This is a genomic window from Cellulophaga geojensis KL-A (genome assembly GCF_000568425.1).
GTDB classification, from domain to species: Bacteria; Bacteroidota; Bacteroidia; order Flavobacteriales; family Flavobacteriaceae; genus Cellulophaga; species Cellulophaga lytica.
This window is the reverse complement of the sequence record NZ_ARZX01000005.1, coordinates 115,343-173,013: the sequence shown is the minus strand read 5'-3', so window position 1 is coordinate 173,013 and position 57,671 is coordinate 115,343. Positions and strand designations below refer to the sequence as shown.

Here is a 57,671-nt window from a genome sequence, read left to right as displayed (position 1 = left end):
TGTTCTATCATTTTCCCCATTCTTCCGTAACCGAACAAAGCTATATTCATACTTAAAATTTTATTTGTAGAGCAAAACCATAATTAGGATCTGCTGTAATAGTGTTGTATTCTAAATAAGGTTTAATGTTAAAGCTAAGGTTGTCATCAACATTAAACTGTCTTAAATGTGCTTTTACATTGGCTTCAATAATATTTAAAGCATAAAGTCCAATTGTAATTAGTAGTGATAAATCTCTGTCTTCTTGGTAGCGTTCTTGTGCTCTTTGTAAATCATCATCATCTAACCTTGGGTTTCCTGGGTCAATTTCTTGCCCATTAAAGGCATAAAACTCATCATCCATAAAACCAGCTTTTCTTCTTTTAAAAGCATCCCTGGTTCTGTTGTATTGCTTGTTATTAAAACTGTATGCATATACACCAGTACCTATTGCAGCGTAGACCAAAGGAACTTTCCAAACGTCTCCGTTGTAAACTTGTCCTAAACCTGGTAATATGGCAGAATAAAAAGCTGCTTTACTTGGTTCTAAAGGGTCTATTCTTTGATTTTTAATTACAAAAGCTTCATCTACAAGTACACCTTTACCTTTTAAATCTTGCGCAATAGAATCTTTCTCTTGCTTAGGTTTTTCAAGATCTTGAGACCAACCTAAAGCAACAAAAAAACTAAAAAATAGTATAGTAGTTAGGTTTTTAAGCACCAGTAATTAATTTTTTTAATCGATCAAAATCCTCTGCAGAAGTAAACGAAATTGTAATTTTTCCTTTTCCTTTTTCTGTAGCAGTTACGGCTACTTTGGTGGCTAAATGTTTTTCTATTTTAGCAGAGCCTTCTTTTACAAAATCTGGAGATTTAGTAGTTTTTTTTGCAGTAGGTTTTGCAGACTTACCACCTTCTTGGTGTTCTTTTACAGCTTTTTCAGTTTCTCTTACAGATAAATTATTGGCTACAATTTTCTCGTACAAATCTATCTGATCAGATTTTTTCTCAACATTTATTAATGCTCTACCGTGGCCCATACTAACAAAACCATCTCTAATTCCGGTTTGTATAATAGGATCTAATTTTAAAAGACGTAAATAGTTTGTTATGGTAGATCTTTTTTTACCAACACGCTCACTCATTTTTTCTTGAGTAAGTTGTATTTCGTCTATTAATCTTTGGTAGGATAATGCTATTTCTATAGGATCTAAGTCTTGCCTTTGGATATTTTCTACCAAAGCCATTTCTAAGGATTCTTGGTCGTTAGCAATTCTTATGTATGCAGGTATTGTTTCTAAACCAAGTAGTTTAGAAGCTCTAAATCTACGTTCACCAGAAACAAGTTGGTACTTGTTAAATTCTAATTTACGTACAGTAATAGGCTGTATAACACCTAGTTCTTTTATAGATGTAGAAAGTTCTACTAAAGCTTCTTCATTAAAATGAGATCTTGGCTGAAAAGGGTTAACTTCTATTAAATCTAAATCTAATTCAATTATATTGCCAACAACCTTGTCTGCATTTTTATCATCAGCAGAATTAATATCATTTTCAGGATCTTTAAGTAAGGCAGATAAACCTCTACCAAGAGCCTGTTTTTTTGTTGCTTTCGCCATTATACTTTCTCCTTATTTTTTTTCATTATTTCGTTTGCCAAATTTAAGTAATTGGCAGCACCTTTACTACTGGCATCATACTTAATAATGCTTTCACCGTAACTAGGAGCTTCACTTAATCTAACATTTCTTTGTATAATAGTATCAAAAACCATTTCGGAGAAATGTTTTTTAACTTCTTCTACTACTTGGTTAGATAATCTTAATCTAGAGTCAAACATTGTAAGTAGTAAACCTTCAATATCTAATTCTGGATTATGAATTTTTTGCACACTTTTAATAGTATTTAACAATTTACCAAGTCCTTCTAATGCAAAATACTCACATTGTATTGGAATTACAACAGAGTCAGACGCTGTTAGTGCATTTAGCGTTAAAAGTCCTAAGGAAGGAGCACAATCTATAAGAATATAGTCGTACTTATCTTTAAGTTCACCAATTGCTTTGCGCATCATATACTCCCGTTGTTCCTTGTCTACTAATTCTATCTCAATTGCAACTAAGTCAATATGAGACGGAATTAAATCTACATTAGGAGATGTGGTAGGCATAATTGTTTCAGAAGCAGATTTGGTGTGCTCTAACAATTCATACGTACCAACTTCAACACTTTCAACATCTATACCTAAGCCAGAAGTTGCGTTTGCTTGGGGATCTGCATCTATTAGCAGTACTTTTTTCTCTAGTACGCCTAAAGAAGCTGCAAGATTAACAGAGGTGGTTGTTTTTCCAACTCCACCTTTTTGGTTAGCTATGGCTATTATTTTGCCCATTGTCATAGTAAGTTTAGTGAGGCTAAAAATACACTTTTTTACGACTATATAAAACCGAAGTTGTTAATAGTTTGTAAATAAAAAGCAGCTATACGCAGCTGTTTTTGTTTTTATAGCGCCAAAATTACGGTTAAATATTAATTTTTTAACTCATTTTCAGCGCATTTTATTTTAACACAAGGGCAAAAATTTATGCCATTAAAATTTCTAAAATTTGAATAGCTGCATCACTAATTTTTGTTCCAGGTCCAAAAACAGCAACAGCTCCTGCGTCAAACAAAAACTGGTAATCTTGTTTAGGCACTACACCACCAACAATTACCATTATATCTTCTCTGCCGTGTTTTTTAAGTTCTTTAATAACTGCAGGTACAAGAGTTTTATGACCAGCAGCTAATGAAGAAACACCTAATATATGTACATCATTTTCTACGGCTTGTTTGGCAGCTTCTTCTGGTGTTTGGAAAAGTGGACCTATATCTACATCAAAACCTAAGTCTGCGTAACCAGTAGCAACTACTTTTGCACCACGGTCATGACCATCTTGTCCCATTTTAGCAACCATAATTCTTGGTCTTCTTCCTTCGGTTTCAGCAAAAGCATCTGCCATTGCTAAAGCTTTTTTAAAGCTTTCATCGTTTTTAATTTCTTTAGAATACACGCCTGTAAATGATTGTATTTTTGCTTTGTGTCTGCCATAAACTTTTTCTAAAGCATCACTAATTTCTCCTAATGTTGCTCTGTGTTTAGCAGCTTCTACAGCTAAAGCTAGTAAATTTTTATTAGGCTCTTTACTAGTAGTGTTATTTTTACTTTGTTGGGCAGCTTTAGTTAAATTTTCTAAAGCTTGCGTAACTAACTTAGCATTTCTGGTGCTTTTAATTTGTGAAAGTCTCTCTACTTGTTGCTTGCGTACTTGCTCATTATCTACCTCTAAAATGTGTAAATCATCTTCGTTCTCTAATTGGTATTTATTTACACCAACAATTACATCTTCATTACTATCTATACGAGCTTGTTTTTTTGCAGCGGCTTCTTCTATTCTCATTTTAGGTATACCAGCCTCTATAGCTTTGGTCATACCCCCTAATTCTTCCACCTCTTCAATTAGTGTCCAAGCTTTTTGTGCAATTTCTTCAGTAAGTTTTTCTACATAATAACTACCAGCCCAAGGATCTACCGTTTTTGTAATTTTAGTTTCTTCTTGCAAGTAAATTTGTGTGTTACGTGCAATTCTAGCCGAAAAATCTGTTGGTAGAGCAATTGCTTCATCCAAAGCATTGGTGTGTAAACTTTGCGTACCTCCAAAGGCAGCAGCGGCAGCTTCTATTGTGGTTCTGGCAACATTGTTAAATGGGTCTTGCTCTGTTAAGCTCCAACCACTAGTTTGGCAATGTGTACGTAATGCTAAAGATTTTTGATTTTTTGGGTTAAATTGCTTTACCAGTTTAGCCCATAGCATACGGCCAGCACGTAGTTTTGCAACTTCCATAAAATGGTTCATTCCTATAGCCCAAAAGAAAGATAGTCGAGGAGCAAAACTATCTATATCCATACCAGTTTTTAGTCCGGTTTTAATATATTCTAAACCATCTGCTAAGGTATAAGCAAGTTCTATATCTGCTGTTGCACCAGCCTCTTGCATATGGTAGCCAGAGATACTTATACTGTTAAATTTAGGCATAAACTGGCTAGTGTACTCAAAAATATCTGCAATAATTTGCATAGATGGTGTAGGTGGGTAAATGTATGTATTACGCACCATAAACTCTTTTAGAATATCATTTTGTATAGTACCTGCTAATTGGTCTAACGCAACACCTTGTTCTTGTGCAGCAACAATATAAAACGCTAAAATGGGCAAAACAGCACCATTCATAGTCATAGAAACCGACATTTTATCTAGCGGAATACCACCAAATAAAATTTTCATATCCTCTACAGAGTCAATGGCAACGCCAGCTTTACCAACATCTCCAACTACACGTTCGTGGTCACTATCATACCCTCTATGCGTAGGTAAATCAAAAGCAACAGATAACCCTTTTTGGCCAGCAGCTAAATTACGTCTGTAAAAAGCATTACTCTCTTCTGCAGTAGAAAAACCAGCATATTGCCTTATTGTCCATGGTCTACGCACATACATAGTAGAGTATGGGCCCCGTAAGTTTGGAGCCAAACCAGCAGCAAAGTTTAAATGTTCTACGCCTTTTAAATCTTGTTTAGTGTATGTTTTTTTTACAGGAATACCTTCTGCAGTGTTAAAAATTGAAGTATCAGATTTTTTAGCACTGTTATCTATATTTAGTTCTAAGTGTTGTAAATCTTTTCTACTCATCTTTTAATCTGTTTTGTTCTAGGCTTTCTGCCAATCTCTTTTCAATAATTGGTTCTATTAAAGTTTTACGTGCATTTGTTTTTACAAAAGGGTATAACTCTAAGTCTTCCTTAATTTTGTCTTCCTTATTTTGATATTTATTGGTGCCAACCAAAACTTCTTTTTCTGTATTAAAAAGTTCTTGTTCTTTAGCGGCACTTTCTTTTATTTTTTTCTGTATTTGATGAGATTTTAAGTTTGATAAAAACCCGCCTGTTGCTTCTACAGATTTAAAAAGTTCTAACGCTTTTTCTGCTAATTGATGCGTTAGAGACTCTATATAATATGCACCATCTGCAGGGTTGTTTACCACATCTAAATAACTTTCCTTTTTTAAAATAAGTAATTGGTTACGTGCAATACGTTCTCCAAACTCATTATCTTTATGGTAAATAGCATCATAAGCTAAGTTGTAAATTGTATTTGCACCACCCATACTTGCTGCCATACATTCTGTAGTTGTACGTAGCATATTTACATTATAATCGTACAACGTTTTATTTCGTTTACTAGGCAGAGCTAAAATAGTACAGTCTGCATTTGTGTTGTATTCTGAAGTTAGTGTTTTCCATAATAAACGTAAAGCTCTAAGTTTTGCTATTTCAAAAAAGTAGTTGCCAGATACGCTTACAGTAAATGTTATATTAGGAATGGTACTGTTTTTAAAATGATTTAAGTACTCATTTGCGTGTGCCATTGCATAAGCTAGCTGTTGTACCATTGTTGCGCCTGCATTTTGGTATGTGCTAACGTTTACACCTATAGTATTTTTAGCGCTGGTAATTGTAGCAATTTTATCTAGTTCTTGGTGATCTTTAGCAAGGTTGTAAAACCAGTTTCCAGAGCTAGCTAAATTACCAATAATATCTATATTGTAATGTACGGTTACAGATTGGTCTTTGGTAAATGCATCAATTTTGCTAATATATTCTGATGATAAAAACTGAAAGAAAAAATAAACCGTTCTGTTTTTAAGATCAATGTTTTTTAAAAGCACATCAATCTTAATACTATCATTTGGTATGGTAAAAATTAAATCTTCTGCACCTCTGTCTAATACATCTAAGGCTTTTTTGTTTGAAGCATTTTCATTTTGCACAAAAATAGCCTGACCAATATTCCAATCTGGAGTATTAATATTTGTAGTTTTTCCGTCTAAATCATCTATGTTATAAAACGGCTTAACTTTAATATCTTCTGGAGATTTCCAAACTAGTGTGTTGTTATAGTCAGCACCTTTTAAATCTACCTGAATTTTTTGTTTCCATTCCTTGGTAGTCACTTCAGAAAAATCATTAAATAATTTTGTTTTACTCATCTTCTTTAGTTTTTATGCTGTCTTGGTATTCTATTAAATAAATTTCTTCATCTTTCTTTTTAAGAAAGTATTGTTCACGAGCAAATTTCTCTAACTCTTTAGGGTCGCTTAGTTTTTCAATAATTTTTTTATCCCTTGCTATCTCATCCTTTAAGTATTCTTTTTGCTTTTCTAAACTTTCAATTTGGTTTTGCAATTCGTTGTGGATAAAGAGCGAGTTTGTATCAAAAAAAATCATCCAAATAACAAAAACGGTGAGTACTAGCACATACATATTTGTAGCTATACCAAACCATTTTTTATTTCTAAGCTTTTTAAATATCATCTAAAAGTTACACTAATTTTTCGTTTATAATGGTACGTACAATATCTATAGCAACTGTATTGTGTTTGTTGTTAGGTATAATAATATCTGCATACTCTTTACTAGGTTCTATAAACTCTGCATGCATTGGTTTAATAGTGCTTTGGTATTTTTCTAGAGTTTCATCTAAATTCCAGCCACGTTCATTAACATCTCTTTTTATACGTCTAATTAAGCGCTCATCAGAATCTGCGTGTACAAAAATCTTAATATCCATCATTTTTCTAATTTCAGGATCTGTCATAATTAAAATACCCTCTACAATTACTACTTTTCTAGGCTCTGTAGGCACAGTTTCTGCTGTTCTGTTACACTCTAAAAAAGAATATACAGGCTGTTGTATTGTATTACCTTGTCTTAATTCTTCTAAATGTTGCTTTAATAATTTAAAGTCTATAGAAAGCGGGTGGTCAAAATTTGTTTTTCTTCTTTCTTCTAATGGTAAATGAGAAAGATCATTGTAGTAAGAGTCTTGAGAAATTACGCATACTTCATCATCTGGTAATTCATTAATAATCTGGTTTACAACAGTTGTTTTTCCGCAACCAGTACCACCAGCTATCCCAATTATTAACATAAATTTAATTTTTTTTGTCAAAAATACAATTTTGCAATTATATATTTTTGATTATTACGTTTAGTATTGATTTTATTACGTTAAACGCACTTACTTTAACTTAAAATTTAATGTTGTTAGCCTGTTATTTTAAAGCAAGTAAGTTATTTTTGCAGGATGCAAAAAAACTCTTCAAAAAAACAGTTTGAATTTGTAGCCTTAATGGCATCGTTAATGTCTATTGTGGCTTTAGCAATAGATGCTTTGTTACCTGCAATTTCTTATATAGGAGAAGCTATAAATAGTGTTGACCCCACAAAAAATCAGATGTTAATTACAATGATATTTTTGGGTTTAGGTGTTGGTCAATTGTTTTTTGGACCGCTATCAGATAGTTATGGTAGAAAACCAATAGTGTATACAGGATTTACCATATTTACTGTAGCTAGTATTGTTTGCGTAAATGCAACATCTTTAGAGGTTATGATAGTTGGCCGTATTTTTCAAGGAATAGGGTTGTCTGCACCCAGAACTATTACAATTTCTATAATTAGAGATATGTACAAAGGAGATTATATGGCAAAAATAATGTCTTTTGTAACGGCCTTTTTTATTTTAGTTCCTGTTGTAGCGCCAGCGGTTGGAAAAACTGTATTAAATATGTACAATTGGCAAGCTATATTTTATGTGCAATTATTTTTTGCTTTAATTGTATCTATTTGGTTTTGGAAAAGACAAAAAGAAACGCTTAAGCCAGAATTTAAAATTCCGTTTACGTGGTCTATTTTTTTAGATGGATTAAAGGAGTTTGTAAAATATAAGGAAACTATTGCTTTTACATTAATATCTGGATTAATTACTGGAGCCTTTTTGGTTTATTTAAGTGCTGCTCAACATATTTTTGAAGATCAGTTTAACTTGGTAAATGAGTTTCCGTATATATTTGCTGGTTTGGCAGTATCTATAGGTTCTGCAACTTTTTTAAATGGTACATTGGTATTACGCTTTGGAATGCGAAGATTAATTTTTATTGCACTGAGTTTGTTTTGTGTAATAAGTATAACATATTCTATTTTATTTTGGGGTGCAGCAAACCCACCTTTACCAATTTTAATAGGCTTTTTAGCAATACAGTTTTTTTGTTTAGGGTTTATTTGGGGTAACTCTAGATCGGTAGCAATGGAGCCTATTGGGCATATTGCAGGTGTTGGTGCTGCTATAAATGGTTTTGTGTCTACTTTAATATCTATACCAATAGCAACCCTAATAGGTAGTTATGTGCATACAACAGTATTACCTTTGTTTGTAGGTTTAGCTGTTTGTGGTAGTTTATCTCTTTTTATATTTATGCTTATTAAAAAAACAAGAACAGCTGCTTTGTCTAAATAAGTTTTACTGCGGAATATATATTACACCACAACTAGAATCTTTTTTAGCACCAGTAACAGAGGCTAATGCATTTGGTTGCTCTAAATGACGCAATACTCCCATAAAAGCGAAAATTAATGCTTCTTTAAATTCTATTACAGTTTTAGATGTGGTATCTATTGTAAAACTAGTTCCTAATTTACTTTTTAAAGTATTCATTAAAAAGCCATTTAAAGCGCCGCCTCCAGTAACTAATAATGTGTTATTTTTTTTTGTAGATGCAGCCAATAAATCATTAGAAATGCTACTACATATATGCTGTATTAAAGTGTGTGAAATATTTTCTGTTGTGTCTTTAGTGTTTTCTAAAACAGGAATAATTTCTTTTTTAAACCACTCAAATCCTGTAGATTTTGGGTAAGGTAGTTTGTAGTAAGTTAGGTTATTTAAAGTATAAAATAACTCCTTATTTAAAACACCACTTTTAGCGAGTTCCCCATTTTTGTCGTAAGCTAAATTTATTTTATTGGTAATATAGTTTAAGGCCATATTAGCTATGCCTATATCATAAGCTACTCTTTTATTGTTTTGTTGAAATGATACATTGCTAATACCTCCTAGGTTAAGACAAAAATCATATTCAGAAAATAAGAGCATATCGCCAATTGGCACTAACGGAGCACCTTGTCCGCCAAGGGCAACATCATTACTTCTAAAATCACAAATAGTTTTTATGCCGCAGACATTTGCCAAATGTTGTCCAGATCCAATTTGTAAAGTAAAACCCTTTTCTGGTTTATGGTGTGTAGTATGTCCGTGACTAGCAATAAAGTCTACTTGTAAATTATAGTCTTTAATAAATAAATTTACCTGTTCCCCTAGCCAAGAGCCATAAAAGTTATGCAGATCTGTAAACTCTGGAACAGCTAAATTTATAGCATTTTTTAATTGCGCTTTAAATTGAGGCGTATAATCTACACTTTTTGTGTTTAGGATTTTAAATTCCCAATCTTTATCCTTTTTTAAAAACTGACAATACGCAAGGTCTAAACCATCTAAAGACGTGCCAGACATTAACCCTATTACGTTGTATGTATGCATAAATTAATCTATTGAAACGGATAGTTTTCCTTTAGCATTTACCTTTTCTAAAAAATGTTCAGCAGCATATTCCTGAAAAACAGGAAAGTCTTGGTATGCAACTATTATATTTTTAGCATTACTAGTATCTATTGTAGTTAGTACATAAGGGTTACCAAATACATATAGTATTACATTTTTAGTAGCCATTAAATTGGTTAATAACTGTAATTCATTATCAGAAATTCCAAAGTTATTTTTAGGTTTAATACTTGGCGGATATAAAGCTACAACTATATTTTCTTCAGTTTTTACAGCTTCTTTTATTTTAGATACTGTAGTTGTGGTTGTGTTGTAGCTAGTAAATTTTAATTCTTCTTTTATCGTATTAAAAAAAAGATTCTCTTTATTACTAGTTATCTCAATACCAGCAAATCCATCAGACTTAAAATTAGTAATAGTATTGGTATCACCTTTAACAGCAGTTAAACTTTCTGCAGCTAATTTTGTGTTTAAACTTTTTGAAGTGTAATACTCTTTAGACGGACTAACAACAGTATTCATTGCTTTTTCTTTAAGCTGCCACACTCTTTTAAAGCTTTCTTCAATTTGTTGCTCTGTGGCATTTTTTAAAATAGTAGCAATACCTTCTTTAGTATTTTCTGCAAAACATAGTACATCATTACCAGCATCAAAGGCAATCCACTCCAATTCTCCTTTGGTAGGGTATAGTTTAGATACACTACGCATATTTAAGGCGTCAGAAATTACTACATTATTAAAATTCATTTCTCCTCTTAAAAGTCCTTTTATTGTTTTTTTAGATAGGGTAGTAGGTGTATTTTTTTCTTCGGTTAGTGAAGGTACAGCCAAATGGCCTATCATTACGCTTTCTATTCCGTTATTTATAAGTTGCTGAAAAGGGTATAACTCATTTGCTAATAAAGCTTCTTTGGACTTATTTATTACAGGCAATCCAATGTGCGAGTCAGTAGCTGTGTCTCCGTGACCTGGAAAGTGTTTAAGACAGCTAATAATACCTTGGCTTTGCATACCATTAACAAAAGCAATGGCATTTTTAGTTACTAGTTCTTTGTTTTCTCCAAAAGACCTATAGCCAATTACCGGGTTTTTAGGATTGTTATTAATGTCTACTACTGGAGCCAAGTTCCAATGTACACCAGCATCTTTACAATCTTTAGCAATGTTTTTGCCAACTTCATATATCAGAGAATCTTTATTCTGCATTGCGCCAAGTGTAATAGCATAAGGGTATTGCGGAGTATTGTCTACACGCATTGCCAATCCCCATTCTGCATCAATAGCAATTAGCAAAGGGTATTTAGCAGCTTTTTGGTATCTTTTTATTAAAGATTTTAATCTGTTTAAACTAAGTGTGTCGCTTTTATTTTGTGCGTCGTTGTTAGCAGCTGCGCTAGTTCTACTTTTAAAAAAGCAAAGCGCACCAATGTTTTGGTCTTTTATAAGTTGTTCTAGTTTTACAATTTCTTCTTCAGTGTCGTTAATATAAGCAGCAGGCATAAAAAGTTGTCCAATTTTTTCTGCTGTTGTAAGTTGTTTTGTAGCTGCTGCATAAGCTTCTATTACGTGTAAACTTTTTGGTTTTTCATTTTGGGTAATAGCTGCTTTTTTAGGTGTATTGTTGCAGCTGATAAATAAAATTAATACAAGAAAAAAAGAAATTTTGTTGGTTTTTAAGTCAAATAAAATTTTAGGGTAATTAAGCATAATGTAATAATGTAAGTTGTTATGCTAAAATAGGTTTTTTATAGGTTGATATTAAATCGACTTTTAAAAAAAACTAATTAAAAAAGATAAAAAGGGTTAAATTTGATAAAAATTTAGAATAACAACCACACATAATACATGTTAGACTACACTAAAGTTACCGAAACTTCATCAAACTATACAGATTTAGAATTAATGAATACTAGTACCATTTTAACTAGTATGAATAATGAAGACAAAAAAATTGCAGATGCTGTTGCATTATGTATTCCTGAGATTACAAAACTGGTAGATGCATTAACAGAACGCTTTAATAAGGGAGGGCGTTTATTTTATATAGGTGCAGGAACTAGTGGAAGGTTGGGTATTTTAGATGCTTCTGAAATACCGCCAACTTTTGGATTGCCACACACCAAAGTTATAGGTATAATAGCGGGTGGCGACACAGCAATTAGATTGCCGGTAGAAAATGCAGAGGATAATAAAGAGCAAGCTTGGAAAGATTTACAAGCTTACGGCATTAACCAGAATGATACCGTTGTGGGTATTGCGGCATCTGGTACAACACCTTATGTAATAGGAGGCGTAACAAGAGCTAAGGAAAACGGATTGTTAACAGCTTGTATTACTAATAACCCAGGCTCACCACTAACAAAAGCTGTAGAAATTGCAATTGCGGTTATGGTAGGTCCTGAGTTTGTAACTGGTAGCACACGTATGAAAAGTGGAACATCACAAAAATTGGTGCTTAATATGATTTCTACAGCATTAATGATAAAAATAGGTAGGGTTAAAGGAAACAAAATGGTAAATATGCAGCTTAGTAATGATAAGTTGGTAGACCGTGGAGCTCGTTATGTAGTTGAAGAGTTAAATATTCCTTATACAGAAGCTGAAACTTTACTTAAAAAGTACGGATCAGTAAAAAAAGCAGTAGAGTATTATAAAAAATAATCATTTATAATTTATTTTTTAAAGTTATAAATGAAAAAGGTGCATTTGCATTACGTTTTATAATTTTAGTAGCAATACATCAAAAAAACAATAAGTTTAAAAACACAGTAACACATTATAAATATATGGGTTACTGTGTTTTTTGTTTTACTTATGTTGTAAATAAAACAAAATATAGTGGTTTAGGTTCTTTGTTTTTTAGGTTGTAAAGTTAAAAAATGTTCTTATTTTTGTAGTTAATTACTTACTGTTTAAAGTTGTGTTATATGGCGTTAACTGTTGTATAATGTACTTTTATAGATTAAATACATAAAATAGGACACTATTTTACATTTTTTGACGTTAATATAGACCTAAGAGTTATAATGATTTAAAAATACAGTTTTTACAAAATTACTCTAAAGTTTATAGCAATTCCCCAAGTTGCCATAATCTTTACAAAAATTGACTTAACCTATGCAACCAAGTAAAAGAAAACTTGCGTTATGTGCTATGCTATTAGTTTTTGGCTTTATAGTATGCACTACCGCTATTGCTAATCCTAAAGTATACGGCTTTATAACAGACGTAATTACTTTTGACGATGCTTTATTTAAAGCATTAACATTGGAGGAGAAAAAAGAAACTCCTGCCAAAGAAAAAGTTAACCTCATATCACCAACAAAGAAAAAAACGGTTAAAGCCAATACGTTGGCAACGCCTGTAATGTTTGCAACTATTATTAATGGAGCAAACGAAGAGAGTACTTGTCCGGATGATGGTAGTACACTTGCAAAATTTTTCTTGTGTGGTACAGGAGATGATAGAACAGTATCATTAAGTACTTCAGGTAGTACTTATGTATGGCAAAAATTGGGGTCTGGTTGTTCATTTGTTGGTTCAGATGATTGTCCTACATACAACAGTGCTTGTAGTGGAGATTGGGTAACAGTAGGTAATGATCCTACGTATTTGTTAGACGCCAGTAATACAGGTGTAGAAGGTGAATATAGAGTGCGCGTAGACTCTGGTGTTTACTATCACTTTAGAGTAACATCTAACCCTTTAGACCCTCAAATTACATCAAAAAATATTATATGTGGTAACCCAGGAAATATAGAGGTTACTAATGTGCCAGCAGGATATGAATATAGTTTAAATTCTGCTTCAGGGCCTTTTCAAGATAGCCCTTCTTTTGATATTACAACACCTGGTAACTACCAAGTGTTTGCTCAGTTAAAAAATGCACCAGCTACTTCTTGTATTTTTCCATCAGAAATAGTAACAATTACTGAGGAGTCTATGACAGTAGATGTTACAAAAACAGATATTATTTGTAGTGGAGAAAAAGGAAATATTGGTGTGTCAGTTTCTGGAGCTACTGGTTTTTACAGTTACAGACTTTTAAAAAATGGTGTAACATTAGATACTTTTGGACCTAGTGCAAATACAAGTCATACTTTTAACAACTTAGGACCAGGAACATATTCTGTTCAGGTAGAAACTAACGACTGTGATGTAACTGTAACAGAAATTGCAGGAGACCCTATTACTATTGGTAATGGTTTAGCGCCTATAGAGGCTACAGCTTTTGCAACCGACAGTTTTGGTTGTGGCGCAACAAGTGTAGATGTTACCTTAGATGTGTCTGGAGGAACCTCTCCTTACCGTTATAGTTTAGATGGCGGAGCAACTTATAGTACTACTTTTGCTAGTTCGGTTGTTTTTGCTGTTAGCTCTGCAGGTACCTATAATATTTTGGTAGAAGATGTTAATGGTTGTACAAAAGACGCTGCTGTAGAAGTACAAAATATACCACCTCCTGTATTTAATGTAACAGCAGAAGATGCCAATTGTGGTGGCGCAAATAATGGAAGGTTAACAATTAATGTAACAAATAGTAATGGGTACGCTTTAGAATATAGTAATGATAATGGTATAACTTTTCAAAACAGTAATGTATTTTCTAGTTTGGCTCCAGGATCTTATGATGTTGTAGTAAGGTATCAACAAGATACTTTTGTTTGTACAACAGCACCAGTATCAGAAAGTATAGGAACTCCTTCATCAATATCATCATCTACATCAATAACAGCACAACCAAGTTGTGGAAATGAAAATGGAGGAGAAATTACATTTACACCTGCAACTGGTGGTACAGGTCCTTATGAATATAGTATAGGTTCTGGTTTTGTAACTGGCACTACTGTTTTTCCTGGTTTATCTCAGGGAAGTACATATACACCACAAGTTAGAGATGCTAACGGTTGTGTAGAGACGCTACCAGATGTAACTTTTGCAGCATTAAACGAGCCTACAGATATAGATTTTACGGTATCTAGCATAGACTGTGGAACTGGTACAGCAACTGTTAGTTTAGCAGTAATAGGTGGTGGAACAATAACAGATTATGAAATTATTGCACCAAGCTCTGTATCTAATGGGACAAATAATGTTTTTACAGGTTTAGGAATAGGAAGTTACACTTTTAGAGTAACAGATGCAGGCGGATGTTCTTACACAGAAAGTTTTGCTATTAATGATATTAGTTCTATAAAAGTTACTGCACAATTACAAGACAACGTTACTTGTGTGGGAGATTCTGATGGTCGTGGACGCTTTGTTGTAGATGGTTTTGCATCTACTTATCGTTATCAAATAGATGCAAATCCTGTGGTAACAGGTCAATCAGACAACTTTATAAGTGTTAGTGGTTTAGCTGCGGGTAGTTATACAATAACGGTTACAGATGAAGAAACTAATTGTGTAGAGACAGCAACACTTACTATTAGTGAGCCATCTGCACCATTAACAATGGCACCTACACTTACACCAATGAGTTGTGCTAATAATAATAGAGGTTCTATTACTGCAAACGCCACTGGTGGTTGGGGTAGTTATAGCTATACTTTAGAAAGACCAGGAGCTTTGTCTGATATAGGTCCAAGAAATAATTCTAATTTCACAGGCTTAAGTCAAGAAGGAGATTATGTTTTAATAGTTGAAGACAGTGAAGGATGCTCTACAAGTTATAACTTTACATTAACAGCATTAAGTTCACCAACATTAACGATAGATACTAGCGCGTCAGATTTTTGTTTTGATAGTACAGATGCGGCAACTATAAATGTAACAGCTTCTGGAGGTGATGGTAATTATGAATATAGAGTAAATGGTGGTGCTTGGTTTGCAGGTACTGCAAATGAATCTATACCTGCACCAGGTCCAGGTAGCTACCAAATACAAGTTAGAGACGGTAATGGTTGTACAGATTTAGTAGGCAGAAATATTAGACCAGAAATGACTACAACTGTAGCCATACAAAAAGAGTTAACGTGTAGTTTAGTTCCAGGAGACGGAGATGCAGAAATAAGAGTAAATGTATCTAGCGGAAACACACCATATCAAACTTATGAGGTAAGTTTTAATGGATCAGCATATAGTCCTGCTGTAGGTTTTACAGGTTCTTCATTTGTTTATACAGCAGCTGTAGATGGTACATATCAGTTTAGAATAACAGATAATGAAACTTGTACGGTAGAAACAAACGTAATTACACTTAGTCCTACAGAGACTATTGCGGCAACGGCTAATGTAACAGATCCTACTTGTGGAGACGATGCTACAGGTAGTGTGGAGTTGGTTCCAGATACTACGGTTGGTGTTCCTCCTTATCAATATAGTTCAGATAATGTAACATTTACAAACCAACCTGTATTTAGTAACTTATCTCCTGGTAGTTATACATACTACGTAAGAGATAGTAGAGGTTGTGATGTAGCAGTTCCTTTTACAGTTGGTCCTGCAACACCTGGAGTAGATGCTACAGTAGATTTTGTAGGTCCTACTTGCGGTGTAACACCTGCAGACGGAGAAATAAATGTAACAGCAGTGTCTAACGGTACAGCTCCGTACACTTATACTTTATTAGATACAGCAGGTAATGTATTAGCAACTGTAGGTCCTACGGCAGCAACTACAGCAAATTTCCCTGGTTTAGCAGAAGGAGATTATGTAGTAGAAACTAGAGATGCTAGCACTTGTGAAGATAGAGATGTAATTAATTTAAGGCAAAATAATTTAACTATAACACCAATTCCAACAATAGGTCTAGATTGTTCTACGGCTTTTCCTTTTCTTGTAGATATTGCAGGTGGTACAGCACCTTATTTAATTGGTTTGGTAGGGGAAACATTGGTGTCTCCTAATGTAGATGCAGATACGCATGATTTTACAGGACAGGTTGAGTATGGAATAACATATTTTGTAGAGGTTTTAGATGCAGCTGGTTGTACTCATATTCAGCAAATAGATCCTATTCCTACATTAAACCCATTAACAGTAGATGCAACATCATCTGCGGCTTCTTGTGCCACTCCAGATGATGCAGATGTAGATTACACAGTAGATGGTTTACCTAATGGTTCAGATATTATAATTAGTTTAACAGATACAGATACTGGAGCTATAATTAGTGGTCCAACTACAGTAAATAATGTGACTTTTCCTTATACAGGTACTTTTACAAACTTACCTGTAGGAAATTATCAGGTAATAGTTACAGAAGATACTGGTGTTGCAAATTATTGTAATGCAAGTGCCTTGGTTTCAATAACAAATGATAACCCAGCACCAGTTGTGGAGCGTAATACAAATGCAACCTGTTTAAATCCAAACGGACAATTAGTTTTACGTGGAGTAGGTGGGTCACCAGCATATAATTTTGGAGTAGTGCCAACAGGAGATCCTGCGCCAACTCTTACAACAAATAATATATACGATTTACCTCCTGGAACTTATGATGTTTATATAGAAGATAGTAAAGGTTGTACGTCTTTATTAACTGGTGTAGTAATAGGTACGGATCCAGCCTTGGCAGATCCATTAGTAGATGTAACTAACCAATGTTTTGCTGTAGCAAATTATACTATAGATGTTACTTCGCCTTTAACAACACCAGGCGGACCAGAAACTACGTTTCAATATGATATTGGTAATGGTTTTCAAGATAGTCCAAACTTTACAGTACCTAATGCAGGTACATATACTGTAACGGTTCGTGATGGTAATGGTTGTACAAGTAGTACGGTTGTAGAAGTGTTTGATTTCTTCTCAATATCTGCAAGTGCATCATCACAACCATCATGTAATAATGCAGACGGTATAGTAGAAGTAGAAACTACAGGTGGTAGTGGTAATTTTAGGTATGAATTAGATGATGGCACAACCACTACAACTCATGAACCAACAGACACAGATCCTGAAATTTTTACAGGTTTAGCTCCTGGTAGCTATACTATAACAGTAACAGATTTAGATTCTAATACAACTCCATTATGTTCAGATATTACCACGGTAGAAATTATTACTGTAAATACACCTGTAATTGATACTACTGTTGTAGAAAATGTTTCTTGTAACGGAGCAGATGATGGCAGTATTACCGTAGAGTTAGACCCTGCTTCTGCTACAGATGCACCTTTTGAATATAATATTTATGTGGGTACTAGCACAACACCATTACAATCTATAGAAGATGCAACTTTTGAAAACCTTGAACCTGGAACTTACCAAGTAGAGGTAGTTTCGGAAAGAGGTTGTGCTGTAAGGTCTGGAAATATTGTTGTTAGTGAGCCAACTGTTTTAGAGGTTACTCCAGTAGCACCAGATTTTACATGTAATCCTTCTGCAAACTCATTTAGTACAACAACTATTACTATTTATACAGATGATAACGGAGATGGTACAGGAACTGATACAGGTAATGGAGACTATAGCTACAGTTTAAATGATGGAACTCCTTTTTATGATGGTACTAACTTTCAATCTTCTAATACTTTTGAAATTATAGATAGAGGAGTAGACCAAACTATAGATGTTATTGTAAGAGACGGTAAGGGCTGTGAAACAACAGAGACTATTACAATAGCTACGCCAACAGACTTAACTTTTAACTTTAATATGTTAAATCCTATTACTTGTGATGCCACAGGTTCTGGAGCCTCGGCAGGTCAATTAGAAATTATTGTAGACCAAGGTCCAGGTAATTATGAAGTACAAGTGTTACCATTAGGATCTCAGCCAGCTCAATTTTCTAGCGGATCAGATCGTGTTGTTTGGGATGTTACTGTACCAGGAGATTATATTTTTGCAGTAAGAGATATAGATAGTGGTACCTGTTTGTTTGTAACACCAACAGCTACAGTGCCAGATTTTAATGTTATAAATGCCGTAATTAGTGAAGTTAAACCTGTTTCTTGCTTTGGAGCAAGTGATGGTGAAATAAGTATAGAAGTAAACGATTATAATGGAGCTTATAATTATGAGGTATTTTTAGTAGATAATACAGGAACAGAAGTTACTACAGGTGTTACAGGATCTTTTGATACTACAGCACCGATAGCAACACCAGAAATTATTACGGGCTTACCTGCAGGTAACTTAATTGTTAGGGTAGAAGCTTTAGAATCTCCTTTTTGTGATACAGCTAGTAATACTGCGCCAGTTAGGTCTCCAGACAGAGCATTAACCACTATGGCAGAGCAAACAGCTTACGTTACTTGTCAGGTTCCAGGATTAGGAGAAATTACAGCAACATCAGACGGTGGTTGGGGTACTTATGAGTATCAGTTAGAAAAAGAAACAGCAACACCAGGCACATATACAGTAGAGGTAGCTTATGGCTCTTCTCCAATATTTAGTAACCTATCTGAAGGAAATTATAGAGTAAGCAGTAGAGATGCTGGTGGTTGTATTGTTTTTGATGATATTACACTGAGTTTACCAGTTGCTATTAATGCAGATATAGAAATTGTACAACCATTACTTTGTCCTGGAGCAAATGATGGTGTAATTAGAGCTTTTAACGTAACAGGAGGTGAAGATTTAGATGGTGATGGTGAAGAGTATTTATTTCAATTAAATAGGTTAGATAGTTCTGGTGCAATTACAAATACAAGTGGACTACAAGAATCAGCTACCTTTCCTAATTTACCTTCGGGGTATTATACAATTACTGTTTTTGACGGTTGGGATTGTAGCTTTACTACGCCACAAATTTATATTGTAGACCCAGAACCTGTAGAGGCAGAGTTAGTAGAAATTACACCTCCTGGTTGTGGAGACTTAGGAAGAATAGGACTTAGTGTTACAAACCCAGTTGCTGGTATGGAGTATTTTTACAGAAGATCTGGAACAACAGACGCTTTTGTAAGCTTTGGAGGTCCAGATGTTACATCTGTTACCATTACTATTCCAGATATTGACGCAGACCCAGGACCATTTCAATATGATGTTCAAAATGGAAATGGTTGTCCAGAACAGCAATCTAATGAAGTTGGTTTAGATAAAGCACTTCCTTTAGTTGTGGCATTAGATTTAGTAGATGCAGAAATTAAATGTCAGGGTGAAGCAACAGCTATAATAAGGTCTGAAGCTTTTGGAGGAATAGGAAACTACAATTATACATTAGTTAATAACGATTTAGGTGGTGTGCCAACAGCACCAACTGCAGCAGACATTGTTAGACCAGAGCAGTCTTCTGGAGTATTTAGAAACTTAAGTCCTGGTACATACTATGTATATGCAACTAGTGGAGGATGTTCTGCAATATCTGATATTATTGAAATAGAACCAAAAATACCATTAGAGGTTATTATGTCTGAGGCAAACCCAGTAAGTTGTACGGGAGATTTTGATGGTAGTATTAGAATTGAAGCAAGAGGAGGTACAGGCCAAATTAAGTTCTCTATATCAGATACTTTAAGTGAGTTTTTTGTAGGTGATGAAGATCCAAACACAATTACTTTTGAAGACTTAGCACCAGGTACATATTCTGTTTTAATACAAGATGAGGTTGGTTGTAGTATTTTAAGAGAAATAACAGTTGAAGAACCAGAGGTATTAGTTGTTGCAGATGTAGATACTACACCAGAGTTGTGTATTAATGCTGCAGATGGTACAGCTACACTTTCTATATCTGGGGGAACACCTTTTGTAGACCCAGTTACTGGAGATGAGTATTATGAGACAAGTTTGAACTCTGCTGATCCAGCTGATTTTGTAAGAAACGATGATTTATTCTTTGATAATTTAGCAGGAGGCGAAACTTATGTTGTCTTTATTAGAGATGCTAATTTGTGTGATACTAACGCTGTAATTAATATAGATTATGGTGTAGATTTAACAGCAACACCAATAATAGAGTATGGTTGTAGTGGTATATTCCCTTTTAGTACAGTTACTATAGATATGGCAGATAGCAGTGTAATGTCTAATTTAATGTTTTCTTTAGATGTAGATGATATTGCAATGGCAACTACACAAAATGTCTTTGGAGATTTAGAGCCAGATACAATGCATACGGTATATATTTACCACAGTAATGGTTGTTCTACTTCTGTAGACTTTACTTTAGATGCTTATGATCCGTTAACTCTTTCAGCAATAAAAACAGGACCTAATGAAATAACTGCTTTAGCGCAGGGCGGATATGGAGGTTATACTTATTTTTTCCAAGGAAACTCTCAAGGAGATAATTCAATTTATCAGCTAAATGAAGATGAAACTGTTACCGTACGTGTAGAAGATGCACAAGGTTGTGTAGCTGAGGTTAAGTTAGAGTTTGAGTTTACTGGTAAAATAGACATACCTAATTTCTTTACACCTAATGGAGATAATGAAAATGATAGATGGGCACCTAAAAACAGAGAGTTTTTTCCAGACATAGAAATTATCATTTATGATAGGTATGGTAGAGTTGTAGCAAGGTTAGATGATGTTACATCTTGGGATGGTACTTATGAAGGTAACGAAGTGCCAACAGGAGATTATTGGTATGTAGTTAATGCTAATGATAAGGAGAAACAACGTTATGTTGGTCACTTTACACTATACAGATAGTAAAAAAAAGGCGCTTTTTAGCGCCTTTTTTAGTTAATAGAATCAAAAGTATTGGGTAATTTTGTACCTAAAGTTGCTTACTGGTATGAATGAGGAGAGATTAAATACGGCATCACATGCAATAGGTGCTGTTTTTGGGTTAGTTGGTTTATTTGTGTTATTGTATTTTAATACTAATAAAACTACGTTTGCTTTTTTTAGCTTAGTAGTATATGCAGTGTCAGTAATAATGTTGTATACCGCATCAACTTTATATCACGCAGCTACAACAAAGGCTTTAAAAGAAAAATACAGAATTCTAGATCACATTAGTATCTATGTTCTAATAGCAGGTACTTATACACCAGTGGCTCTAATAACGTTAGAGAATGGTAATGGCTGGCTTATTTTTTGGGTAGTTTGGGGTATAGCCATTGTGGGCATTATTCTAAAACTATTTTTTACAGGTAGGTTTGAGGCTTTGTCATTATTACTTTATTTAGCAATGGGTTGGCTTATAGTTTTAGACTATTCTAGTTTAGTTGCAAACGTAAGTTCGTTGGCGTTAAACTTATTGTTTTTAGGAGGAGTATTTTATACAGTAGGAATTGTATTTTACGCAATACGCAAAATACCTTACAATCATTTTATTTGGCACCTGTTTGTTTTGGCAGGTAGTGTGGCACACTTTTTCTTTATATTAACGCTAATTTAGTCTGTTTTATCCTTTAATAATGTCGCTATAATCTTCAAAAAAAGCTTCAAACTTTTGCATATTTTCATTTAAGAAAACCATTGTCTCTTGCCAAGTGTTTTTGTTGTGTATGCTAACATTTTCTTTAATCACATAAATTCTAGAAATTTCTTTTTTGTTATCTAAAATGTAAGCGTCTGTAAAAATAGCATCAGGTAAAAAATCTGTAGTAATAATAGATTTTAAGGAAGATAATTTTTCCCAAGTATCTATCTGCTTTTCTAAATCATTATGCTCTAAATCTAAAGTTACCATTGCAGTTTTTTTATCAAAATAAAACTTAAAAGATAAATTTTTAATTCCTGTATTGTAAAGTGTCCATTTCCTAGGAAACGATTTTCCAAAAGAAATCCAGAACTCTTCACGCAATTTTTTAGACTCTTCTCTGCTAAACATATCTTAGATAAAATAAGCAATAGCTATACCAAAAATGATAACTAATAACTTTCTTGAGTTAAACTTATGACCTTCTGAGCTTTCAAACAAAATAACTGTAGAAATATGTAGTAAAACTCCAATAACCAATGCTGTAATTTGTATATGGTACGTCTTTAAAAAAGTTAAATTGGAACTTAATAAACTACCTAATGGTGTCATAAACGCAAATAGCGTAATAAATAATACTGCCTGTGCTAGTTTAATTTTAGAATTAAGTAAAAAAATACTTAAAATTATAGCAATAGGAATTTTATGAACCAATATGCCATACACAAAGTTATGATTGTGGTGGTGACCAAGTGGCATACCTTCTAATAATGAATGTATAGATAAACTAATAAAAAGCATCCAAGGTAAATTAACACTATCTATATTAAGGTGCACGTGACCGTGTTCTGCTCCTTTAGAGAAAAACTCTAAAAATATTTGCAACAAAATACCAAGCATTATAAATACACCAACTTGTTTAGGGTCTCCGTGTTCGTATACCTCAGGAAAAAGTTCAAAAACTGTTATAGCTAATAAAAAAGCCCCACTAAAAGCAAGTAGTAACTTAAATATTTCTTTATTTTTTGGTTTGGTAACGTAGACAAAAATAAAACTAAGCAATACCCCAAGAATAGGTAATATATAAATCATAAATAAATTGGTGTTACACAATTTTGCAGACAAAATGTAATAAGGGGCAAAATTAATGTATTTTTGCGTATTCTTTAAGATACCTATGGATAATTATAAAATGATAGCCAAAACCTTATTTGGTTTTGAAGAGATTTTAGCAAAAGAACTACGCAATTTAGGCGCAGTAAATGTAAAAGAAGGCGTACGTTGTGTCTTTTTTGAAGGAGATAAAGGTTTTATGTACAAAGCAAATTTATGCTTGCGTACAGCTATTAAAATTATAAAACCTGTAACTTCTTTTAAGGTGTATAATGAGCAAGATTTATACAGGAAAATGTATGCTATAGATTGGGGAGAGTTTTTAACTACAGATACTACTTTTGCTATAGATACTACCATTAAGTCTGATATGTTTACGCACTCCTTATACGTGTCTCAAAAAGTTAAAGATGCCATTGTAGATAAATTTAGAGATACAGAAGGCGAAAGACCTAATGTAGATGTTAAATTCCCAGATGTACGTTTTAATATACATATACAGAATGATACTTGTAATGTAGCTTTAGATTCATCAGGTAGATCTTTGCACCAACGTGGTTACAGAACAGCAACCAATATTGCGCCAATAAATGAAGTTTTAGCAGCTGGTTGTCTGTTATTAAGTGGTTGGGATGGTCAGTGCGATTTTATAGATCCTATGTGTGGTAGTGGTACTTTTTTAACTGAAGCTGCTATGATTGCTTGTAATATACCAGCTAACATAAATAGAAAAGAGTTTGCTTTTGAAAAATGGTCTGATTTTGACGAGGATTTGTTTGATAAAATTGTAGACAGTAGCTTAAATAAAACAAGAGATTTTCATTTTAAAATAAAGGGGTTTGATAAAGCACCTTCTGCTGTACGTAAAGCTCAAGATAATGTAGAAAATGCTAATTTAGATGATTATATAACTGTTGAGCGTAAAAACTTTTTTGATACAGAAAAAGAGGTAGACGGTCATTTACATATGGTGTTTAACCCGCCTTACGGGGAACGACTAAATATAGAAATGGAAGAATTTTATGCAAGTATAGGAGACACTTTAAAGCAAAAATACCCAGGTACAGATGCTTGGTTTATAACTTCTAATCTTGAAGCATTAAAACACGTAGGTCTACGTCCGTCTAGAAAAATAAAAGTGTTTAACAGTCACTTAGAATCTAGGCTTGTGAAATATGTAATGTATGAGGGAAGTAAAAAAGCTAAGTTTAATAAAGATAGGGAGTAACCTACTAAAATATAATATTAGTAAAAGGGAGCAATAAACACTGTTTATTGCTCCCTTTTACTAATAAAAAAGACTGTTTTTTTAGTTAGTATATTACTATCTTTTGGGTTTTAGGCCTTCTTCAGGTTTTGGCTTTTCTTGCTCTTCTAAAGGTTCTTTTTTCTTCTTTTTAGCTCTTTTATATAAAGGTATTAAATAGCTTAAACTGTAATTATATCCTGTGCCAAAATTACTACCTTCTGTTGTTTTATTAAATCCTGGTATCCAGATATTTGCAAAACCATCTGCTGTTTTGTTACTTAGTAAATACCCCAAACGAACACTAGCACCCAAATATAAATTTTTAAATATCTCTACTTTAGTGCCTAAAACAAACTCTAACCAAGATGCATTTAAACCATCAAACTCAGATAAGTTTTCTGTGCCAGGTAAAAAATCATCTTGCCAATACCTATTACTATCGTAAATTTGGTAACTGTTTATTTTGTGTTTAAATGTGCTATACGCGTATCTACCACCAATGTATATAGAATTGTTCATACCATACCAATTATCATATACATTTAAATCTACACCTAATTTTAAGTAACTACCCGTAGTGGTAAAATTAAAATTGTCCTCATCTCTGGTATTTTCTTCGTTACCAAGTTCTGCTGCAACGTATAGGTTTTGAGATAATCTATAATCCCCTGTAATTTCTAAACCCTTGTAATCTTCTCTGTAGAAATTCTGGGCAAGCCTATTTAAGTCAACACCCAAACGTATACCGTATGGTTGCTCATAAACAAGCGTATCCTTTTTGTTTAAGTCAATGGTTTTACTCTGCGCAAAGCCATTAAAAACAAAACTAAAAATACAAATACTAGTGATAAATTTTAACATGTGTTACGGCTATGTTTTCTACTGTGGTTTCTACTACTTCTACGTTTTTAATCCAATTTTCTGCATCTGCAGTAAGTGTACTAGTTAATTCATTATAATGAATAACATAACCGCAGGCTCTAGAAATATATGCTTCATTGGTTGCATAATTAAATGTTACGGTATCTGTATTACCAGTTTCGTCTCCATCTTCATTATCAGCAGAGTTAGAAATTAAATTATAGGTTGTGGTGCTTTCATTTGCACGCAAAGGAATACTAATGGTTGTTAAGTTGGTTCTGTCTATGCTATCTTCATTATCAAAAGGAGAATCTTGTCCCTCACCAACAACTCTAAGTTTAGTAACTGCTTTTTCAGTTTCTTCTTCAGCTTCAAAATCATAAAAATTTACAATTAACAAAGCAGTGTCACCATCTACGCAAATATCATCTTTTTCACAAGATGTAAAGCCTGTAAACAGAAGAATTGCAGCTAATATTCCTATTTTTTTCATCAATATATAGTTTGATTTCTTTTTAATTTGGAACAATTATTATGCCCTCTTTTTCAAAAGTACAACATTTTCTACGTGATGCGTTTGCGGAAACATATCTACAGCTTGCAGTCTTGTAATCTCATACATATCATTCATTAATTCCAAATCTCTTGCTTGCGTAGCACTGTTGCAACTTACGTAAACCACTTTGTTAGGGGCAATAGCTAAAATTTGCTCAACTACATCTTTGTGCATTCCTTCTCTTGGTGGATCTGTAATAATTACGTCTGGTGTACCGTTTTTAGCAATAAACTCTGGATTAAAAATCTTTTTCATGTCACCAGCATAAAAAACAGTATTATCTATTTTATTATGCTTAGCATTTGCTTTAGCATCTTCAATAGCTTCTGGTACAGCCTCTATACCAACAACCTTTTTAGCTTTTTTAGAGACAAATTGAGCAATAGTCCCTGTACCGGTATATAAATCATATACTAGTTCATCACCGCTAAGTTCTGCAAAATCTCTAGTAATTTTATACAACTCATATGCTTGTTCTGAGTTAGTTTGATAAAAAGACTTTGGGTTTATTTTAAATTGAAGACCTTCCATTTCTTCAAAAATATGATCTCTACCAGCAAAACAAACAATGTCTTGATCATAAATAGTATCATTTTGTTTTTGATTAATTACATACAATAAGGCAGTAATTTCAGGGAAAGTAGTAGCCAAGTGATTTAAAAGTGCTTCTCTATTTTCTTTATGATCATCAAAAAACTGAATAAGTACCATAATTTCTCCCGTAGAAGAAGTACGTATCATTAAGGTACGTAATTCACCAGTGTGGTGTCTAGGGTTAAAAAATGTCATATTATTTTTGGTAGCAAATTCCTTAGTTTCTAACCTAATTGCGTTAGATGGGTCTGCTTGTAAATGACATTTTTTAATGTCTAAAATTTTATCCCACATTCCAGGAATATGAAACCCTAAAGCATTACGATCTTCAATTTCCTTATCTGATTTTACTTCATCTAATGTTAACCATCTGCTATCAGAAAAAGAAAACTCCATTTTATTGCGATAAAAATATTGTTTTTCTGACCCTAAAATAGGAGTAATGGCAGGTAATTGTAAGTGTCCAATTCTGGTTAAATTATTTTCTACCTCTTTTTGCTTGTAAAACAATTGATGTTCATAGCCCATATGTTGCCACTTGCAACCACCACAAACGCCAAAATGTTCGCACTGTGGTTCTGTTCTTTTATCAGATAAGGTATGGTAATTTATGGCAGTACCTTCAAAATAAGCCTTTCTTTTTTTTGTGGTTTGTACATCTACAACATCACCAGGCACGGCGTTGTTTAAAAAAATTACACGTCCGTCAGGAGCTTTTCCTATAGTTTTTCCTTTTGCACCAGCATCTACTACTTCTACATTCTCAAAAACTACTCTTTTTGTTTTTCTTCGCATAGCGCAAAAATAGTAGAATTATTTGTTATCTAAATACTTGCTTATTATTAATTATGAATAAAATTGAGGTTAAATTTAGTTTGATAATTTTAATGTTATTTTGATAAATTATAAATTATAAAGGAATTAATTATTAATGTCTTAAATTTTTTATGCTCCAATAGCAATTTGTAATTTGCAAAATATTAAAAAATAAGGTTGATTTCTCTCCTTTAAGCAGGAATCGTTTAAGTTTTATATTTAAAAGAATTAGATTATGTCAATTATTCAAGGATCGGCATCTGCAGACGCAATTGCATTAGAAGAAAAGCACGGAGCTCACAATTACCACCCTTTACCTGTTGTATTAAACAAAGGAGAAGGTGTGTATGTGTGGGATGTGGAAGGTAAAAAATATTACGATTTTTTATCTGCTTATTCTGCAGTAAATCAAGGTCATTGTCACCCAAAAATTGTAGGTGCAATGGTAAACCAAGCACAAACATTAACACTTACCTCTAGAGCATTTTATAATGATATGCTAGGTAAGTTTGAAAAATTTGCAACAGAAACATTTAACTACGATAAGTTATTACCAATGAATACAGGTGCAGAAGCTGTAGAAACTGCACTAAAATTATGTAGAAAATGGGCATATGAAGTAAAAGGTATTCCTGAGAATGAAGCAGAGATTATTGTTTGTGAAAACAACTTTCACGGACGTACAACCACTATAATTTCATTTTCTAACGACCCTGTTGCTCGTAAAAACTTTGGCCCATACACTAGTGGTTTTATTAAAATTGAATATGATAATTTAGTTGCTCTTGAGGCTGCTCTAGAAAACAACAAAAACGTTGCAGGCTTTTTAGTAGAACCAATACAGGGTGAAGCTGGAGTTTATGTGCCAAGTGAAGGGTATTTAGCAGCAGCTAAAGCTTTGTGTAAAAAACACAATGTTTTATTTATAGCAGACGAAGTACAAACGGGTATTGCACGTACAGGTCGTTTATTAGCTACATGTGGTAATTGTACTTGTGCAGATAAAAATTGCTCTGGAACTCCTGAGGTTAAAGCAGACATTTTAATACTAGGGAAAGCATTATCTGGTGGTTCTTATCCAGTTTCTGGTGTTTTGGCTAATAATGATATTATGAACGTTATTACTCCTGGTAACCACGGTAGTACATTTGGTGGTAACCCTGTAGCAGCTGCAATTGGTATTGCTGCTTTAGAGGTTGTTAGAGATGAAAAACTGGCAGAAAACGCTCAGGTTTTAGGTGAGTTGTTTAGAGAAGAATTAGGGAAATTTATAGAAACTAGCGATTTAGTTACGTTGGTAAGAGGTAAGGGCTTATTAAATGCTATTATAATTAATGATACAGAAGATAGTTCTACTGCTTGGGATATTTGTATGGCATTAAAAGAAAATGGTTTACTAGCTAAGCCAACACATGGTAACATTATTAGGTTTGCACCACCATTGGTAATGACTAAAGAACAGTTGTTAGAGTGTGTTGCTATTATTACAAAAACTTTAAGCGAGTTTAAAAAGTAATAGTCACTTTTAAATAATAAAATAGAATTAAAGCACGGCTTTTTCTGTGATGGTTAACGTCATAGAAGCCGTGCTTAATTTTGCGTTAACACCAATAGGAAACGTGAAATTTGCAGGTATATGGCCAAACGACATTCCGTATACCGCAGGTATATTTAAAGGCTCTAACCTATCTTTAATAACTTCTTTTAACGTAAATGTTTTTGTTTTTTGTGTTGTTTCACAACCTGCAAAAACTCCTAAAACTAATCCTGCTGCATTTTTAAAAGTTTTACCTTCTATTAATTGCGTTAACATACGGTCTATACGGTAAGGAGATTCTTCTACATCTTCAATACACACAATTTTATTAGTAAAATCTATTTCATGTGGTGTACCAATTAAGGCATTAATTAAAGTTAAGCTACCACCAACCAAAACACCTTTAGCATTGCCTGGTGTAATAACATATCTATTGTATTCTGTATTTTCTTTTTGCTCTTGAGTTAAGTCAGAATTATGAATTACAACACTTTTTTTAGGGTTAATAACCAGTTGTTCTAGCATAGAAATTCCGTATTCATTATCTAGTGTAGTGCCAACAGGTCCGTGAAAACCAACCAAGCCAGTTTCTGTATAAAAACCGTTTAGTAAGGTTGTAATATCACTAAAACCAATAAAAACCTTAGGGTTATTTTTAATGATTTTATAATCTATCAATTGCATAATGCGTGTGCATCCATAACCGCCACGCGCACATAATATACCATCTATATTTGGGTTTGCAAACATTTCATTAAGGTCTGCGGCTCTTTCTGCATCTGTATTACTAAAATATCCGTAATTACCAATAATACGTTCTGTGTGGTATGGTATAAACCCCATTTTACGTAGTGTAGTTTTGGCATGTTCTAATCCTTCTGAAGAAACCGCATATCCAGGTGCAACTAAACCAATTGTATCTCCCTTTTTTAACTGTTTTCCTTTTAGTAAATTGTTATTTTTAGGAGTATAGCTAGTATTGCTAATGGTAATAGGTAGCAAGCTTGCTGCAGCAGTACCTAATGCAGTTGTAATAAATTTTCTTCGTTTAAGCATAGTAGCGTAGTCTAATTTTAGAACTAATATACACTTTTTAAGGTTTTACAGCAGAACTATCTTTTTTTGTTCTTTTTAACTGGCGTTTAATTTTTTTTATCGCAGATTCAATAGATTTTTCTGGTTCTATAATATTATATTCTCCCCAAAAATTAGGGTCTGAAAATCCAACAGCTTCATCACCTAGAATAATAGACATTTTAACTTTGTCTTTACCTTTAGGTAAAACATTACTTGTGTTTTTCTCCCAATCTGTAACTGCCATTTCACAACTCATACTATAAACTGAGTTAAATAAACGGCTATCCCAATCAATTTTAAATTCTAAAATAGCACTACTGTAGCTGTAATACCATTTGTTATTTTTTTCTCTGTAATCTACCCGGTAAGCAACATCTGTTGGCCATACTTTAGCTCTATTAGGCTTTTTGCGCACAAAAAGTTTAGCAGCCTTTTGTTTGTCTATAATATTTAAAGAATAAATAGCACTGGTAAGTATTTTTTTCTCTGCATCTATATATAATTTTCCTTTGTATAGCGGTTGGTTGGTATTGCTATTTTGTTTAAAACTGATAACGTAAATTAACTTGTTGTTTATACGGGTAGTGTGGTCAAAACTAAAATCATAAAAGGGTAAAACATCTAAGCCAAAAATATATTGCGGGTACTTCATTACATCAACATATAATGCATTAAATGGGCCACCTTGTAATTTTAAAGCAAGGGTATCCATTTTAGAGTAGTTGGTGCTTTTTCTTGTTTTGTAGAGCTCAACAACATCTTTACGAGAGTTAGAGTATGGAGCTTTATAAATGTTAACTACAGCTTCAGAAAGCGATATGTTTTTTCTTCTTTTTTTAATGCTTTCTCTATAAAAAGCTGTCATTACTGTAGGGTCTTCAAAATAATTTTCACCTCTTTTTTTTAGGGTTTCTAAAACCAATGCTTTTGGATCTTTAGGAGCAGAAATATTTATTTCGCTTAGAGCAGTAACTGTTATGTCTAAAAATATTTTATTGTTGCCAGATTTTTTTAATGTTTTTAAGTCTATTTTTTTTGTTTTATATCCTAAAAAAGACACAACCAAATCACCTGTAGACATTTCATTAGGAACTTTTAAAGAAAACTTACCTTCAGCATTACTAATACTACTAATATTAGAGCCGGCTATAGATAAAGTAGCAAAAACAAGAGGTTTTTTAGAGTCGCTATCTAAAATTTCTCCTTTATATTGGTTAAATTCCTGAGCGTTTACAGTTGGTAATCCTAAAAAAAGAAACATAAAACAGAAAAGAAAAGAGTAAAAGACCGACAATTTTATGGGTTTAGTATGTGCGAGTATCATAGCAAAAGTTTTTTAAGTGAGTTAGTTATATACAATCAGAGTCTTTTAAAGATACGTTTTTTTAACATATATTAAGGTTTTTTTAGCAATGATTTATCATAATCTATGTCTAAAATAAGAGGGAAACTTACAAATGAATGCTTAGTTTTATCGTTTTTTTTACACAGTTTTTTATATATAATAGATAAGCAAAGAGTTTTATCTTTGCATACATATAATCGTATTTATGAAAGTCAGCAATATTCCGTACCACAAAACAGGTTACTTCTCTAGTTTAATGTGCGATTATTTAGAAGAGAAGAAAGAGTTACAATCTTTTTACAACAGATTTCCCAACTTAGAGAATTTTAAATTACAGATTGAAGAAAAGTCTAAAAATTTTCCTGATAGAAATAGAGAGGTACTAGCAAATGCATTAGTTAACCAGTATGCAAACATTACTACATCAGAAAAAACTAAAACAAATATATCTTTATTAAAAGAACAAAATACATTTACGGTAGTAACTGGTCACCAGCTAAATTTGTTTACTGGCCCCTTGTATTTCTTATATAAAATAATATCTACAATTAATTTAACCGAGGAGTTAAAAAGGACGTATCCAGAACAAAATTTTGTTCCTGTGTATTGGATGGCAACAGAGGATCATGATTTTGATGAAATTAACTACTTTAACTTTAAGGGGAAAAAGATACAGTGGAATAAAAATGCATCTGGCGGAGTAGGAAGGTTAAATACAGAAGGTTTAGACCAAGTGTTTAATGCTTTTTCTAGTACTATTGGTGGAGGTAAAACAGCAGAAGAGTTAAAAACTTTATTTACAGAAGCTTATTTAAGCCACACTAATTTAACAGCAGCAACACGGTATTTAGCAAATGAACTTTTTACCAGCTACGGTTTAGTTATTGTAGACGGAGATGATAGGGAATTAAAAAAATTGCAAATACCTTATGTTAAAGAAGACCTTTTAAACCATACAGGGTTTTCTAAGGTTGAAGAAACAAATGCAAGACTTAGTGCAGTTTCTGATAATTATAAAATACAGGTAAACCCAAGAGAAATTAATTATTTTTATTTGGTTGATGGTGTAAGAGAACGAATTATAAAAAAAGATGATTTATACCTTATTAATAATACAGAAATAACATTTACTGAAGAAGCTATTTTAAAAGAGCTAAACGAGTTTCCAGAGCGTTTTTCTCCAAATGTTGTTGGTAGGCCACTTTTTCAAGAAATTATATTGCCAAACCTTTGTTACATAGGTGGTGGTGGAGAATTGGCATATTGGTTAGAACTTAAAACATATTTTGAGAGTCAGAATGTAACTTTTCCAATGTTATTGCTGCGTAATTCTGCTTTGCTAATAACAGAAAAGCAATCAGAAAAACTAAATAAACTAAACGTAAGTATTGAAGACTTGTTTTTAAAACAAAATAGTTTAGTAAATAAAAAAATAAGAGAAATATCTAACATAGATATAGATTTTACACCTCAAAAAAAACACCTAGAAGAGCAGTTTAAGCAGTTGTACACGCTTGCAGAGCAAACAGATAAAACTTTTTTAGGAGCAGTAAAGGCTCAAGAAGTAAAACAAAAAAAAGGATTACAAGCTTTAGAAGATAGGTTGTTGCAAGCACAAAAACGCAAGTTAAAAGACCACGTTATACGTTTAACAGATATTCAAAATCAGCTTTTTCCTAACAAGTCTTTACAAGAAAGAAATCAAAACTTTTCTGAGCCCTACTTAGAGTTTGGACCAAGTTTAATTTCTAATTTAATAGCAACTTTAAAGCCTTTAGACGGCAACTTTTTAATATTAGAATTATAAATTAAATGCACAAGATAGATTTAGGTTTAGTAGAAATGACAATGGATGTAATGAAATACGCCATTGATAGAATATCTGCAACTGAACGAGGAGTAGGAAAACCAGTTAAAGCTAAAGAATTAAAGGATTTGGTTGGTGAAACTATTACTAATAAAGGTATAGGCGGTGAAAATGCATTTAATTTATGGAAGAAACATTTGGCTAATGCAAATGTGCAAATAGACCATCCTAGACATTTAGCGTTTGTACCAGCATCACCAACTAGAGCGGCTGTAATGTTTGATTTGGTTACTTCTGCATCTAGTATACACGGAGCTTACTGGATGGAAGGTGCAGGTGGTATTTTTTGTGAAAACGAAGCAATGAAATGGATTGTTTCTTTAACAGGTATGCCAGAAGGCGCTTTTGGTGTTTTTACAAGTGGTGGTACGGCAGCAAACTTATCTGCATTGGTTACAGCAAGAGAGCATTTTAGAGAAAAAGAAGAAAACAGAGGAAAAAAAGGCTTAATTATAGCATCAATTGGTGCACACTCGTCTGTAAAAGCAATGGCCAAAGTTATAGACGTAGATATTCTTTTAGTAGATTCTGAAGAAAGTTTACATCAATCAGAATTAGAAGAAACAATTGCTGGTTTATCTGTAGAAGAGCGTAACAGACTATTTGCAGTAGTTGCAACTGGAGGCACAACAAATGCTGGTATTATAGATGATTTAAGTGGTATAGCTAACGTATGTAAAAAAGAAAACTTATGGTATCACGTAGATGCAGCTTATGGTGGTGGTGCTTTAGTTGCAGATTCTGTTAGGCATTTGTTTAATGGTATAGAGCAAGCAGATAGTATTACTATAGATCCACATAAATGGATGTTTTCTCCGTATGATTGTGGAGCGGTACTTTATAAAGATATGCAGTTGGCTAAAAATGCACACTCACAACAAGGGTCTTACTTAGATATTTTTAAGGATGAAGGAGCTCATGGTTTTAATCCAACAGACTACCAAATACAGCTAACACGTAGAGTAAGAGGACTTCCTTTGTGGTTTTCATTGGCTATGCACGGTACAGATAGGTATAAAGAAGCAGTAGAACGCGGATTAGAACTTGCGCAAATTGCGGGTAAAATGATAGAAGCACACCCAGATTTAGAATTGGTAAGAGAGCCAAGCTTGTCTTGTGTGTTGTACAGAAGAAAAGGTTGGCAACCAGAAGATTATACGCATTGGACTTATGAAAACCATAAAAAAGGGTTTGCCTTGGTAACACCAACTAAATATAAATTAGGCAATACTTATGAAACTGTTTCTAGGTTTTGTTTTATTAATCCGGATACTACAGAAAAAGACATTGAACAAATCTTAAAAACAATGGAGTAAAATTTCAATAGTTTCGTTTAGCTTTTTTATAATTAAATATTACTTTTGCGCATGCAACATGACAAGGTATTAATTTTAGACTTCGGATCGCAGTATACACAACTTATTGCGCGTAGAGTTAGAGAGCTTAACATCTATTCCGAGATTCATCCATTCAACAAAATTCCAACAAACTTAGAAGAGTACAAGGCGGTTATCTTATCAGGTAGTCCTATGTCTGTACGTTCAGATGATGCTTTTCATCCTGACTTAAAAGGTATTAGAGGAGAAAAACCAATGCTAGCAGTGTGTTATGGCGCACAATACTTAGCACATTTTTCTGGTGGCGAGGTAGCCCCTTCTAACACAAGAGAATACGGTAGAGCAAACTTAAGTTTTGTAAAAGAAAATGAAACTTTTCTTAAAAACATAAGCGCAGGTAGCCAAGTTTGGATGAGTCATAGTGATACTATTAAATCTCTACCAACAAACGGAACATTGCTTGCAAGTACGCATGATGTACAAAATGCAGCATATAAAATAGAAGGTGAAACTACATATGCAATACAATTTCATCCAGAGGTTTACCACTCTACAGATGGTAAACAATTATTAGAAAACTTTTTGGTAGACATAGCAAATGTTAATCCAGATTGGACACCTAATGCTTTTGTAGAAGAAACAGTAGAAGCGCTACAGCAAAAAATTGGAGATGATAAGGTTGTTTTAGGTTTATCTGGAGGGGTAGATTCTTCTGTAGCAGCAATGTTATTGCATAAAGCCATAGGAAAAAACTTATACTGTATATTTGTAAATAACGGTTTATTACGTAAAAATGAATTTACAGATGTATTAGAGCAGTACAAAGGTATGGGCTTAAATGTAAAAGGTGTAGACGCTTCGGCACGCTTTTTGGATGCATTAGCTGGGTTAAGCGATCCAGAACAAAAGCGCAAAGCTATTGGTCGTGTATTTATAGAGGTTTTTGATGATGAAGCTCATCAAATACAAGGAGTAAGCTGGTTAGCACAAGGTACAATTTATCCAGATGTTATAGAAAGTGTTTCTGCAACAGGAGGACCAAGTGCAACAATAAAAAGTCACCATAATGTAGGAGGCTTGCCAGATTTTATGAAACTTAAAATAGTAGAACCATTAAAAGCTTTGTTTAAAGATGAAGTAAGGAGAGTAGGAGCCTCTATGGGTATGGCAAAAGACCTTTTAGGGCGTCATCCTTTTCCTGGACCTGGACTTGCAATTCGTATTTTGGGTGATATAACACCAGAAAAAGTAGCTATTTTACAAGAGGTAGATGCTGTATTTATAGGAGAACTTAAAAAAAGTGGCCTATATGATAAGGTTTGGCAGGCCGGAGCCATACTTTTACCCGTAAATAGTGTAGGAGTTATGGGAGATGAGCGTACCTATGAAAAATGTGTAGCTTTACGTGCAGTAGAAAGTACAGACGGAATGACAGCAGATTGGGTAAACTTACCATATGAGTTTTTACAAAAAGTGTCTAACAATATAATAAATAAAGTAAAAGGTGTAAATAGAGTAGTTTATGATATTAGTTCTAAACCGCCTGCAACAATAGAATGGGAATAATTATGAATAGTAAATTTTTTAAAACAGTTCTTTCTTTTTTGTTAATTCTTTTGGTTACAGCCAATTCTTATGCTCAAAAGTATAAGACACACCCTGTTAAAAGAGGAGAATCTTTAGAGAGTATATCTAAAACATATAACGTATCTATAGAGGATATTTTGGTCTATAATAAAGAGATTAAAAAGGGGCAAAAACTAACTCCTAATACTATATTAATTGTTCCGTTAGATAAAAAAATGGCAGCTGTAACAGCTTCCTTGTCAGGTGATAAACCTGTAACGGTTACTCAGGTTAAGCAAGAGGAACCAATTCGTTTTATAGAACATAAAGCTAAGAAACGAGAAACTTTATACAGTCTTGCTAAACAGTACAATGTTACAGAAGATGACATTAAAAGATATAACAAACAATTATATGCAGAGCAATTAAAAAAAGGAACTGTTTTAAAAATACCTGTTTATAAAAAAGAGGTTGTAGATACTTCTGTAACTACAACAACTAATTCTTTTTCTGAGGTTTATGAAGATACTCCTTATAAGTTTACAAATTATAAAGTTAAAAAAAGAGAAACATTATATGGTATTTCTAAACAATTTAAAGTTTCTCAGGATCAGATAAAAAAGTACAATACAAGTTTGTATTCTGATGATGTAAAGAAAGGGATGATATTAAGAATTCCTCACTTTAAAAAGGTAGAAATTAAAGAGGTTGTTTTAAAGTCTTATATAGTAAAAGCTAAGGAAACACGCTGGAGTATAGCAAATAAGTATGGTATTACTGTAGATAGCTTGTTGCTACTAAATCCAGATTTACCAAAATCTTCTAATTATTTAGCAGAAGGGCAAGAGCTTAAAATACCAGAGAGAAATATAGTTGTTAGAGATAGCTTGGTTAAAACTGGTTCAGAAAAAGTGCCAGATTTTATAACCTATACTGTACCTGCAAAAATGAATTTTTATAGGTTAGAAAAGGCTTATGGTGTTACAGAAGAAAAAATAAAAGAGATTAATCCTCTAGTAAAGGAAAAAGGGCTTCAAGAAGGAATGAATATAAAAATTCCAACTTTAAAAGGTAAGTCTTCGTCAGATACACAAGTTGTAAATTCAGAAAACTTTATATTTTACGTAGTTCGTCAGGGGCAAGGAGAAATGTCTTTGTCTAGAGATTTAGGAGTATCATTTAGTGAGCTAATAGCATTTAATCCAGCTTTAAAAGATGGTATTAAATCTGGTATGGTTTTAAAACTACCAAAATCTAGAAGTACCAACTTTACAGTTAAAAACTCTTTAATTTTACCAAAAATTAATTTAGTAGATAGTATAAATGTTGCGGTAAGACCAAAAGTTATGGTTTTATTACCTTTTAGATTAGACAAAATAGATGTAAATAATTCCTCTACAGCTAAAAAGGATATTGATAAAAGACTCGACACTAAAATTAGTTTAGGTTTTTACTCTGGTATGCAATTGGCATTAGAAACAATTAAGAAAAAAGGAGTTTCTGTAGATGTTACTGCCTTTGACACACAGTCTACTAAAAGTGTAGATAGAGTTAAAGAAATTTTAGCACAAGAAAATATTGCGAATTATGGAGCTATTATTGGTCCTTTAGATCCGCAATCTATACAAGAGGTAGCTAAAAAAACTGCAGGTTTACAAATACCTGTTGTGTCTCCTAACTTAACAGAGCAACAAATAGGATTTGGTAATACGTTTTACACTTTGCCATCTAATGAGGTTTTAAGAGCTAAAATTTTAGACTATGTTTCTAGTATTTATACCAATCAGAATATAGTAATTATAGCAGACTCTAAACATAAGGAAGCCTCTGATGCTATTATGGCAAAGTTTCCTAAAGCCAAAAAGGTTAGCTTAATTAAAGACTTAACAATTAATATAAATAAGTTAAAATATTTATTATCTAAAAAGGTAGATAATTTTGTTTTTGTAGAGACTAGTAATTTGGCACTTTCTAAGCACGCCACATCTGTTGTAAACTCTTTAAATGCTAAGGATACAAAAGTTAGAATGTTTACCACAGACCTAAATAAAGCTTTTGATAGAGATGATGTAGATAACTTACTTTTATCTAATTTAAACTTTACATACCCATCTGTAAATAAAGAAATTACTGATGAAGAGTTTAATAAAATGTACAGATTTAAATTTGGAGCAAATCCAAATAAATACGCAGCAAGAGGTTTTGATATTATGTATGATGTATTGTTAAAACTAGCTTATAAAAATGATTTGTTTGAGGTATCTAAAATAGTAGGAGAAACAGAGTATATTGCTAATAAGTTTAATTATGTAAACAAGCAAAATGCAGGGTTTACTAATACAGCTGTTTATATTATGCAGTATAATGATATGAAAATTGAAGAAGTAGAAAAAGTAGTACCTAAAGTATAATTGGTATGTCTTTCTTTAAAAAAATAGTTTTTTTACTATGTGTGTTTTTAGTTGCTAAAGGCATTGCACAAACTGAAGAAACTATTGTTTGGAGACCAAATTTAAAACTAAATTGGTCTAATTTTAAAGATAAAGCACCAATTAATAATAGAGCGGCAGCTATAACAGCTAGTGGTATCACTTATAAGTATACCACATATTTTGATAAAAAAAAGGGCAATAGATTCACATATGAAGTTGTTGCCCTTTTTTACCCAAATAAATCTTGGTATAAACCAGAGTTATGTACAGATATCACCTTAAGTCATGAGCAATTACATTTTGATATTGCAGAGATTTACGCGCGTAAAATGAGACTTAGCTTAAGTAAAATTAAACCTTCTAAACATACCAGAAATCAGGTGAAAGATATTTATACCGCTATTAATAAAGAATTAAATGCTTATCAGGATTTGTATGACTCAGAAACAAATTACTCTAGAGATATAGAAAAACAGCTTTTATGGCAAACAAAAGTTAAAAAACAACTTCAGTTAAAATAATTTAGATAATAAAAAAGCGACACCCAGTGTCGCTTTTTTATTTTTATCTTATTGCTTAGCTAATGTAATTACCAATGTCCCTTTAGTGTCTAAATCTACACCTCCAGTTGTTACAATCCTATTTACTTCGGTTTGTATAACAAGAGTTTCATCAGTTAAGCTAATTACTCTATAAGTTCCGTTTACAGTGTCATTAGCGTCAAGTTTTAGAGTGTCATTTTCTAATGACCAATCACCAGAACTTAGCGGACTTTCAGATGTTATGGTTTCTGTATAATCAGTTCCTAAAAACGAGAAATTAATTACAGTAGTGTATTCACCTGTGCTAATAATTGTATTAGGGTTTTCTGTAAATGTAGCTGTAGAGTTTTCGTTAGTAGAATTTGCTGTATATTCTAGCGGATAGGTTTGGTTATTAACAACAGTAGTGGCTGTACCATTATCAATAGTAGCACTCACCAATACCCAAGTACCAAGCAAAGGAGATTTTACTTCTGCTTCATCTGCAATTAATGGGTTTGTGCCTGCATTTACTTCATCAATATTAATTATTCCGTCAGCATCACAGTCTAAGTTGTTCCAAGTTTCACTAGTGTCAACTGTTTGACTAGCGAGTAAAAAAGAGCAGTTACTTAAAGGGTCTGTACTATTGGTTAATTCTGTGCCATCAATTACACCATCCCCATCTGTATCAACAATTAAAGGATTTGTTTTATTTGCTTTTTCTTCTCCATCCGTTATTCCATCATTATCTGTATCCTCGTTATTTGGATCTGTACCATCTATTTTTTCATCTCCATCATTTACGCCATCATTATCCGTATCAGGAATTAATGGATTTGTTGAGTCTGTTTTTTCTTCTCCGTCACTTACACCGTCGTTATCAGAATCAGCATTAGTAGGATCTGTTCCATCTTTATTCTCGTCTTCATCCGTAACACCATCATTGTCTGTGTCTAATTCAGAATTGTTTGAGTCAGTGTTTTCACTTTGTTCAATTAAATTAAACAATTCTTGACTATCTTTGTCACAAGAATTTAAAATTATTAATAATAAGAATAGGGGAATTAAATTTTTCATAGTTGTTCTGGTTAATTGTTTTTCAATTTGTAAATATACTAATGAATTTGCCTTTTTTTAATGTAAGTTGTTGAACTTCTTTTAAATGTACGTTTAGAATTTACTTTTAGACTTTTTAATTATGTTAAAAAACGATAACCAAAAACTTATAGAATTGGCTCATTACAGAATGCCATTTGGTAAATACAAAGGAAGGTATTTGGTAAACCTACCAGAACCATATTTGGTATGGTTTAATCAAAAGGGTTTTCCTGACGGAAAACTAGGTGTTTTGTTAAAATCTATGCTAGAAATTAAAATAAACGGATTGGAAGATATCATTCTAAAAATTCAGAAAGATTTTCCTAAAGAATAGACTGCTTTTGTAATAGCAATTTGCTATTTTTGCTTGCGTTAAGAAAACAACCTAACGCTACATGGCAAACACTAAGTACATATTTGTAACCGGAGGGGTTACATCATCTCTAGGAAAAGGAATTATAGCAGCATCTTTGGCTAAATTATTACAAGCTAGAGGTTACAGAACTACCATTCAAAAATTGGATCCTTACATTAATGTAGATCCAGGAACATTAAACCCTTATGAACACGGAGAATGCTACGTTACTGACGATGGTGCAGAAACGGATTTAGACCTTGGGCATTATGAACGTTTTTTAAACGTAAGAACTTCACAAGCTAATAATGTTACTACAGGTAGAATTTACCAAAGTGTTATAGAAAAAGAACGTAGAGGAGAGTTTTTAGGTAAAACAGTACAAGTAGTTCCTCATATTACCAATGAAATTAAAGAACGTATACAAATACTTGGTAAAAGCGGAGATTACGATATTGTAATAACAGAAATTGGTGGTACTGTTGGTGATATAGAATCTTTGCCATACATAGAAGCAGTTAGGCAATTACTATGGGAGCTAGGAGATAATAATGGTATTGTAATACATTTAACATTAGTACCATACTTGTCTGCTGCTGGAGAATTAAAAACTAAACCAACTCAGCACTCTGTTAAAACATTAATGGAAAGTGGTATTAAGGCAGATATTTTAGTTTGTAGAACAGAACACCAAATCTCTGATGAAATAAAGCATAAGTTAGCATTGTTTTGTAATGTAAAAAGAGAGGCGGTAATACAATCTATAGACGCATCTACTATTTATGATGTGCCTTTACTAATGCAACAAGAAGGTTTAGATACTGTTGTTTTAGAACGATTAGCATTGTCTGATACAGAAAAGCCAGATTTAACTACCTGGAATCAGTTTTTAGAACGTCATAAAAATCCAAAAAATCAAGTTACAATTGGTTTAATTGGTAAGTATGTAGAATTGCAAGATTCTTATAAATCTATTTTAGAAGCTTTTATACACGCAGGAGCAGAAAATGAGGTAAAAGTTGAAGTAAAATCTATACACTCTGAGCATATTTTAGGTAAAAATATGGCAGAAGAATTAAAGGGGTTAGATGGTATTTTAGTAGCACCTGGTTTTGGGGAAAGAGGTATAGAAGGTAAAATTGAAGCTGTACAATATGCAAGAGAAAACAAAATACCATTTTTAGGTATATGTTTAGGTATGCAAATGGCAGTTATAGAATTTTCTAGAAATGTTTTAGGGTTAGCAGACGCTAATTCTAAAGAAATGGATGAAAAAACACCAAACCCTGTTATTAACTTAATGGAAGAGCAAAAAACTGTAGTTAACAAAGGTGGTACTATGCGTTTAGGTACTTGGGCTTGCCATTTAGAAGATAATAGCCTTGTTAAAAATGTGTATAGTGGTAAGGCAGATATATCTGAACGTCACAGACACAGGTATGAGTTTAATAATAAATACAAAGACCAAATAACAGCTGCTGGCTTACAAGCTTCTGGTATTAATAAAGATACAGGTCTTGTAGAAATTGTAGAGCTGCCTAAAGATATTCATCCTTGGTTTATTGGTGTACAATATCACCCAGAATATAAAAGTACAGTTGCAAATCCTCATCCTTTATTTGTTGGCTTTGTAAAAGCTGCTCTTGAGCATAAAAAACAATAAAAAAGTGCCACTTTGGCATAAAGTGTACATTTGGACATATATTTGCAAATTGTAATTTATTATTAACATAACTAGATTTATAGTGTTTGCTATAAAATCTTTGACATATTAGAATGGAAGAAAAGAAATTTGATGCAAAAACCTTAATTGGGTTTTTACTAATTTTTGGATTGTTTGTTTTATGGTTTAATACCACACAACCAACTGCCGAGGAACTAGAAGCACAGAAAAAAGAACAACAAAAAACTGAAGCTGCCACAGTAGATAACAAGCAAGAAAAAGAAACTACTGCTCAAGAACCAGTTTTGAATTTATCAGATTCTACAGCGGTTGCTAATTACAAAAGTAAAATAGGAGCTTTTGGGTATACACCAGCTTCAGAAGGAACAACTGTTTTAGAAAACAATGTTCTTTATTTAAGAATTAGTAACAAAGGAGGACAAATTGTAGAGGCAAAGATGAAAAACTTTGTTACTTATGATTCACTTCCTGTACACTTAGTAAAAGACAATAACGCAAGTTTCGGATTAACTTTTTCTACATCAGATAATAGAGTTTTAGATACAAAAGATCTATATTTTGAACCGTCAATCTCTAAAAATGGTAATAATACCGTGCTTTCTATGAAAGCTAAAGTATCTGCTACAGACTTTTTAGAATACAGATATGAGATTAAACCAGATGAGTACTTGTTAGATTTTAATATTCGTTCTCAAGGTTTAAACGGAGTATTAAATAGCGCTGCACCAATTGCTTTAGTCTGGAAACAAAAAGGAATTAGACACAGTAAAAGTGCTACATATGAAAATAGATATACCCGTTTAACATACAACCATGATGATGGTAATATTAGTAAATTATCAGAAAGCAGTGATGATGAAGAAGAAGAGGTAGATGTTAAATGGTTGTCTTACAGGCAACATTTCTTTAGCTCTATATTAGCTACAGATAAACATTTTGAAACAGCTAAATTAAGTTCTGTAAACTTAGTTGAAGATGATACACCAGAAACAAAATTTACTAAAGAGAATACAGCTGTATTACCTTTAAAAGCAGATGCCGGTGAACTATCTTATAATATGAACCTGTATTATGGACCAACAGATATTAAAGAACTATCTAAATACAAAGAGCTAGGTTTAGAGGACTCTATACCTTACGGTTGGGGAATATTTGGTTTTATAAATAGATATGTGTTTACGCCAGCTTATACTTTTTTAAGTAGCTTTTTACCTTACGGTATTGCAATTATTGTAATGACAATTTTGGTGCGTTTATTAATGTCGCCAGTAACCTACAAGTCGTACTTATCACAAGCAAAAATGAAGGTTTTAAAGCCAGAGATTGCAGAATTAGGAGAGAAGTACAAAGACAATCCAATGAAAAAGCAGCAAGAAACTATGAAGCTTTATAATAAAGCAGGAGCAAGCCCAATGAGTGGTTGTTTACCAGCTTTATTACAATTGCCAGTTTTTTATGCCTTGTTTATGTTTTTTCCAACCTCTTTTGCGTTGCGTCAAAAACCATTTTTATGGGCAGACGATTTATCATCTTATGATATTATAGCAGAATTACCATTTCACATTCCATTGTACGGGGATCACGTTAGTTTATTTCCAATATTAGCATCTATTGCCATCTTCTTTTATATGATGATGACATCTGGACAAAATATGCAACAGCAGCCAGGTATGCCTAATATGAAATTTATTCTTTACCTATCTCCATTAATGATGTTAATATTCTTTAATAGTTACGCAAGTGGACTTAGTTTGTACTACTTTGTATCTAACTTAATTACAATATTTATTATGTTGGCAATTAAGAAGTTTATTATAGATGAAGATAAAATACACGCTAAAATTCAGGAAAATAAAAAGAAACCTAAGAAAGAAAATAAGTTTCAGAAAAAAATGCGTGAAATGATGGAGCAAGCAGAAGAGCAAAAAAAGAATAGATAATAGTCTTTTTTAAATTATATTAAAAATCCTGCTTCAGTTTTGAAGCAGGATTTTTTTGTTATGTATTCTTTAAATAAAAAAAAGCTCCTATTTCTAGGAGCTTTAAGCACTAAGTAGGTTAAACTTAGTAACATTTGGGACTCCAAAGATGCAACCTATTAAAAGGTTAAAAAATGTTTAGTTGTAAAAGCTGCATTTTTGTATGTTAAGCAGAGTCATTTTGTTGTTAAGTTTTCGACTAAGTTTTTAGTCCGTTTTTAATCGGTTTTAAATATCGATAAACGGTATATTTCTTTATGAAAAATTAAAGATTTATGGGTGTTAATAGAAATACAAAGCATTTTAGATTTTTGTATTTTTGCAATTCAGATTATAAAAAATGAAAAAAGTAGTAGTAGGACTTTCAGGAGGTGTAGATTCTAGCGTTACAGCTTATCTTTTAAAAGAACAAGGTTATGATGTTATAGGGCTTTTTATGAAAAATTGGCACGATGATTCTGTTACCATTTCTAATGAATGTCCTTGGTTAGAGGATAGTAATGATGCACTAATAGTTGCAGAGAAATTAGGTATTCCTTTTCAAACAGTAGATTTAAGTGCAGAATATAAAGAACGCATTGTAGACTATATGTTTAATGAGTATGAAAAAGGAAGAACACCAAATCCAGATGTACTTTGTAACAGAGAAATTAAGTTTGATGTGTTTATGAAGATTGCAATGCAATTAGGGGCAGATTATGTAGCTACAGGACATTACTGTAGAAAAACTTCTTTTATAAATGAAGAAGGTAAAGAAATACATCAACTTTTAGCTGGTAAAGATGGTAATAAAGATCAATCGTATTTTTTATGTCAACTTTCACAAGAACAACTGTCTAAAACGTTGTTTCCTATTGGAGATTTACTAAAGCCAGAAGTACGAAAAATTGCAGCAGCTAATGATTTAATTACAGCAGATAAAAAAGACTCTCAAGGACTTTGTTTTATAGGTAAAGTGCGTTTGCCAGATTTTCTTCAGCAAAAACTAAAACCAAAACAAGGTGTAATTGTAGAGGTTTCATCTTCATTAGAACAATACAACAATGCAATACCAGAATTTGCAACCAAAGAAGATGAATTGGCTTTTTACGCAACAAAACCGGTTTATAATTTAAATGATGGTAAAGTTGTAGGAGAACACCAAGGTGCACATTACTTTACCAAAGGACAACGTAAAGGTTTAGCTGTTGGTGGTACCAAGGAACCTTTGTTTGTTATAGAGACCGATGTAGATGAAAATGTAATATATACAGGGCAAGGTAAAAAGCATCCTGGGTTATACCGTAAAACACTTTTTGTATCTAATGAAGAGTTACATTGGGTACGTACAGATATGGCTTTAGAGGTAGATGAAACTATGGAAGTTATGGCACGTATACGTTACAGGCAAGCTTTACAAAAAGCAACATTGTATAAAGTTGATACTGGATTGTATGTAGATTTTAAAGAAGAGCAATCTGCAATGACAGAAGGTCAATTTGTTGCTTGGCATATTGGTGATGAGCTAATAGGCTCTGGGGTAATATCATAATTATAAAAGTTGAAAAAAATAAATATGCAAAACAGAATAACATCATTATTTAATATTGAATATCCTATAATACAAGCAGGAATGATATGGGCTAGTGGTTGGAAATTAGCTTCAGCTGTTTCTAATGCTGGTGGCTTAGGAATAATTGGTGCGGGTTCTATGTACCCAGATGTTTTAAAAGAGCATATTTTAAAATGCCAAAAAGCTACAGATAAACCTTTTGCCGTTAATGTGCCAATGTTATACCCTAACGTAGAAGAAATAATGAAAATTATTGTAGACCTAGGTGTTAAAATAGTTTTTACTTCTGCTGGTAATCCTAAAACTTGGACAAGCTTTTTAAAAGAAAATGGTGTTACGGTAGTGCACGTTGTTAGTAGTTTAAAATTTGCATTAAAGTCTGAGGCAGCCGGAGTAGATGCTGTTGTTGCAGAGGGTTTTGAGGCAGGCGGACATAACGGTAGAGATGAAACTACTACTTTAGCCTTAATACCAGCAGTTAAAGAGCAGCTAAAAATACCATTAATTGCTGCTGGTGGTATTGCAACGGGTAAAGCAATGTTAGCGGTTATGATTTTAGGTGCAGATGCAGTGCAAATTGGAAGCAGATTTGTGGCTAGTGAAGAGGCGTCATCTCATCAACTATTTAAAGAAAAAGTTGTAGATGCTAAAGAAGGAGATACTCAATTAACTTTAAAAGAATTGGCCCCAGTACGTTTATTAAAAAACAAATTTTTTAATGAGGTGCAAAATGCATATAGTAAAGGAGCTACACCTGAAGATTTAAAAACCTTGTTAGGTAGGGCAAGAGCTAAAAGAGGAATGTTTGAAGGTGATATGGAAGATGGCGAGTTAGAAATAGGCCAGGTTGCTGCTATTATACATAAAATTATGCCTGCAGCTGACATTGTAAAAGAAATAGTAACCGAGTTTAACTTGGCAAAAACACAAATGGCTAACTTGTAATTAATAGTGTAAAGATTTAAAATAGATAAAGGCATCTAGTAGTCTACTACCATACCAAGAAAAATATTCGCCGTCTACCAACTCAACAGTTGTAGATGGCATTATTTTTTTTATTTCATCTATATGATTTCTTTTAAAAGGATACGGCTCAGATGATAATAAAATAGAGTCTGGTTTTAATTCTTTTAAAGCTTCTAAGGTTGTTTCTGGATACCGTAAGCTATCACTAAAAACATTATCATAGTTATTAAGTGTAAGCATATGATTTATAAAAGTATTTTTGCCTGCAGCCATATATGGTTCTTTCCAAATTAAGTAAGCTACTTTTTTACGTGGTTTGTCTTTTATAAAATCTTTAAAGGTATTTGCTTCATTTCTTATAGTGCTAACAATTTTTGTGGCACTAAACATTTTATTAAAAATTGTGCCATATTGCATTATTAGCTCTAAAGAATCTTCTAAATCATTAATATTAGATACGTGTACAGGGTAAAGTTTTTCTAGTGCTTCTACAATTTCTTTTGTGTTTTCTTCTTTATTACACAAAATTATGTCTGGTTTTGCAGCTTCAATTTTAGCTAAAGATATTTTTTTTGTGCCGCCAACCACTTTTTTAGACATACGTAAGTGTTTAGGGTGTACACAAAATTTAGTTACCCCAACAATATATTCTTCTAGACCTAAATCTACCAATAATTCTGTTTGTGAGGGAACTAAAGAAACAATACGTAATGGCTTTTTAGGGCAATTAATTTGCCTTCCCATTTGGTCTATAATCTGTTGCATAAAAGCAAATATACCTTAAAAATTAGGGGATGTCATTATATATCATCAGGAAACAAGAAAAAGCTTTTAAGTATGTCTTTAAGCCCGTCTGGTGTTAGTGGTTTACTTTTAAAATCGTTAATTTGTGTAAAGCTTAAGGCTCTTTCTTTATCATCAGGATTTAATGATGTTGTAAGCATTACTATAACGGTTTCTGCCATTTGGTTTTCTTCAAGCTTTTTGTATTCTTGTAAAAACTCCCACCCATTCATTATAGGCATATTAATATCTAATAAAATTAAACTAGGCTGTGGATATTTACCGTCAGTCTCTGTTTTTAGATAATTTATTGCTTCTTCACCATTGGTTTTTACAATGATATTATCTGTACAGTTAACTTTTTTAATGACCATTTTATGCAAAAAATTAGTTGCATCATCATCATCTATTAACAATATACTTTTTAGCTTGTTCATTTTTGTTTTTTAATAGTAAATTTAAATTCGCTTCCCTTATTAGGTTCAGATATTACCCATATTCTGCCTTCATGCATTAATACAATTTTTAAGCAGTGAGCAAGTCCTATTCCTACACCATCATAAATGTCTTTAGAATGTAAGCGTTGAAACATAGAAAATATTTTATCCTGATGCTTTTTTTCTATGCCAATGCCATTATCTTTTACACTAAATTCCCAATATTCTCCAATATCTTTTCCTTGTATTTCTACTACAGGTGCGTTTCCTTTTTTTTGAAACTTAATTGCATTGCCAATTAAATTTTGAAAAAGAATACGTAATTCTGTTTTTTGCCCATAAATTTTTGGTAACTTTTTATGTTTAATAGTGGCATTTATATCGTTTAAATTAGGCTGTATTTCTGCAATAATATTTTTTACAAGTTTGTTGGTTTTTACTTTGGTAACATTATTTTTTACTCCAATTCTAGAGTAATCAAAAACGGCTTTAATAAGTAGGCTCATTCTTGTGGTAGCTTGTCTAATAAAATTAAGGTAGGTTTTGCCATTTTCGTCTAACTTATCTGCATATTCTTCTTTAAACAGTTGTGTAAAATTTAGTAATGTACGTAGTGGTTCTTGTAAATCATGAGAAGCAATAAATGCAAACTGTTCTAGTTCTTTATTTTTTTGACTAACAACATAATGGGCATTTTTTAAGGCTGTAACTCTTATTTGCTCTTTTTTATGGGCCGAAATATAATCTAGCATAATACCAATAAAAGGTATAGCGTAGGATATTGCCTTTAAGGTGTGTGCAATGTTAAAATTAGAATCATGTAAATTCTCAGATCCAAAGGCCATATACATTTGTGTAGCAATTGCGGGTATCATACTCCATAAGAGTGTGTTAGAAAAAACACTATTTTCTTTTTTATTTAACTTCGGAAATAAGTAAATAGCCATAAATAAGAAAAGAATAAGCGAAATTAAATCATACGGTCTTGTTACAAAACTGTTATGAAATGTTGTAATTGGTAAGGACTTGCTAGATGCTACAAAGTACATAGTTAAATATGCTAAAAGCACAAAAAATAAGGATACTAGTAAAACAAAACGTCTTCCTCTTTTAGGAATCATTCTTTTTTCTTTTATAAGAAAAATGCTTGCTCCAATAATTAAAATAACACTATTAAAAATTCTTGAGAGTGCCCAAGTAAAGGGTAAAAAGTTATCGTTAGTAGATGCAGAGTCTATTATATTTACAGCAGCTAATGCATGAAAACCATCAATAAAACCAGCACAAAGTAGTGCGGCACCAATTATAGGAGTTGTAGGGTTGTTGGTTATTCGGTATTGTATAAAGGCTAAAATTGCAGTAGATACAGCAATACAAATAGCTGTCCATTCTAAAATTAAGTGAGTAAAAGTACCTCTTAAATGAGTTAAAATTAAATTTTGAGACGCATCATCTAAGACAACTTTATCTCCACTGGCATCTAAAACTACGTTTATACTTCCAAAATTAACTCCAGCTAGCTGAAGAATAAAAGGAATAATACATATAACCAGTAGTGTTACAACTAAAGTTTTAGAGAACTTTAGTTCTTTTGTTATGGGGGGAGTTTTCATATGTAAATAAATACCTACACTAAAAATAAGTAATAATAGTAAGGTATTAAGTGTTTTTATAACTTATTTTTTTATAAAATAAGTTTAGCGGTTATAATTCTTTAATATAATTATTAACTATTTCTAAAGCTTTTTCAGCCTCATCATTATGTACATATAAATCTTGCTCTCCAGGTATAGCTGAAGCAAAACCAGCTAGTCTTCCTGATTCTGACTCATCTTTAACAACGCCTTCAATATTTATTTGTAGCAGCTTTTCTAAAATAGCCTTTACGTTAAATTGGTTTCCGCTATATATTTTTTTGTAGTTAGTTTTTAACATAGGTTTTAGTTCAGGTTTAAAATATATAATATACGGAAAAATAAAGAATTTTTATTTTAAAACCTGTCTTTGTAGTATTTTTTTTAGACCAAATTTGTAAGTGTTTCTTTTACAGTGGTCTGTTTTGTAATATAAGAGGTGCTAGGCAATGTTTTTAGACTAATTGTCTACTATTTTAGGAAGTATAAAGCATTTGTAAATAACATTTTATTATAAAAGTCCTCTCGCCTTAATTTCTAAATATTTATTAATAGTATTAATTGTTAGTTCCTCTGGCTTGGTAAGTATAGTTTGTATGCCATATTGTTGCAGTTCTTTCTGCATTAATTTTTTATCCATACTAAATTTTTCTGCAATAGTTTTGTGGTAAATACCTTGTAAGTCATCAGCACTAGTATTTATGAGTTCTTCTAGCTCGGTATTTTCAAAAAACACAACAACTAAAACGTGCTTTTTGGCAATGGCAAGTAAAAAAGGTAGTTGCCTACGCATAGCTGTAATGTGCTCAAAATTTGTGTAAAGCAGTAATAAACTTCTGTGATTTACTTTTCTTTTAATATGCGCGTAAAGCAATCCAAAATCTGAGTCTGTGTACTCTGTAGAAATATTGTAAAGCTTTTCTAGGATAGAGTTTAAATAAGTTGGTTTTTGTACAGCGGGTAAAAAAGTCTCTATGTTTTTAGAGAATGATATCATCCCAGTTTTATCATTTTTTTTAAGAGCTACATTAGAAAATGCGAGTGTACTATTTATGGCATAATCTAACAGTTTTAGACCATTAAAAGGCATTTTCATTACTCTGCCAGTGTCTATAACAGAATAAATTGGTTGCGATTTTTCATCTTGGTATTGGTTTACCATTAACTGGTTACTCTTTGCTGTTGCTTTCCAATTTATGGTTCTAAAATCGTCTCCTGGAACGTACTCTTTAATTTGTTCAAACTCTTGGGTATGTCCAATACGTCTAATTTTTTTCATTCCAAATTCAGATAATTTATTGCTAATAGCTAAAAAATCATATTTCTGCATTTGTATAATAGACGGGTAAACAGGTACCATTTGGTTTTTTAAATACAAGAACCTACGTTTTACTATGCGTAGGGGAGTAGAGGCATAAATATTTAAATTACCAAAATAATATTCTCCACGTTCTACAGGTCTAACTGTATATTCAAAAATTTTAGGTTCTTTTTTAGTAAGTATGGTGTTGTATTTAAAATCTCTTTTTTGAAATTGAATAGGTAATTCCTCTACTACAGTGATACCAGTTTTAAAATCGTATGTGCTTATAAATTCCATAACAATAGGGTTATGGTCACTGTTTGATAATTTTTGAGGCAAGCTTCTGCTGGCTTTTACACTGTTTTTTGTAGCGTAAAGTAAAACAATATCAAACAAAAACATTGCTAACAAAACCATAGTACAAATCCACGCAATAGGGTATAGCCATTTGTACCAGTATGATGTCATAAACATTGCTGCTAGTATGGCTAGGTACCAAAAAAAGGTATTGTGTATGTAAAACGATTTTAAAAAGCGCATGTAGTATTATCTAGGTATTTCTACAGATTCAATTATCATATGCACAACACTTTCTGTTGTCATACCTTCCATTTCGCGTTCTGGAGTTAAAATTACTCTGTGGTTTAGCACAGGCTCTAACGCCTTTTTTACATCTTCTGGAGTAACAAAATCTCTACCGTTAATAGCAGCAAAAGCTTTAGCGGCGTTTAAGGTAGCTAAAGAGGCTCTAGGAGAACCACCAAGGTATAGGTGTGGGTGGTTACGAGTTTTTGAAATTATCTCTGCTATGTAACGCAGAATTTTAGCTTCTACAATTACATCTTGTATGTTTATTTTATACTCTTTAAGTTTAGTAGGAGAAAGTATATCATTAATTAATGTTTGTGGCTTAGCTCCTTTACGTTCATGATGAGTTGTAATTATTTTTATTTCTTCTTCTAAGCTTGGGTACTCTACTTTTATTTTAAACAAAAAACGGTCTAATTGTGCCTCTGGTAATGCGTATGTGCCTTCTTGTTCTATAGGGTTTTGGGTAGCTAAAACCATAAACGGAGCTTCCATTTTGTATGTTTTGCCATCCATAGTAACTTGTGTTTCTTCCATAATTTCAAACAAAGCGGCTTGTGTTTTAGCAGGAGCTCTGTTTATTTCATCAATTAAAATAATGTTAGAGAAAATGGGCCCTTTTTTAAATTCAAACTCAGAAGATTTAACGTTAAAAATAGAAGTACCTAAAATATCACTAGGCATAAGATCTGGAGTAAACTGTATACGACTAAAATCTGTTTTTAAAGTTTTAGCAAATAATTTAGCAGTAACTGTTTTTGCAATCCCAGGGACACCTTCAATTAACACGTGGCCATCTACTAAAAGCGAAACAATTAACAACTCTACAAAACGGTCTTGACCAATAATTACTTTAGCCAGCTCTTGTTTAATACCTGTTACGGCATTTTTTAAATCTTCTAGAGGTATTCTATTATCAAAATTGATATCGTTATTTGCTTCCATTTGCTTTGTCTTTAAATTGTTCTATTTTTTTATCTAATGCTAACAGCTCGTCATTAGTTATGCTGTGTTTATTCATAAGATTATCTAAAAAAAGAAATAAATTTTTAATTTCTTCCTTTGTATGAAAACTTCTGGCAGAGACTGTATTGTAAAAATCATCATTCTTTTCTAAAGTATTTACATGAAATTTAGATCGTACAAAATCCATAAAAAAGTTAATCTTATGCTCTGCAATTTCTTTTTGCCTGTTTTTTTGATAATACATATCTGCTATGGTACGTGTAAACGCCAAAGTCTGATTTTTTAAAGGGGTAACCACAGGTATAGCTCGTTGTTTTCTTTTTCCTTCAAAAAACACATAAAATAAAGCACCAATTAAGGCTATGTAATAGGCCCATTTTAATTCTTTAGCACTTAAAAATATGCGCATTGGTGAAGTGTAAAATGTTTTGCCTGTTTTATGATGATTATCTACATACACATTTTTAGTAGTATCTATATAAGCCAATAAAGAAGATGTAAAGTCTGTATTATTTTTATTCTCTAAAATAAAATAATTGGTAAATGCATAAGGGAAATGATTTAAAATAACAGTTCCATCACCGTAATTCTGTTTTATAATATTTGCATTTTTTATAGATATGGTTTCAAAATTATCTATAACTCCTAATACTTTGGTATTTAATGTGTCTATTTTAGAAAAATAAGTTACATCAGATTTTTTACTAAACACTATAGGTTTATCACTTTTTAAAGAAGGATTAACCAACTGCATATAAAAGTGATGATTTATATCATTTGTATAAAGTGTTTTAGTGCTAAAATTAAGCTCATCTTTTAAAGCGTGACTAAAACTAGAGCCAGCTAAGTATAGTGTATTTCCTTTGGCGGTCCACTCTAAAAGTTTTTTAACTTCACTTTTGTCTATATCTAGGGTGTTGTTTATTAAAACATAAGTGCCAGAAATATTGTTGTTTTTATTTAAAAAAATATAAGGAGGTTCTTGCACTGCGGTTATTTTATCACCTAATCTTTTTTCTAAAATATCATTAAAAACCTTTGTTCCAAATGGTATTTTATGGTGTGTAGTAAAAGAAGGAAACCAATTAACTTTTTTTGGTTTATTGTATTCCAAAGCTAAGTAAGTAACAAATGTTACTACTAAAATTATTATATATGATTTTCCTTTTTTTATCACTTTTTGGTAATACTATTTTGTAGTTTAATAAACTCAGCAGCTGCTTTATTGTATTTTGTTTCGTCTATTGCAAAATCTCCATACCAAATATAATCATATAACCTAGTTATAGTTACAAAAGGTTTAGCGTAAGTAGAGTTGCTTAATTCTTTTTGGTAATCGTCATTAGTTTTTTGTAATTGCCAGTCTATAAGATCTTTTTCACTCATTATTTTTAAGATATACAAGTAGTAATATCTAATTGCTAACCTGTAGTTTTTATCTTCTAATGCATTTTTTATTAACTGCTGAATATCTTCATTTTTTATAATGTTTTCTTCTTCAGATAAGGTAACAGCACTCTTGTTCTTTTTAGATAAGCTTATGCTGTTCATATTTGTTTTTAAAAAGAAGAGTACAGCAACTACAATTAAAATAACCAGTAGTAAATATGGTAATAGACCTAAAAAAGCAGACAAATAGCCAACAGCTTTTTTACCTCCAAATAGCCATTGAAAAAAGCGCAACCAGTAAGAGTATAACCAAGTTTTAAATTTTTCCCACCAAGAGTTATCTGCTTTTTCTAGGGTGTAATTATAGCTAGAGTCATCTTTATAGGATTGTAAGTCTTCTTCTGTAATTTTCTGTACAGGCATAGAAGCATCATCATACTCTACATTGGTAGAGTCTTGAAAACTGTACGCAGATATAGAAAAAGTAATGCAAATAAGTAAAGAAAAAAGAAGCTTTTGCATATTAAAGATTGGTAGAATTACCTAAATTTTGAATACGCTCCATTGTTCCAGTTAAATTTTTTCTTTCGTTTAAATCAAAATATATAAAAGCGCCGGCAACAACAGTTATAATACTTAATAGGTATTGAAATAAAGCCGTTATAGTATTTATGGCTATTCCTATTGGGTCTATTAAAGTGTCTCCCATATTACTAGGATCTATTTCTGCAGAAAACACACCCATTTTTGCATACATATAAATTGCAGACGGTACACTAAATGCGTAACCTGCTACGGCAACAACAATACCAACAACAAGCATAGTGGCAAATGTTATCCACCAATAATCTTTAATTAAACTAAAACTATAGCTAAAAGCATCACCAACAGGTTTTTTATTAAAAATTAAAATACTAAAAGATAGGGTTAGTGGTACATACAAATATATTCCAGGTATTAAACAAAGCATTAAACCAAGACCCACACAAATACCTACTAAAAATGCTAATCCTATAAACTTCCAAAAAGTACTATATACTTCAGATTTTATCTGATCAAAATTAATAACTCCGTTGTTTTCTACATAATTTTTTATATAGTGTAAGGTAACGGACTGTGCCATTGCATAAGCTGCTCCCATAGATAAAATAAATACCAATGCTGCAACAAAAACCATTAAAACGTTAGTTACTTCATTAGAGCTTTCAATATTAAAATTCATTAGTCCTCCCACGGTATAAGCATAAAAGGCATTGCAAATTAAAAATATGACTAAATAAGGACCGGCTATTTTAAAAAAGGTATTAAAAAATGGTTTTAACTGAGTTCTTAAAAAAGCAAAAGTATCTCCCAGAATCTCACCTAAGTCTCTTTTCTTTTTAAACTCTACATAATTATTGTTCTGCATGGTTGGTTTTTTTGTGTAATAAATAAGGGTAAATAACGTAATAATATAAAATTAAAGCTAACGAGCTTGTAATAATTAATATTGCAAGCCAGTCTGGCATTTCTGTATGTCTGGTTACAAAGCCTTCTAAAAAGCCAGCAATGATAAAGAATGGTACTGTAGATAACATTATTTTTAATCCGTTTACAGTGCCTCGTTTAAAAGATTCTAACCTTGTATATGTCCCAGGAAAAAGAATTCCTTTAGCTAAAACAAGTCCGGCGCAACCAGCAATTATAATTACAGATATCTCTATAGTCCCGTGTATCCAAATGGTACGTGCAGACTCCCATAGCAGGCCTTTTTCATAAAACATATATTGGAAACTGCCTAACATAATGCCATTTTGCATCATAATAAACAAAGAACCTATACCAAGTAAAATACCATAAATAAAAGCCATTATAGCAACTTTTATATTGTTAATAGTAATGCCTAAAAACATTTTAAATTCACTTTGTTGTTTATAAACAGCCATAGGGTCATCATTAGCAATATTTTCTAAAGTCATATTTACATAACCATCACCTAAAAATGACCTAACAAAATCACCATCATTAGCAGCAGAGAAAACTCCTACTGCGCAAAAAAATGTAAAAACAAGAAATGCAATTAGCAATTCACGACGATTGTGGTAAAATAATGTAGGAAATTCTGTTTTCCAAAAGCTGATTATTCTGTTTTTTGGTTCTTTTTTTGTCTTATATATCTTTTGATGCGCCTCTGAAGCCAAAGAATTTAAAAAAAAAGCAGTGTTGCTACCAGGGTAAAAAGTCTTAGCATAGCTAAGGTGATCGGTAATTTCAATATACAAATCAGACAATTTGTTTGGGTCAATTTCCGTTTTCTTTGCCAGGACACTTTCAAAAGTAGTCCATTTGTCTTTATTTTGCTTTACAAAGGCAGCTTCGCGCATTGGCTTTTAAGATTTGTACCAAAGAAACTAAAATATGAACGAAATTCAAATAGAAACTGCTCAAAATATTAGCATTCATCAAAATGCTGCACATTTGGGTGATAGGATGCTAGCCTATATTATAGATAGCATTGTTATTTTTGTTTATACGTTATTAATGATTCTTTTACTGGTATATATGAACATTACTTTTGAAGATATGTGGCATTTGTATTTAATTGTAACATTGCCAGCTTTCTTCTATTATTTGTTGTTAGAGTATTTTATGAATGGCTCTACAGTTGGTAAAAAAATAATGTCTATAAGAGTTGTAAAACTAGATGGCTCTACACCAAATTTTTCTAGTTATTTTATACGTTGGATTATGCGTATTGTAGATGTGTTAATGTCTTCAGGAGGTGTTGCGGTACTTACAATATTGTTAAGAGGTAACGGACAGCGATTGGGAGATATAGCAGCAGGGACTACAGTAATTACTGAAAAGAAAAAGGTAAAGCTGCAAGATACTATGGTAGCTAACTTACCAGAAACTTATAGACCTAGTTACCCACAAGTAACCGTTTTTAAAGATGCAGAAATGCAAACCATTAAAGAGCTGTTTAGCTCTGCAAAACGCAATGGAGACCATAATGTTATTGTTTCATTATCAAAAAAAATAAAAGAAGTAACCAATATAACAACCCAAGAGAAGCCTATAGATTTTGTAGCAACTGTTATAAAAGATTACATTTACTACACACAAGAATTATAGCGTATGTTTTATTTGGTTATAGATATTTTAGGAACCATAGCGTTTGCAATATCTGGTGTGTTGGTAGCAATGGATAAAAAACTAGATCCTTTTGGAGTTTTTATAGTTGCTTTTGTAACAGCGGTAGGTGGTGGTACTTTAAGAGATTTATTATTAGGTAATACACCAGTTACTTGGTTATTACAACCCATTTATATTTACACTATTTTAATAACAGTTGTGTTGTCTATATTGTTTAGGAAGCAATTAAAATACTTAAGAACATCTTTATTTTTGTTTGATACTATTGGTATTGGTCTGTACACATTAGCAGGTGTAGAAAAAGGTTTAGACGCAGATTTATTACCCGTAATGTGTATTGTAGTAGGTACAATAACAGCTTGTTTTGGAGGTGTTATAAGAGATATTTTGTGTAATGAAATACCTGTAATATTTAGAAAAGAGGTATACGCCACGGCTTGTATAATAGGGGCAAGCAGTTACTTTTTTTTAATAAAGTTACCCATAAAACCCAACTACATTTATGTAGTTTGCATTTTAATTGTAATAACGGTGCGTTTGTTGGCTGTTAAGTTTAAAATTGCCTTACCAACAATATACCCTCCGGTAGAAAGCAAAAAGTAGTTACTTTACAACCTCGGCTTTAATAATAAAAATGTTTTGCTTAGGCCAATCGCCTTCATCTACAGGTTGTCTGTTAATTAAATCTACCACATCCATACCTTTTATAACTTTTCCAAAAGGAGTATAATCTTTATCTAAATGGTAAGACCCAGGCTTTGTAACAACAATAAAAAACTCATAAGGAGAAGCTAACTTATGTGGGTTGTCATTTTCACTACTAGGCATAGATATAACACCTCTATGGTGTTTGTGTCCTTTTTTTGTATCTGGAGGCAATAAATACCTGCCAATTTCACCTCTTTTTTTAGCGGTTTTTCTGTTGTCAGCATTACCGCCTTGAATAATAAAATTTTTAACTACTCTGTGAAAATAGGTGTCGTTAAAATATCCTTTTTTAGTTAGGTAAATAAAATTTGCCTTGTGGTAGGGTACATTATCAAAAAGTTGTAATGTAAAACTACCAAGGTTGGTTGTAATTTTTACTTTATCTTCTTTTAATGTTTTGTTGTATTCATAAAAAAAAGGAATAGCATTTTCTTCTGTAAGTACAAATTTTTCTTCTTTTTTAGTAACTTTAGAACTGTCTACTG

47 protein-coding genes (2 of these 47 running past the window's edge) are annotated in these 57,671 nt (G+C 32.4%); 18 read left to right on the top strand and 29 right to left on the bottom strand.

Translation table 11 applies throughout. The features are described from left to right. The 8 genes from dapB to udk all read right to left on the bottom strand — a co-directional run. Positions 1-50: the 5' end (the start) of a 4-hydroxy-tetrahydrodipicolinate reductase gene (gene dapB / locus KLA_RS06175; RefSeq protein WP_034644583.1), read on the bottom strand. The gene continues 652 nt to the left of window position 1, outside the view; the window shows 50 of its 702 coding nt (coding positions 1-50); the start codon lies at positions 48-50; the stop codon falls past the left edge of the window. Between the two features lie 2 nt (positions 51-52). After that, complete coding sequence (locus tag KLA_RS06170) at positions 53-700, bottom strand: DUF5683 domain-containing protein (RefSeq protein ID WP_034644582.1); 648 nt, start codon at positions 698-700, stop codon at positions 53-55. Continuing rightward, positions 693-1,598: a ParB/RepB/Spo0J family partition protein gene (locus KLA_RS06165; RefSeq protein WP_013619831.1), complete on the bottom strand. Its 906-nt coding sequence runs from the start codon at positions 1,596-1,598 to the stop codon at positions 693-695. The genes KLA_RS06170 and KLA_RS06165 overlap by 8 nt, the downstream gene beginning before the upstream one ends. Continuing rightward, a complete protein-coding gene (locus KLA_RS06160; RefSeq protein WP_034644607.1) occupies positions 1,598-2,371 on the bottom strand; it encodes a ParA family protein in 774 nt (257 codons plus the stop codon). Before KLA_RS06160 ends, KLA_RS06165 begins: the two co-directional genes overlap by 1 nt. 190 nt (positions 2,372-2,561) lie before the next feature. Beyond that, positions 2,562-4,709, bottom strand: coding sequence for a methylmalonyl-CoA mutase (gene scpA, locus KLA_RS06155; protein ID WP_034644581.1), 2,148 nt, complete (start codon positions 4,707-4,709; stop codon positions 2,562-2,564). Continuing rightward, on the bottom strand, positions 4,702-6,066 hold the full coding sequence (locus KLA_RS06150) for a methylmalonyl-CoA mutase subunit beta (protein ID WP_034644580.1): 1,365 nt from the start codon (positions 6,064-6,066) through the stop codon (positions 4,702-4,704). The genes scpA and KLA_RS06150 overlap by 8 nt, the downstream gene beginning before the upstream one ends. Beyond that, entirely contained in the window at positions 6,059-6,391 is a 333-nt protein-coding gene (locus KLA_RS06145; RefSeq protein ID WP_013619827.1) for an FtsB family cell division protein, read from the bottom strand. Before KLA_RS06145 ends, KLA_RS06150 begins: the two co-directional genes overlap by 8 nt. A 7-nt stretch (positions 6,392-6,398) precedes the next feature. Continuing rightward, a complete protein-coding gene (udk, locus tag KLA_RS06140; RefSeq protein ID WP_013619826.1) occupies positions 6,399-7,007 on the bottom strand; it encodes a uridine kinase in 609 nt (202 codons plus the stop codon). 126 nt (positions 7,008-7,133) lie between these two features. Between udk and KLA_RS06135 the strand changes: the two genes are divergently transcribed. Then, the gene (locus tag KLA_RS06135; protein ID WP_262486354.1) at positions 7,134-8,375 is read left to right on the top strand and encodes a multidrug effflux MFS transporter; all 1,242 of its coding nucleotides are present in this window, start codon (positions 7,134-7,136) and stop codon (positions 8,373-8,375) included. Positions 8,376-8,378: 3 nt separating this feature from the next. Here KLA_RS06135 and KLA_RS06130 read toward each other — a convergent pair whose 3' ends face one another. Further along, positions 8,379-9,455: an anhydro-N-acetylmuramic acid kinase gene (locus KLA_RS06130; RefSeq protein WP_034644579.1), complete on the bottom strand. Its 1,077-nt coding sequence runs from the start codon at positions 9,453-9,455 to the stop codon at positions 8,379-8,381. A 3-nt stretch (positions 9,456-9,458) separates the two neighbouring features. Further along, the gene (locus KLA_RS06125; protein WP_084470685.1) at positions 9,459-11,183 is read right to left on the bottom strand and encodes a glycoside hydrolase family 3 protein; all 1,725 of its coding nucleotides are present in this window, start codon (positions 11,181-11,183) and stop codon (positions 9,459-9,461) included. Between the two features lie 138 nt (positions 11,184-11,321). Between KLA_RS06125 and murQ the strand changes: the two genes are divergently transcribed. The 3 genes from murQ (at position 11,322) to trhA (ending at position 21,711) form a co-directional block, all read left to right on the top strand. Continuing rightward, complete coding sequence (gene murQ / locus KLA_RS06120; protein WP_034644578.1) at positions 11,322-12,137, top strand: N-acetylmuramic acid 6-phosphate etherase; 816 nt, start codon at positions 11,322-11,324, stop codon at positions 12,135-12,137. Positions 12,138-12,593: 456 nt separating this feature from the next. Beyond that, positions 12,594-21,017 carry a T9SS type B sorting domain-containing protein gene (locus KLA_RS06115; protein WP_034644577.1) on the top strand — a complete coding sequence of 2,808 codons (8,424 nt, stop codon included), beginning with the start codon at positions 12,594-12,596 and terminating at the stop codon, positions 21,015-21,017. 85 nt (positions 21,018-21,102) lie between these two features. Further along, on the top strand, positions 21,103-21,711 hold the full coding sequence (gene trhA / locus KLA_RS06110) for a PAQR family membrane homeostasis protein TrhA (RefSeq protein ID WP_034644576.1): 609 nt from the start codon (positions 21,103-21,105) through the stop codon (positions 21,709-21,711). Between the two features lie 6 nt (positions 21,712-21,717). On the opposite strand, the gene KLA_RS06105 is transcribed toward trhA, so the two are convergent. Together KLA_RS06105 and KLA_RS06100 are read right to left on the bottom strand one after the other, a co-directional pair. Next, on the bottom strand, positions 21,718-22,146 hold the full coding sequence (locus tag KLA_RS06105; protein ID WP_013619819.1) for a DUF4268 domain-containing protein: 429 nt from the start codon (positions 22,144-22,146) through the stop codon (positions 21,718-21,720). Positions 22,147-22,149: 3 nt separating this feature from the next. Continuing rightward, positions 22,150-22,827 carry a ZIP family metal transporter gene (locus KLA_RS06100; RefSeq protein ID WP_034644575.1) on the bottom strand — a complete coding sequence of 226 codons (678 nt, stop codon included), beginning with the start codon at positions 22,825-22,827 and terminating at the stop codon, positions 22,150-22,152. Between the two features lie 85 nt (positions 22,828-22,912). Here KLA_RS06100 and KLA_RS06095 point away from each other — a divergent pair, with 85 nt between their 5' ends. Beyond that, positions 22,913-24,076 (top strand): class I SAM-dependent RNA methyltransferase, encoded by a 1,164-nt coding sequence (locus KLA_RS06095; protein ID WP_141103694.1) that lies wholly within the window; start codon positions 22,913-22,915, stop codon positions 24,074-24,076. 96 nt (positions 24,077-24,172) lie between these two features. On the opposite strand, the gene KLA_RS06090 is transcribed toward KLA_RS06095, so the two are convergent. The 3 genes from KLA_RS06090 to rlmD are packed head-to-tail and all read right to left on the bottom strand — an operon-like array spanning position 24,173 to position 26,903. Then, positions 24,173-24,958 carry a DUF6048 family protein gene (locus tag KLA_RS06090; protein ID WP_013619816.1) on the bottom strand — a complete coding sequence of 262 codons (786 nt, stop codon included), beginning with the start codon at positions 24,956-24,958 and terminating at the stop codon, positions 24,173-24,175. Then, a complete protein-coding gene (locus KLA_RS06085; RefSeq protein ID WP_034644574.1) occupies positions 24,939-25,451 on the bottom strand; it encodes a DUF6452 family protein in 513 nt (170 codons plus the stop codon). The genes KLA_RS06090 and KLA_RS06085 overlap by 20 nt, the downstream gene beginning before the upstream one ends. Positions 25,452-25,490: 39 nt before the next feature. Next, positions 25,491-26,903: a 23S rRNA (uracil(1939)-C(5))-methyltransferase RlmD gene (gene rlmD, locus KLA_RS06080; protein WP_034644573.1), complete on the bottom strand. Its 1,413-nt coding sequence runs from the start codon at positions 26,901-26,903 to the stop codon at positions 25,491-25,493. A gap of 256 nt (positions 26,904-27,159) precedes the next feature. On the opposite strand from rlmD, the gene rocD reads away from it, so the two are divergent. After that, entirely contained in the window at positions 27,160-28,440 is a 1,281-nt protein-coding gene (gene rocD / locus KLA_RS06075) for an ornithine--oxo-acid transaminase (protein WP_013619813.1), read from the top strand. A 27-nt stretch (positions 28,441-28,467) separates the two neighbouring features. Here rocD and KLA_RS06070 read toward each other — a convergent pair whose 3' ends face one another. Further along, positions 28,468-29,517 carry an LD-carboxypeptidase gene (locus KLA_RS06070; protein WP_034644572.1) on the bottom strand — a complete coding sequence of 350 codons (1,050 nt, stop codon included), beginning with the start codon at positions 29,515-29,517 and terminating at the stop codon, positions 28,468-28,470. 37 nt (positions 29,518-29,554) lie between these two features. Further along, positions 29,555-30,862 (bottom strand): carboxypeptidase-like regulatory domain-containing protein, encoded by a 1,308-nt coding sequence (locus tag KLA_RS06065; RefSeq protein WP_034644571.1) that lies wholly within the window; start codon positions 30,860-30,862, stop codon positions 29,555-29,557. Positions 30,863-31,088: 226 nt separating this feature from the next. On the opposite strand from KLA_RS06065, the gene bshC reads away from it, so the two are divergent. The 5 genes from bshC to KLA_RS06040 are packed head-to-tail and all read left to right on the top strand — an operon-like array spanning position 31,089 to position 38,606. Beyond that, complete coding sequence (gene bshC, locus KLA_RS06060; RefSeq protein ID WP_034644570.1) at positions 31,089-32,690, top strand: bacillithiol biosynthesis cysteine-adding enzyme BshC; 1,602 nt, start codon at positions 31,089-31,091, stop codon at positions 32,688-32,690. Between the two features lie 5 nt (positions 32,691-32,695). Continuing rightward, on the top strand, positions 32,696-34,066 hold the full coding sequence (locus KLA_RS06055) for a pyridoxal phosphate-dependent decarboxylase family protein (protein ID WP_034644569.1): 1,371 nt from the start codon (positions 32,696-32,698) through the stop codon (positions 34,064-34,066). A 51-nt stretch (positions 34,067-34,117) separates the two neighbouring features. Continuing rightward, complete coding sequence (gene guaA, locus KLA_RS06050; RefSeq protein ID WP_034644568.1) at positions 34,118-35,653, top strand: glutamine-hydrolyzing GMP synthase; 1,536 nt, start codon at positions 34,118-34,120, stop codon at positions 35,651-35,653. A 2-nt stretch (positions 35,654-35,655) separates the two neighbouring features. Next, complete coding sequence (locus tag KLA_RS06045; protein WP_161633456.1) at positions 35,656-38,064, top strand: LysM peptidoglycan-binding domain-containing protein; 2,409 nt, start codon at positions 35,656-35,658, stop codon at positions 38,062-38,064. 5 nt (positions 38,065-38,069) lie between these two features. Further along, positions 38,070-38,606: a DUF922 domain-containing protein gene (locus tag KLA_RS06040; RefSeq protein ID WP_013619806.1), complete on the top strand. Its 537-nt coding sequence runs from the start codon at positions 38,070-38,072 to the stop codon at positions 38,604-38,606. 48 nt (positions 38,607-38,654) lie between these two features. Here KLA_RS06040 and KLA_RS17525 read toward each other — a convergent pair whose 3' ends face one another. Next, positions 38,655-39,686, bottom strand: a complete 1,032-nt coding sequence (locus tag KLA_RS17525) for a lipocalin family protein (RefSeq protein WP_051456049.1) — start codon at positions 39,684-39,686, stop codon at positions 38,655-38,657. A 121-nt stretch (positions 39,687-39,807) separates the two neighbouring features. Between KLA_RS17525 and KLA_RS06030 the strand changes: the two genes are divergently transcribed. From KLA_RS06030 to KLA_RS06010, 5 genes are all read left to right on the top strand, one after another. Then, positions 39,808-40,041, top strand: coding sequence for a DUF3820 family protein (locus KLA_RS06030; protein WP_013619804.1), 234 nt, complete (start codon positions 39,808-39,810; stop codon positions 40,039-40,041). Between the two features lie 61 nt (positions 40,042-40,102). Next, the gene (locus KLA_RS06025) at positions 40,103-41,725 is read left to right on the top strand and encodes a CTP synthase (RefSeq protein ID WP_013619803.1); all 1,623 of its coding nucleotides are present in this window, start codon (positions 40,103-40,105) and stop codon (positions 41,723-41,725) included. A gap of 113 nt (positions 41,726-41,838) precedes the next feature. Next, a complete protein-coding gene (gene yidC, locus KLA_RS06020; RefSeq protein ID WP_034644567.1) occupies positions 41,839-43,686 on the top strand; it encodes a membrane protein insertase YidC in 1,848 nt (615 codons plus the stop codon). A 379-nt stretch (positions 43,687-44,065) separates the two neighbouring features. Beyond that, positions 44,066-45,256 (top strand): tRNA 2-thiouridine(34) synthase MnmA, encoded by a 1,191-nt coding sequence (mnmA, locus tag KLA_RS06015; RefSeq protein WP_034644566.1) that lies wholly within the window; start codon positions 44,066-44,068, stop codon positions 45,254-45,256. Between the two features lie 24 nt (positions 45,257-45,280). Continuing rightward, complete coding sequence (locus tag KLA_RS06010) at positions 45,281-46,222, top strand: NAD(P)H-dependent flavin oxidoreductase (RefSeq protein ID WP_034644565.1); 942 nt, start codon at positions 45,281-45,283, stop codon at positions 46,220-46,222. On the opposite strand, the gene KLA_RS06005 is transcribed toward KLA_RS06010, so the two are convergent. From KLA_RS06005 to KLA_RS05960, 10 genes are all read right to left on the bottom strand, one after another. Further along, entirely contained in the window at positions 46,223-47,008 is a 786-nt protein-coding gene (locus KLA_RS06005) for an ABC transporter substrate-binding protein (RefSeq protein ID WP_034644564.1), read from the bottom strand. Between the two features lie 35 nt (positions 47,009-47,043). Then, positions 47,044-47,463, bottom strand: a complete 420-nt coding sequence (locus KLA_RS06000; RefSeq protein WP_013619798.1) for a response regulator — start codon at positions 47,461-47,463, stop codon at positions 47,044-47,046. After that, positions 47,460-49,076: an ATP-binding protein gene (locus tag KLA_RS17520; RefSeq protein ID WP_013619797.1), complete on the bottom strand. Its 1,617-nt coding sequence runs from the start codon at positions 49,074-49,076 to the stop codon at positions 47,460-47,462. Before KLA_RS17520 ends, KLA_RS06000 begins: the two co-directional genes overlap by 4 nt. Positions 49,077-49,167: 91 nt before the next feature. Next, entirely contained in the window at positions 49,168-49,398 is a 231-nt protein-coding gene (locus tag KLA_RS05990) for a putative signal transducing protein (RefSeq protein WP_013619796.1), read from the bottom strand. 210 nt (positions 49,399-49,608) lie between these two features. After that, a complete protein-coding gene (locus KLA_RS05985) occupies positions 49,609-50,940 on the bottom strand; it encodes a DUF58 domain-containing protein (RefSeq protein WP_034644563.1) in 1,332 nt (443 codons plus the stop codon). Positions 50,941-50,946: 6 nt separating this feature from the next. Next, positions 50,947-51,933, bottom strand: coding sequence for an AAA family ATPase (locus KLA_RS05980; protein WP_034644562.1), 987 nt, complete (start codon positions 51,931-51,933; stop codon positions 50,947-50,949). Next, a complete protein-coding gene (locus tag KLA_RS05975) occupies positions 51,920-53,131 on the bottom strand; it encodes a DUF4350 domain-containing protein (protein ID WP_034644561.1) in 1,212 nt (403 codons plus the stop codon). The genes KLA_RS05980 and KLA_RS05975 overlap by 14 nt, the downstream gene beginning before the upstream one ends. Continuing rightward, positions 53,128-53,865, bottom strand: a complete 738-nt coding sequence (locus KLA_RS05970; RefSeq protein ID WP_034644560.1) for a DUF4129 domain-containing protein — start codon at positions 53,863-53,865, stop codon at positions 53,128-53,130. Before KLA_RS05970 ends, KLA_RS05975 begins: the two co-directional genes overlap by 4 nt. Position 53,866: 1 nt before the next feature. Continuing rightward, positions 53,867-54,751 carry a hypothetical protein gene (locus KLA_RS05965; protein WP_013619791.1) on the bottom strand — a complete coding sequence of 295 codons (885 nt, stop codon included), beginning with the start codon at positions 54,749-54,751 and terminating at the stop codon, positions 53,867-53,869. Next, on the bottom strand, positions 54,738-55,706 hold the full coding sequence (locus tag KLA_RS05960) for a stage II sporulation protein M (protein ID WP_013619790.1): 969 nt from the start codon (positions 55,704-55,706) through the stop codon (positions 54,738-54,740). Before KLA_RS05960 ends, KLA_RS05965 begins: the two co-directional genes overlap by 14 nt. A 34-nt stretch (positions 55,707-55,740) precedes the next feature. Here KLA_RS05960 and KLA_RS05955 point away from each other — a divergent pair, with 34 nt between their 5' ends. Together KLA_RS05955 and KLA_RS05950 are read left to right on the top strand one after the other, a co-directional pair. Continuing rightward, entirely contained in the window at positions 55,741-56,457 is a 717-nt protein-coding gene (locus tag KLA_RS05955) for an RDD family protein (protein ID WP_034644559.1), read from the top strand. Positions 56,458-56,460: 3 nt separating this feature from the next. Continuing rightward, on the top strand, positions 56,461-57,081 hold the full coding sequence (locus tag KLA_RS05950; RefSeq protein ID WP_013619788.1) for a trimeric intracellular cation channel family protein: 621 nt from the start codon (positions 56,461-56,463) through the stop codon (positions 57,079-57,081). Here KLA_RS05950 and KLA_RS05945 read toward each other — a convergent pair whose 3' ends face one another. Next, positions 57,082-57,671: the 3' portion of a peptidylprolyl isomerase gene (locus tag KLA_RS05945; RefSeq protein ID WP_013619787.1), read on the bottom strand. It continues 121 nt past the right edge of the window; the window shows 590 of its 711 coding nt (coding positions 122-711); the start codon falls outside the window, past its right edge; the stop codon is at positions 57,082-57,084.

What these genes read in the sequence shown, in the direction of transcription:
- trhA (WP_034644576.1), top strand. Translation starts at nt 21,103, where the DNA reads ATGAATGAGGAGAGATTAAATACGGCATCACATGCAATAGGTGCTGTT.
- KLA_RS06005 (WP_034644564.1), bottom strand. Translation starts at nt 47,008, where the DNA reads ATGCAACAGATTATAGACCAAATGGGAAGGCAAATTAATTGCCCTAAA.
- KLA_RS17525 (WP_051456049.1), bottom strand. Translation starts at nt 39,686, where the DNA reads ATGAAAAATTTAATTCCCCTATTCTTATTATTAATAATTTTAAATTCT.
- mnmA (WP_034644566.1), top strand. Translation starts at nt 44,066, where the DNA reads ATGAAAAAAGTAGTAGTAGGACTTTCAGGAGGTGTAGATTCTAGCGTT.
- KLA_RS05960 (WP_013619790.1), bottom strand. Translation starts at nt 55,706, where the DNA reads ATGCGCGAAGCTGCCTTTGTAAAGCAAAATAAAGACAAATGGACTACT.
- murQ (WP_034644578.1), top strand. Translation starts at nt 11,322, where the DNA reads ATGTTAGACTACACTAAAGTTACCGAAACTTCATCAAACTATACAGAT.
- KLA_RS17520 (WP_013619797.1), bottom strand. Translation starts at nt 49,076, where the DNA reads ATGAAAACTCCCCCCATAACAAAAGAACTAAAGTTCTCTAAAACTTTA.
- KLA_RS06055 (WP_034644569.1), top strand. Translation starts at nt 32,696, where the DNA reads ATGCACAAGATAGATTTAGGTTTAGTAGAAATGACAATGGATGTAATG.
- KLA_RS06090 (WP_013619816.1), bottom strand. Translation starts at nt 24,958, where the DNA reads ATGTTAAAATTTATCACTAGTATTTGTATTTTTAGTTTTGTTTTTAAT.
- KLA_RS06025 (WP_013619803.1), top strand. Translation starts at nt 40,103, where the DNA reads ATGGCAAACACTAAGTACATATTTGTAACCGGAGGGGTTACATCATCT.
- KLA_RS06130 (WP_034644579.1), bottom strand. Translation starts at nt 9,455, where the DNA reads ATGCATACATACAACGTAATAGGGTTAATGTCTGGCACGTCTTTAGAT.
- guaA (WP_034644568.1), top strand. Translation starts at nt 34,118, where the DNA reads ATGCAACATGACAAGGTATTAATTTTAGACTTCGGATCGCAGTATACA.
- yidC (WP_034644567.1), top strand. Translation starts at nt 41,839, where the DNA reads ATGGAAGAAAAGAAATTTGATGCAAAAACCTTAATTGGGTTTTTACTA.
- KLA_RS05985 (WP_034644563.1), bottom strand. Translation starts at nt 50,940, where the DNA reads ATGCGCTTTTTAAAATCGTTTTACATACACAATACCTTTTTTTGGTAC.
- KLA_RS06085 (WP_034644574.1), bottom strand. Translation starts at nt 25,451, where the DNA reads ATGAAAAAAATAGGAATATTAGCTGCAATTCTTCTGTTTACAGGCTTT.
- rlmD (WP_034644573.1), bottom strand. Translation starts at nt 26,903, where the DNA reads ATGCGAAGAAAAACAAAAAGAGTAGTTTTTGAGAATGTAGAAGTAGTA.
- rocD (WP_013619813.1), top strand. Translation starts at nt 27,160, where the DNA reads ATGTCAATTATTCAAGGATCGGCATCTGCAGACGCAATTGCATTAGAA.
- KLA_RS06125 (WP_084470685.1), bottom strand. Translation starts at nt 11,183, where the DNA reads ATGCTTAATTACCCTAAAATTTTATTTGACTTAAAAACCAACAAAATT.
- KLA_RS06030 (WP_013619804.1), top strand. Translation starts at nt 39,808, where the DNA reads ATGTTAAAAAACGATAACCAAAAACTTATAGAATTGGCTCATTACAGA.
- KLA_RS05965 (WP_013619791.1), bottom strand. Translation starts at nt 54,751, where the DNA reads ATGCAGAACAATAATTATGTAGAGTTTAAAAAGAAAAGAGACTTAGGT.
- KLA_RS06100 (WP_034644575.1), bottom strand. Translation starts at nt 22,827, where the DNA reads ATGATTTATATATTACCTATTCTTGGGGTATTGCTTAGTTTTATTTTT.
- udk (WP_013619826.1), bottom strand. Translation starts at nt 7,007, where the DNA reads ATGTTAATAATTGGGATAGCTGGTGGTACTGGTTGCGGAAAAACAACT.
- KLA_RS05970 (WP_034644560.1), bottom strand. Translation starts at nt 53,865, where the DNA reads ATGCAAAAGCTTCTTTTTTCTTTACTTATTTGCATTACTTTTTCTATA.
- KLA_RS06000 (WP_013619798.1), bottom strand. Translation starts at nt 47,463, where the DNA reads ATGAACAAGCTAAAAAGTATATTGTTAATAGATGATGATGATGCAACT.
- KLA_RS06105 (WP_013619819.1), bottom strand. Translation starts at nt 22,146, where the DNA reads ATGTTTAGCAGAGAAGAGTCTAAAAAATTGCGTGAAGAGTTCTGGATT.
- KLA_RS06165 (WP_013619831.1), bottom strand. Translation starts at nt 1,598, where the DNA reads ATGGCGAAAGCAACAAAAAAACAGGCTCTTGGTAGAGGTTTATCTGCC.
- KLA_RS06040 (WP_013619806.1), top strand. Translation starts at nt 38,070, where the DNA reads ATGTCTTTCTTTAAAAAAATAGTTTTTTTACTATGTGTGTTTTTAGTT.
- KLA_RS06145 (WP_013619827.1), bottom strand. Translation starts at nt 6,391, where the DNA reads ATGATATTTAAAAAGCTTAGAAATAAAAAATGGTTTGGTATAGCTACA.
- KLA_RS05990 (WP_013619796.1), bottom strand. Translation starts at nt 49,398, where the DNA reads ATGTTAAAAACTAACTACAAAAAAATATATAGCGGAAACCAATTTAAC.
- KLA_RS06045 (WP_161633456.1), top strand. Translation starts at nt 35,656, where the DNA reads ATGAATAGTAAATTTTTTAAAACAGTTCTTTCTTTTTTGTTAATTCTT.
- KLA_RS06010 (WP_034644565.1), top strand. Translation starts at nt 45,281, where the DNA reads ATGCAAAACAGAATAACATCATTATTTAATATTGAATATCCTATAATA.
- KLA_RS05955 (WP_034644559.1), top strand. Translation starts at nt 55,741, where the DNA reads ATGAACGAAATTCAAATAGAAACTGCTCAAAATATTAGCATTCATCAA.
- bshC (WP_034644570.1), top strand. Translation starts at nt 31,089, where the DNA reads ATGAAAGTCAGCAATATTCCGTACCACAAAACAGGTTACTTCTCTAGT.
- KLA_RS06065 (WP_034644571.1), bottom strand. Translation starts at nt 30,862, where the DNA reads ATGATACTCGCACATACTAAACCCATAAAATTGTCGGTCTTTTACTCT.
- KLA_RS06115 (WP_034644577.1), top strand. Translation starts at nt 12,594, where the DNA reads ATGCAACCAAGTAAAAGAAAACTTGCGTTATGTGCTATGCTATTAGTT.
- KLA_RS06070 (WP_034644572.1), bottom strand. Translation starts at nt 29,517, where the DNA reads ATGCTTAAACGAAGAAAATTTATTACAACTGCATTAGGTACTGCTGCA.
- KLA_RS05980 (WP_034644562.1), bottom strand. Translation starts at nt 51,933, where the DNA reads ATGGAAGCAAATAACGATATCAATTTTGATAATAGAATACCTCTAGAA.
- KLA_RS05950 (WP_013619788.1), top strand. Translation starts at nt 56,461, where the DNA reads ATGTTTTATTTGGTTATAGATATTTTAGGAACCATAGCGTTTGCAATA.
- KLA_RS06095 (WP_141103694.1), top strand. Translation starts at nt 22,913, where the DNA reads ATGGATAATTATAAAATGATAGCCAAAACCTTATTTGGTTTTGAAGAG.
- KLA_RS06160 (WP_034644607.1), bottom strand. Translation starts at nt 2,371, where the DNA reads ATGGGCAAAATAATAGCCATAGCTAACCAAAAAGGTGGAGTTGGAAAA.
- scpA (WP_034644581.1), bottom strand. Translation starts at nt 4,709, where the DNA reads ATGAGTAGAAAAGATTTACAACACTTAGAACTAAATATAGATAACAGT.
- KLA_RS06150 (WP_034644580.1), bottom strand. Translation starts at nt 6,066, where the DNA reads ATGAGTAAAACAAAATTATTTAATGATTTTTCTGAAGTGACTACCAAG.